This is a genomic window from Vogesella fluminis (assembly GCF_014652335.1).
GTDB lineage: Bacteria > Pseudomonadota > Gammaproteobacteria > Burkholderiales > Chromobacteriaceae > Vogesella > Vogesella fluminis.
In genome coordinates this window covers 1-55,783 of sequence record NZ_BMYP01000018.1, presented here as the reverse complement: position 1 = coordinate 55,783, position 55,783 = coordinate 1, and the positions used below count along the sequence as shown (strand labels likewise).

The 55,783-nt window shown below is 63.6% G+C and carries 58 protein-coding genes, 1 tRNA gene and 1 other RNA gene (1 of these 60 cut by a window edge); 34 read left to right on the top strand and 26 right to left on the bottom strand.

Annotated features, from left to right (window positions below; genetic code table 11):
- Together dnaK and grpE are read right to left on the bottom strand one after the other, a co-directional pair.
- A protein-coding gene (dnaK, locus tag IE083_RS08940; RefSeq protein WP_189353260.1) for a molecular chaperone DnaK crosses the window boundary here: on the bottom strand, positions 1-209 show its beginning. Its footprint begins 1,708 nt before the window's first position; 209 of the gene's 1,917 nt are visible here — the first part of the coding sequence; it begins with the start codon at positions 207-209; its stop codon lies off the left edge, out of view.
- A gap of 132 nt (positions 210-341) precedes the next feature.
- Positions 342-872: a nucleotide exchange factor GrpE gene (grpE, locus tag IE083_RS08935; RefSeq protein WP_189353259.1), complete on the bottom strand. Its 531-nt coding sequence runs from the start codon at positions 870-872 to the stop codon at positions 342-344.
- Between the two features lie 419 nt (positions 873-1,291).
- Here grpE and aceA point away from each other — a divergent pair, with 419 nt between their 5' ends.
- Positions 1,292-2,590: an isocitrate lyase gene (gene aceA / locus IE083_RS08930; RefSeq protein ID WP_189353258.1), complete on the top strand. Its 1,299-nt coding sequence runs from the start codon at positions 1,292-1,294 to the stop codon at positions 2,588-2,590.
- Between the two features lie 239 nt (positions 2,591-2,829).
- Here the strand turns inward: aceA and IE083_RS08925 are convergent, their stop codons facing one another.
- Positions 2,830-3,120, bottom strand: coding sequence for an RnfH family protein (locus IE083_RS08925; RefSeq protein WP_189353257.1), 291 nt, complete (start codon positions 3,118-3,120; stop codon positions 2,830-2,832).
- Positions 3,113-3,550, bottom strand: a complete 438-nt coding sequence (locus IE083_RS08920; protein ID WP_189353256.1) for a type II toxin-antitoxin system RatA family toxin — start codon at positions 3,548-3,550, stop codon at positions 3,113-3,115. Before IE083_RS08920 ends, IE083_RS08925 begins: the two co-directional genes overlap by 8 nt.
- 149 nt (positions 3,551-3,699) lie before the next feature.
- Here IE083_RS08920 and smpB point away from each other — a divergent pair, with 149 nt between their 5' ends.
- The 10 genes from smpB to IE083_RS08870 all read left to right on the top strand — a co-directional run bounded on the left by smpB (position 3,700) and on the right by IE083_RS08870 (position 12,021).
- Entirely contained in the window at positions 3,700-4,146 is a 447-nt protein-coding gene (gene smpB, locus IE083_RS08915; RefSeq protein WP_047965770.1) for an SsrA-binding protein SmpB, read from the top strand.
- Positions 4,147-4,149: 3 nt separating this feature from the next.
- Complete coding sequence (locus tag IE083_RS08910) at positions 4,150-4,476, top strand: hypothetical protein (protein ID WP_189353255.1); 327 nt, start codon at positions 4,150-4,152, stop codon at positions 4,474-4,476.
- A gap of 86 nt (positions 4,477-4,562) precedes the next feature.
- A complete protein-coding gene (guaA, locus tag IE083_RS08905; RefSeq protein WP_189353254.1) occupies positions 4,563-6,140 on the top strand; it encodes a glutamine-hydrolyzing GMP synthase in 1,578 nt (525 codons plus the stop codon).
- Between the two features lie 235 nt (positions 6,141-6,375).
- Complete coding sequence (locus tag IE083_RS08900; protein WP_189353253.1) at positions 6,376-6,627, top strand: BufA1 family periplasmic bufferin-type metallophore; 252 nt, start codon at positions 6,376-6,378, stop codon at positions 6,625-6,627.
- A gap of 52 nt (positions 6,628-6,679) precedes the next feature.
- A complete protein-coding gene (gene bufB / locus IE083_RS08895) occupies positions 6,680-7,534 on the top strand; it encodes an MNIO family bufferin maturase (protein ID WP_189353252.1) in 855 nt (284 codons plus the stop codon).
- Positions 7,527-8,279, top strand: a complete 753-nt coding sequence (locus tag IE083_RS08890) for an HvfC/BufC family peptide modification chaperone (protein WP_189353251.1) — start codon at positions 7,527-7,529, stop codon at positions 8,277-8,279. The genes bufB and IE083_RS08890 overlap by 8 nt, the downstream gene beginning before the upstream one ends.
- Positions 8,276-8,731 carry a DoxX family protein gene (locus tag IE083_RS08885; protein ID WP_189353250.1) on the top strand — a complete coding sequence of 152 codons (456 nt, stop codon included), beginning with the start codon at positions 8,276-8,278 and terminating at the stop codon, positions 8,729-8,731. The genes IE083_RS08890 and IE083_RS08885 overlap by 4 nt, the downstream gene beginning before the upstream one ends.
- Positions 8,732-8,777: 46 nt before the next feature.
- Entirely contained in the window at positions 8,778-9,626 is an 849-nt protein-coding gene (serB, locus tag IE083_RS08880; protein ID WP_189353249.1) for a phosphoserine phosphatase SerB, read from the top strand.
- A 17-nt stretch (positions 9,627-9,643) separates the two neighbouring features.
- Positions 9,644-10,156, top strand: a complete 513-nt coding sequence (locus tag IE083_RS08875) for a PilZ domain-containing protein (RefSeq protein WP_189353248.1) — start codon at positions 9,644-9,646, stop codon at positions 10,154-10,156.
- A complete protein-coding gene (locus IE083_RS08870; protein ID WP_189353247.1) occupies positions 10,153-12,021 on the top strand; it encodes a sensor domain-containing diguanylate cyclase in 1,869 nt (622 codons plus the stop codon). Before IE083_RS08875 ends, IE083_RS08870 begins: the two co-directional genes overlap by 4 nt.
- Before the next feature lie 45 nt (positions 12,022-12,066).
- On the opposite strand, the gene mpl is transcribed toward IE083_RS08870, so the two are convergent.
- The 4 genes from mpl to IE083_RS08850 form a co-directional block, all read right to left on the bottom strand.
- Positions 12,067-13,446 carry a UDP-N-acetylmuramate:L-alanyl-gamma-D-glutamyl-meso-diaminopimelate ligase gene (mpl, locus tag IE083_RS08865; RefSeq protein WP_189353246.1) on the bottom strand — a complete coding sequence of 460 codons (1,380 nt, stop codon included), beginning with the start codon at positions 13,444-13,446 and terminating at the stop codon, positions 12,067-12,069.
- A 100-nt stretch (positions 13,447-13,546) separates the two neighbouring features.
- Positions 13,547-14,941, bottom strand: coding sequence for a sodium:proton antiporter (locus tag IE083_RS08860; protein WP_189353245.1), 1,395 nt, complete (start codon positions 14,939-14,941; stop codon positions 13,547-13,549).
- 218 nt (positions 14,942-15,159) lie between these two features.
- Complete coding sequence (locus IE083_RS08855) at positions 15,160-16,548, bottom strand: tryptophanase (protein ID WP_189353244.1); 1,389 nt, start codon at positions 16,546-16,548, stop codon at positions 15,160-15,162.
- A 429-nt stretch (positions 16,549-16,977) separates the two neighbouring features.
- Positions 16,978-19,797, bottom strand: a complete 2,820-nt coding sequence (locus IE083_RS08850; RefSeq protein ID WP_189353243.1) for an EAL domain-containing protein — start codon at positions 19,795-19,797, stop codon at positions 16,978-16,980.
- 317 nt (positions 19,798-20,114) lie between these two features.
- On the opposite strand from IE083_RS08850, the gene IE083_RS08845 reads away from it, so the two are divergent.
- From IE083_RS08845 to IE083_RS08825, 5 genes are all read left to right on the top strand, one after another.
- Positions 20,115-21,434, top strand: coding sequence for a TRZ/ATZ family hydrolase (locus IE083_RS08845; protein WP_189353242.1), 1,320 nt, complete (start codon positions 20,115-20,117; stop codon positions 21,432-21,434).
- A 9-nt stretch (positions 21,435-21,443) separates the two neighbouring features.
- Entirely contained in the window at positions 21,444-22,142 is a 699-nt protein-coding gene (gene ubiG, locus IE083_RS08840) for a bifunctional 2-polyprenyl-6-hydroxyphenol methylase/3-demethylubiquinol 3-O-methyltransferase UbiG (RefSeq protein ID WP_189353241.1), read from the top strand.
- A 207-nt stretch (positions 22,143-22,349) separates the two neighbouring features.
- Positions 22,350-23,093 (top strand): tRNA adenosine(34) deaminase TadA, encoded by a 744-nt coding sequence (gene tadA / locus IE083_RS08835; RefSeq protein ID WP_189353240.1) that lies wholly within the window; start codon positions 22,350-22,352, stop codon positions 23,091-23,093.
- Complete coding sequence (locus tag IE083_RS08830; RefSeq protein ID WP_189353239.1) at positions 23,093-23,707, top strand: L,D-transpeptidase; 615 nt, start codon at positions 23,093-23,095, stop codon at positions 23,705-23,707. Before tadA ends, IE083_RS08830 begins: the two co-directional genes overlap by 1 nt.
- 2 nt (positions 23,708-23,709) lie before the next feature.
- A complete protein-coding gene (locus tag IE083_RS08825) occupies positions 23,710-24,126 on the top strand; it encodes a DUF2721 domain-containing protein (RefSeq protein ID WP_189353238.1) in 417 nt (138 codons plus the stop codon).
- 181 nt (positions 24,127-24,307) lie between these two features.
- Here IE083_RS08825 and IE083_RS08820 read toward each other — a convergent pair whose 3' ends face one another.
- Positions 24,308-24,538 (bottom strand): hypothetical protein, encoded by a 231-nt coding sequence (locus IE083_RS08820; protein WP_189353237.1) that lies wholly within the window; start codon positions 24,536-24,538, stop codon positions 24,308-24,310.
- Here IE083_RS08820 and IE083_RS08815 point away from each other — a divergent pair.
- Positions 24,528-25,199 (top strand): GntR family transcriptional regulator, encoded by a 672-nt coding sequence (locus IE083_RS08815; protein WP_189353236.1) that lies wholly within the window; start codon positions 24,528-24,530, stop codon positions 25,197-25,199. The two genes, IE083_RS08820 and IE083_RS08815, sit on opposite strands and share 11 nt — an antisense overlap.
- 57 nt (positions 25,200-25,256) lie before the next feature.
- Here IE083_RS08815 and IE083_RS08810 read toward each other — a convergent pair whose 3' ends face one another.
- Together IE083_RS08810 and IE083_RS08805 are read right to left on the bottom strand one after the other, a co-directional pair.
- Positions 25,257-25,751: a dihydrofolate reductase gene (locus tag IE083_RS08810; protein ID WP_189353235.1), complete on the bottom strand. Its 495-nt coding sequence runs from the start codon at positions 25,749-25,751 to the stop codon at positions 25,257-25,259.
- Positions 25,748-26,542, bottom strand: coding sequence for a thymidylate synthase (locus IE083_RS08805; RefSeq protein WP_189353234.1), 795 nt, complete (start codon positions 26,540-26,542; stop codon positions 25,748-25,750). The genes IE083_RS08810 and IE083_RS08805 overlap by 4 nt, the downstream gene beginning before the upstream one ends.
- Before the next feature lie 130 nt (positions 26,543-26,672).
- Here IE083_RS08805 and flhB point away from each other — a divergent pair, with 130 nt between their 5' ends.
- Genes flhB through IE083_RS08775 form a run of 6 tightly spaced genes read left to right on the top strand, consistent with a single transcriptional unit; the run spans position 26,673 to position 33,764 of the window.
- Entirely contained in the window at positions 26,673-27,836 is a 1,164-nt protein-coding gene (flhB, locus tag IE083_RS08800) for a flagellar biosynthesis protein FlhB (RefSeq protein WP_189353233.1), read from the top strand.
- A gap of 24 nt (positions 27,837-27,860) precedes the next feature.
- Complete coding sequence (gene flhA / locus IE083_RS08795) at positions 27,861-29,942, top strand: flagellar biosynthesis protein FlhA (RefSeq protein WP_189353232.1); 2,082 nt, start codon at positions 27,861-27,863, stop codon at positions 29,940-29,942.
- Between the two features lie 6 nt (positions 29,943-29,948).
- On the top strand, positions 29,949-31,382 hold the full coding sequence (flhF, locus tag IE083_RS08790; RefSeq protein ID WP_189353231.1) for a flagellar biosynthesis GTPase FlhF: 1,434 nt from the start codon (positions 29,949-29,951) through the stop codon (positions 31,380-31,382).
- A complete protein-coding gene (locus tag IE083_RS08785; RefSeq protein ID WP_229799674.1) occupies positions 31,379-32,242 on the top strand; it encodes a MinD/ParA family ATP-binding protein in 864 nt (287 codons plus the stop codon). The genes flhF and IE083_RS08785 overlap by 4 nt, the downstream gene beginning before the upstream one ends.
- A 2-nt stretch (positions 32,243-32,244) precedes the next feature.
- Positions 32,245-32,985, top strand: coding sequence for an RNA polymerase sigma factor FliA (locus tag IE083_RS08780; RefSeq protein ID WP_189353230.1), 741 nt, complete (start codon positions 32,245-32,247; stop codon positions 32,983-32,985).
- Positions 32,986-33,014: 29 nt separating this feature from the next.
- Entirely contained in the window at positions 33,015-33,764 is a 750-nt protein-coding gene (locus tag IE083_RS08775; RefSeq protein WP_189353229.1) for a flagellar motor protein, read from the top strand.
- A 140-nt stretch (positions 33,765-33,904) separates the two neighbouring features.
- Here the strand turns inward: IE083_RS08775 and IE083_RS08770 are convergent, their stop codons facing one another.
- From IE083_RS08770 to IE083_RS08730, 9 genes are all read right to left on the bottom strand, one after another.
- Positions 33,905-35,101 (bottom strand): tryptophan--tRNA ligase, encoded by a 1,197-nt coding sequence (locus tag IE083_RS08770; protein ID WP_189353228.1) that lies wholly within the window; start codon positions 35,099-35,101, stop codon positions 33,905-33,907.
- Positions 35,102-35,135: 34 nt separating this feature from the next.
- Entirely contained in the window at positions 35,136-35,774 is a 639-nt protein-coding gene (locus tag IE083_RS08765) for a site-2 protease family protein (RefSeq protein ID WP_189353227.1), read from the bottom strand.
- An 18-nt stretch (positions 35,775-35,792) separates the two neighbouring features.
- On the bottom strand, positions 35,793-36,413 hold the full coding sequence (locus IE083_RS08760) for an L-threonylcarbamoyladenylate synthase (RefSeq protein ID WP_189353226.1): 621 nt from the start codon (positions 36,411-36,413) through the stop codon (positions 35,793-35,795).
- A 3-nt stretch (positions 36,414-36,416) separates the two neighbouring features.
- Positions 36,417-37,289, bottom strand: coding sequence for a 3',5'-nucleoside bisphosphate phosphatase (locus IE083_RS08755; RefSeq protein ID WP_189353225.1), 873 nt, complete (start codon positions 37,287-37,289; stop codon positions 36,417-36,419).
- Positions 37,290-37,291: 2 nt separating this feature from the next.
- Complete coding sequence (locus tag IE083_RS08750) at positions 37,292-37,489, bottom strand: oxidoreductase-like domain-containing protein (RefSeq protein ID WP_229799673.1); 198 nt, start codon at positions 37,487-37,489, stop codon at positions 37,292-37,294.
- Positions 37,486-37,701, bottom strand: a complete 216-nt coding sequence (locus IE083_RS08745) for an RNA-binding S4 domain-containing protein (protein WP_189353224.1) — start codon at positions 37,699-37,701, stop codon at positions 37,486-37,488. Before IE083_RS08745 ends, IE083_RS08750 begins: the two co-directional genes overlap by 4 nt.
- 201 nt (positions 37,702-37,902) lie before the next feature.
- Complete coding sequence (locus IE083_RS08740) at positions 37,903-38,448, bottom strand: AAA family ATPase (protein WP_229799672.1); 546 nt, start codon at positions 38,446-38,448, stop codon at positions 37,903-37,905.
- 275 nt (positions 38,449-38,723) lie between these two features.
- Positions 38,724-39,722 carry an asparaginase gene (locus IE083_RS08735; RefSeq protein ID WP_189353222.1) on the bottom strand — a complete coding sequence of 333 codons (999 nt, stop codon included), beginning with the start codon at positions 39,720-39,722 and terminating at the stop codon, positions 38,724-38,726.
- A gap of 107 nt (positions 39,723-39,829) precedes the next feature.
- On the bottom strand, positions 39,830-41,152 hold the full coding sequence (locus IE083_RS08730; protein ID WP_189353221.1) for a sodium-dependent transporter: 1,323 nt from the start codon (positions 41,150-41,152) through the stop codon (positions 39,830-39,832).
- 394 nt (positions 41,153-41,546) lie between these two features.
- Between IE083_RS08730 and IE083_RS08725 the strand changes: the two genes are divergently transcribed.
- The 11 genes from IE083_RS08725 (at position 41,547) to IE083_RS08675 (ending at position 50,483) form a co-directional block, all read left to right on the top strand.
- Positions 41,547-41,620 (top strand) — tRNA-Gly (locus IE083_RS08725).
- Between the two features lie 25 nt (positions 41,621-41,645).
- Positions 41,646-43,814, top strand: a complete 2,169-nt coding sequence (locus tag IE083_RS08720) for an AsmA family protein (protein WP_189353220.1) — start codon at positions 41,646-41,648, stop codon at positions 43,812-43,814.
- 382 nt (positions 43,815-44,196) lie between these two features.
- Positions 44,197-44,561: a transfer-messenger RNA gene (gene ssrA / locus IE083_RS08715) on the top strand.
- 98 nt (positions 44,562-44,659) lie between these two features.
- Positions 44,660-46,279 carry a site-specific integrase gene (locus tag IE083_RS08710; RefSeq protein WP_189353219.1) on the top strand — a complete coding sequence of 540 codons (1,620 nt, stop codon included), beginning with the start codon at positions 44,660-44,662 and terminating at the stop codon, positions 46,277-46,279.
- Between the two features lie 18 nt (positions 46,280-46,297).
- Complete coding sequence (locus IE083_RS08705) at positions 46,298-46,462, top strand: hypothetical protein (protein WP_189353218.1); 165 nt, start codon at positions 46,298-46,300, stop codon at positions 46,460-46,462.
- Between the two features lie 95 nt (positions 46,463-46,557).
- Positions 46,558-46,974: a hypothetical protein gene (locus tag IE083_RS08700; protein ID WP_189353217.1), complete on the top strand. Its 417-nt coding sequence runs from the start codon at positions 46,558-46,560 to the stop codon at positions 46,972-46,974.
- Between the two features lie 140 nt (positions 46,975-47,114).
- Positions 47,115-47,744: a recombinase family protein gene (locus IE083_RS08695; RefSeq protein WP_189353216.1), complete on the top strand. Its 630-nt coding sequence runs from the start codon at positions 47,115-47,117 to the stop codon at positions 47,742-47,744.
- Between the two features lie 93 nt (positions 47,745-47,837).
- On the top strand, positions 47,838-48,506 hold the full coding sequence (locus tag IE083_RS08690; RefSeq protein WP_189353215.1) for a hypothetical protein: 669 nt from the start codon (positions 47,838-47,840) through the stop codon (positions 48,504-48,506).
- Positions 48,496-48,801: a hypothetical protein gene (locus IE083_RS08685; protein WP_189353214.1), complete on the top strand. Its 306-nt coding sequence runs from the start codon at positions 48,496-48,498 to the stop codon at positions 48,799-48,801. Before IE083_RS08690 ends, IE083_RS08685 begins: the two co-directional genes overlap by 11 nt.
- A gap of 45 nt (positions 48,802-48,846) precedes the next feature.
- Positions 48,847-49,755, top strand: coding sequence for a hypothetical protein (locus tag IE083_RS08680; RefSeq protein WP_189353213.1), 909 nt, complete (start codon positions 48,847-48,849; stop codon positions 49,753-49,755).
- A 419-nt stretch (positions 49,756-50,174) separates the two neighbouring features.
- On the top strand, positions 50,175-50,483 hold the full coding sequence (locus tag IE083_RS08675) for a CopG family antitoxin (protein WP_189353212.1): 309 nt from the start codon (positions 50,175-50,177) through the stop codon (positions 50,481-50,483).
- Positions 50,484-51,326: 843 nt separating this feature from the next.
- Here the strand turns inward: IE083_RS08675 and IE083_RS08670 are convergent.
- The 6 genes from IE083_RS08670 to IE083_RS08645 all read right to left on the bottom strand — a co-directional run.
- A complete protein-coding gene (locus tag IE083_RS08670; protein ID WP_189353211.1) occupies positions 51,327-51,800 on the bottom strand; it encodes a ParB/RepB/Spo0J family partition protein in 474 nt (157 codons plus the stop codon).
- Positions 51,797-52,168: a site-specific recombinase resolvase gene (locus tag IE083_RS08665; RefSeq protein WP_189353210.1), complete on the bottom strand. Its 372-nt coding sequence runs from the start codon at positions 52,166-52,168 to the stop codon at positions 51,797-51,799. Before IE083_RS08665 ends, IE083_RS08670 begins: the two co-directional genes overlap by 4 nt.
- On the bottom strand, positions 52,168-53,547 hold the full coding sequence (locus IE083_RS08660) for a recombinase family protein (RefSeq protein WP_189353209.1): 1,380 nt from the start codon (positions 53,545-53,547) through the stop codon (positions 52,168-52,170). The genes IE083_RS08665 and IE083_RS08660 overlap by 1 nt, the downstream gene beginning before the upstream one ends.
- Positions 53,544-53,993 carry a DUF2924 domain-containing protein gene (locus IE083_RS08655; RefSeq protein WP_189353208.1) on the bottom strand — a complete coding sequence of 150 codons (450 nt, stop codon included), beginning with the start codon at positions 53,991-53,993 and terminating at the stop codon, positions 53,544-53,546. The genes IE083_RS08660 and IE083_RS08655 overlap by 4 nt, the downstream gene beginning before the upstream one ends.
- Complete coding sequence (locus IE083_RS08650; protein ID WP_189353207.1) at positions 53,993-54,184, bottom strand: hypothetical protein; 192 nt, start codon at positions 54,182-54,184, stop codon at positions 53,993-53,995. Before IE083_RS08650 ends, IE083_RS08655 begins: the two co-directional genes overlap by 1 nt.
- 87 nt (positions 54,185-54,271) lie before the next feature.
- On the bottom strand, positions 54,272-55,783 hold a 1,512-nt coding region (locus IE083_RS08645), incomplete at its 5' end, for a hypothetical protein (RefSeq protein WP_229799671.1).

The window sequence follows — 55,783 nt, the reverse complement described above, 5'->3', positions numbered from 1 at the left end:
TTCACCGCGTATAGCGTGTTTTTCGGGTTAGTCACCGCCTGACGCTTGGCCGGGGCGCCGACCAGGATCTCGCCGTCTTCCATGTAGGCAATGATGGACGGGGTGGTGCGCGCGCCTTCGGCGTTCTCGATCACCAGCGGGTTGCCGTTCTCGACAACGGCCACGCAGGAGTTGGTGGTGCCCAGGTCAATACCGATAATTTTGCCCATAGTGCTGAATCCTTTCGATTTGATCTCGATTTAATCTGTTTGCTTGCCCGTCGCAGCCGGTGGTGCGCCGGGGGGTTGTCTTGCCAGATATTGGCTATTTCCGCGTTTTCAAGAGGGTTAGTCGTCGCAATCTCAGCTCTTGGCCTTGGCGACCACCACCATTGCCGGACGCAGCACGCGATCGGCGATCAGATACCCTTTTTGCATCACGCGCACCACCGAATTCGGCTCGGCATCGGACTCTTCGGTGCTGATTGCCTGGTGGCGATGCGGGTCCAGCTTCTCGCCCAGCGGATTGATTTCGCTGATCTGGCCCTTCTCGAAGGCGGCCAGCAGCTGCTTCAGCGTCAGGTCGACGCCAAACTTGAGATTTTCGAACTGGCCGGACTGGTCCAGAAGCGCCATTTCCAGACTGTCCTTGACCGCGATGAGTTCGGAGGCGAATTTTTCGATGGCAAACTTTTGTGCCTTGGCCACTTCTTCCACGCCACGGCGACGCTGGTTTTCAGTTTCGGCCTTGGCGCGCAAAAACTGCTCTTTCATTTCTGCTAGTTCAACTTCCAGTTGTGCGACACGCTCCGCATCACTGACAACGGCGCCTTCGGCCGGGCTGGCAACTTGTTCAAGCACTTCTTCTGCTTGGGGATTTTGATTTTCCTGCATGATCGCTTCCGTTTGGCTGAATTCACAAAGACCTCAGCTAAATAGGGGCAAGCCTCATGTTTTCAAGGTCTTCTCCACAATAAGTAAATGGTCATTTAGTTACTTTTATTTTCGTTAACGATCAGGATCGGCGCCCGGTCGAGATTCATTTTCGTGCACCTTTGTTAGCTTTTGAAAACAAAGGATTTTTTTGTGCTGCAGTGCACACAACGCAATTTTTTTATGCTTAAATGATTCCACAACAGCGCTACTGCACGGCCCGCCAGCACTGGATCCGGGGCGGTTTCCGGCAGTCAGGCCCGCCACCAGAACAGGCGGGTTAGCAACGCACCAAAGACCGGCATCACCGGCCTGCAGCAAGAGAAACTGGGAGCGCCGGTTTATCCGGCAAAACGAAACTATCAAGTGAAGGGTTTACCATGACTACTCGCGAACAACGCATCGCCGCCATCCAGCACGACTGGGATACCAACCCGCGCTGGAAAGGCATCAAACGTGGCTACACCGCTGCTGACGTTGAGCGCCTGCGCGGCTCCGTACAGGTAGAGCACACCCTGGCCCGCAACGGTGCCGAGAAGCTGTGGAATCTGGTGAACAACGAGCCGTACATCAACTGTCTGGGCGCACTGACCGGCGGTCAGGCGATGCAGCAGGTGAAAGCCGGCATCAAGGCGATCTACCTGTCCGGCTGGCAGGTTGCCGCCGACAACAACGAATACTCCGCCATGTACCCGGACCAGTCGCTGTATCCTGTTGACTCGGTGCCGAAGGTGGTCGAGCGCATCAACAACGCCTTCACCCGTGCCGATGAAATCCAGCACTCCAAGGGCGTGGAACAAGGCGATGCCGGTTTCGTTGACTACTACGCACCGATCGTGGCCGATGCGGAAGCCGGTTTCGGCGGCGTACTGAACGCCTACGAACTGATGAAGGCGATGATCCGCGCCGGCGCCGGTGGCGTGCACTTCGAAGACCAACTGGCTTCCGTGAAAAAATGCGGCCACATGGGCGGCAAGGTACTGGTTCCGACCCAGGAAGCGGTACAGAAACTGATCGCCGCGCGTATGGCTGCCGACGTTTACGGCGTGCCGACCTTGGTGATCGCCCGTACCGACGCCGAGGCCGCCGACCTGCTGACCAGCGATTACGACGAGAACGACAAGCCGTTCCTGACTGGCGAGCGCACCGCCGAAGGCTTCTACAAGACCAAAAAAGGTCTGGAGCAAGCCATCAGCCGCGCCGTGGCTTACGCCGACTACGCTGACCTGGTATGGTGCGAGACCGGCACCCCGGATCTGGAGTTTGCCCGCCGCTTCGCCGAAGCCGTGCACGCCAAGCATCCAGGCAAACTGCTGGCCTACAACTGCTCGCCGTCGTTCAACTGGAAGAAAAACCTGGACGATGCCACCATCGCCAAGTTCCAGCGCGAGCTGGGCGCCATGGGCTACAAGTACCAGTTCATCACTTTGGCCGGCATCCACTCCATGTGGTACAACATGTTCGATCTGGCACAAGACTACGTGGCACGCGGCATGTCCGCCTACGTGGAGAAGGTGCAGGAGCCGGAATTCGCAGCCCGCGACCGCGGCTACACCTTCGTGTCGCACCAGCAGGAAGTCGGCACCGGCTACTTCGACGACATCACCACCGTGATCCAGGGCGGCAAGTCCTCGGTGACCGCGCTGACCGGCTCCACCGAAGAAGAACAGTTCCACTAAGCGTTCGACTTTACGGCACCTCGACCCTGCCGTCTGCGTCAAACAGCCCCGCCTGACACTGCCCGCAGTGCTCGTGCGCGGGGCAACCAGACCGCCTGCAACCTTGTTGCGGGCGGTTTGCTTTTACGCCGCCGACACCTGCGCCATCGGAAATGCCGACAAACGACAAACGACAACGCCAGCGGCAAGTCGCTGGCGTGTTCAAGGTTGGCCGCAAGCACCGACAGCCGTGCATCCGGCTACTGCGCCTTGCCGGCCTCGGCCCGGCGGCGGCGCACCTCCTTCGGATCGGCCTGCAGCGGGCGGTAGATTTCCACACGATCGCGGTCGCGCAGCATGTGCTCCGCCGGCACCGCCCTGCCGAACACACCCAGTTGCAAGCGCTCAAGGTCGATGTCCGGAAACTCGCCGGCGATGCCGGACTGTAGCACCGCCGCGCGCGCGGTGGTACCGGCCGGCAGCGACAGCTTGACGATCAACTGCCGCTCCGGCCGCGCGTAGGCAACCTCCAGCTGCAGCCTGTCAGTCATCGCCGTACACCTTGTCGGCTTCCTTGATGAAGGCATCGACCAGCGTGCCGGAGATGTGGCCGAACACCGGCCCGATCAGCTTCTCCAGGATTTTGCTGGAGAACTCGTAGCTGAGGCGGAACTCCACCTTGCAGCCGACATCGCCCAGCGGCAGGAAGTACCAGCGCCCCTGCAGGTGCTTGAACGGCCCGTCCACCAGCTCCATCAGGATGCTGCTGTACGGCTCGTTCACATTGCGGGTGGTGAAGTGCTGCCGCACCTTGAGGTAGTCGATATGCAGGCTGGCGACCAGCTGGTCGCCGTCGCGGGAGTGCTCCTCCCCCTTGCTGCACCACGGTAAAAAGCGCGGGTAGTGCGCTACGTCGTCCACCAGGCGGAACATCTGCTCCGGGGTGTGGGCGACCAGGACATTTTTCTCGACAACTTGCATGATGAAAACTGTGTGGGAGTCCGTAAAAGGCCGGCGCGGCGGCAACACAAGGTTGGCCGCAGCAAGCCCATGAATTTTCGATACTTTGGCGATGCGCTTTGTTCTGGTAGAATACCGGGTTTACTGCTTCGTCTTTCCGCCACGCCGCCATGAGCATCATCGACAACCGCAAAGCGTTTCACGACTACTTCATCGAAGAAAACATCGAGGCCGGCCTGGTACTGGAAGGCTGGGAGGTCAAGGCCATCCGCGCCGGTCGCGTGCAGCTGAAAGAAAGCTACGTCATTTACCGCAACGGCGCATTCTACCTTGTCGGCTGCCATATTACCGCACTGCAATCCGCGTCGACCCACATCAAGCCCGATCCGATCCGCGACCGCAAGCTGCTGCTGAAGCAGGAGCAGATCAGCCGCCTGATCGGCAAGGTCGAGCGCGCCGGCTACACCATCGTGGCGCTGAACCTGCACTACAGCAAAGGCAACATCAAGGTCGACATCGGCCTCGCCAAGGGCAAGAAGCAGCACGACAAGCGCCAGTCGGAAAAGGAACGCGAATGGGCGCGCGAGAAGCAGCGCCTGATGCGCGACAAGGGCTGAGTCATGAAACCCAGTGCCACCCAGGCCTTCATCCTCATCATTCTCGGCGCCCTGTGGCTGCTGAAAAGCACCGCGCTGCTGCCGGACACCACCACGCTGCTGGCCATCCTGCTGGCCAGCGCCGGCGCCGGCCTGCTGCTGATCGACGGCATCACCAAGTCCAGCATTGTGACCAACCCGATGCTGATCTATACCGGTGCGGCCATCTACCTGTTTGACACCAGCAGGCTGCGCCTGAGCCACAGCCTGGCGCTGGGCATGATCCTGCTTGGCATCCTGATGCTGATCGCGCGCAGCGACCGCATCCCGGAGCGGCGCCGGAAGCAATAGTGCCGGCCGGCAGCAGGCCCGGCCCCGAACACACGCATTCCAATCCGACTGGTAACCCGGCCAGTCTTTTACATTCAAGGACAGTCATGGACAAAATCCTCATCCTCGATTTCGGCTCCCAGGTTTCCCAGCTGATCGCCCGCCGCGTACGCGAAGCGCACGTCTACTGCGAGCTGCACCCGTTCGACATGCCACTGGCCGACATCCAGGCCTTCGCCCCGAAAGCCATCATCCTGTCCGGCGGCCCGAACTCGGTGTACGAATCCGACTACCAGGCTGATCCTGCCATCTTCTCGCTCGGCCTGCCGGTGCTGGGCATCTGCTACGGCATGCAGTTCATGGCGCAAAGCCTGGGTGGCAAGGTCGAGGCCGGCGACACCCGCGAATTCGGCTACGCCGAAATCCAGGCCCGCCACCACTCCAAGATCCTGGAAGGCCTGCAGGACCGCATCGACGACGCCGGCAACGGCTTCCTCGACGTGTGGATGAGCCACGGCGACAAGGTGACCGCGCTGCCGGCCGGCTTCAACGTCATCGCCGAGACCCCGTCCTGCCCGATCGCTGCCATGGCCGACGAGGACCGCGGCTTCTACGCGGTGCAGTTCCACCCGGAAGTGACCCACACCAAGCGCGGCACCGAGATGCTGCACCGCTTCGTGCTGCACGTGGCCGGCGCCAAGCCGTCCTGGACCATGCCGAACTACATCGAGGAAGCGGTACAGAAGATCCGCGAGCAGGTCGGTGACGAGGAAGTCATCCTCGGCCTGTCCGGCGGCGTGGACTCCTCCGTTGCCGCCGCGCTGATCCACCGCGCCATCGGCGACCAGCTGACCTGCGTGTTCGTCGACCACGGCCTGCTGCGCCTGAACGAAGGCAAGATGGTAATGGAGATGTTCGCGCAGAACCTGGGCGTGAAGGTGATCCAGGTCGATGCCAGCGAACAGTTCATGGGCAAGCTCGCCGGCGAGTCCGACCCGGAGAAGAAGCGCAAGATCATCGGCGCCGAGTTCGTCGAGGTGTTCCAGCGTGAATCCGGCAAACTGGTCAACGCCAAGTGGCTGGCGCAGGGCACCATCTACCCGGACGTGATCGAGTCCGCCGGCGCCAAGACCGGCAAGGCGCACGCGATCAAGAGCCACCACAACGTCGGCGGCCTGCCGGACGACATGAACCTGAAGCTCTTGGAGCCGCTGCGCGACCTGTTCAAGGACGAAGTCCGCCAGCTGGGCGTAGCGCTGGGTCTGCCGCACGACATGGTGTACCGTCACCCGTTCCCGGGCCCGGGCCTGGGCGTGCGCATCCTGGGCGAAGTGAAAATGGAATACGCCGACCTGCTACGCCGCGCCGACGCGATCTTCATCGAGGAACTGCGCAACACCGTCGACGAGAAGACCGGCAAGAACTGGTACGAGCTGACCAGCCAGGCCTTCGCCGTATTCCTGCCGGTCAAATCGGTGGGCGTGATGGGCGACGGCCGCACCTACGACTACGTGTGCGCACTGCGCGCGGTGGTGACCAGCGACTTCATGACCGCACACTGGGCAGAGCTGCCGTACAGCCTGCTCGGCCGCGCGTCCAACCGCATCATCAACGAAGTCCGCGGCCTCAACCGCGTTGTCTACGATGTCTCGGGCAAGCCGCCGGCAACCATCGAGTGGGAGTGATCTGACGCTGCCCGCCGGCTGACGGCGGGCAAGGCCACACCCTGCTACCCGCGCCACACGGCGCGGTTTTTTTTGCGCCCTGCGGCCAACGTAGCGAGTGCCGGCCTACCCGTATTCGCCCTGTCCGGAATTTTTCGGGCAGGCTGTAATGAATCGCCGCCACAGGCGACTAAGGGCGGTAATGCGCGGCATCGCGCATTTCATGACCGCCCCCCAACCATTCAGGAGAAACACCATGTCCGCATCCAGCACCCTGCTTGCTTCCGCCCTTACCGCTGTCATTGCCATGAGCGTAGCGGCCCCGGCCGTCGCCGCCAGCAAGGAGAAATGCTACGGCATTGCCGTTGCCGGCAAGAACGACTGCGCCGGCAACGGCCATAGCTGCGCCGGCCAGGCCAAGATCGACAAGGACCCGGGCGAGTGGAAATACGTCGCCACCGGCAGCTGCGTCCAGATGGGCGGCATGCTGCAGCCGGGCAGCAAATAAGTTACTGCACCGGGCGGGGCGGCTGCCCCGCCGTTTTTTGCGAAAGCCGTTCATGACCATCCCGCTTCCTGCCTGCGCCGGCATCGGCCTGCGCCAGCCACACTACCGCCAGGTGCTGGACACCCTGCCCGCGCTGGGCTGGATCGAGCTGCACAGCGAGAACTTCTTTGACGGCGGCCAGCCGCTGGCGATGCTGCAAAGGTTGGCCGCAAGCTATCCGCTGTCGCTGCACGGCGTCGGCCTCGGTCTGGGCTCCGCCGCGCGCCCCGATCCGCAGCACCTGACCTCGCTGCAGCGGCTGCTGGCGCAGGTGCCGGCGGCGGCAGTGTCCGAGCACCTGTCGTTCAACCACGACGCCGACTACCGCTTCACCAACGACCTGCTGCCGATCCCTTACACCCGTGCCATGCTGGCGCAGGTTGCGGCCAACGTTGCCGAAGTGCAGGACGCCATCGGCCGCCCGCTGCTGCTGGAAAACCTGTCCAGCTACCTCGCCTACCCCGGCAATGAGCTGCACGAGGGCGAGTTTCTCGCCGAGCTGGTGCAGCGCACCGGCTGCGGCATCCTGCTCGACGTCAACAACCTGTACGTCAACCGCATCAACCTGGGGCTGGATGTCGGTGCCTTCCTCGACGCGCTGCCGGCAGCCGCCATCGGCGAGATCCACCTCGCCGGCTACAGCGAACGCCGTTTCGACGACGGCAGCCGCCTGCTGGTCGACACCCACAGCCGGCCGGTCTACCCGGCGGTATGGCAGCTGTACCGCGAGGTGATCGCCCGCTTCGGGCCGCGACCAACCCTGATCGAGTGGGACAGCGACATTCCGCCGCTGGACACGCTGCTGGCGGAAGCCGCCACCGCACAGCGCATACTCGACACCGCCGGCCAGGGAGCGCGCGATGAATGATGCCACCCGCTGGCAGCACGAGCTGCTGAATGCCATCACCGCGCCGCAGTGGCAGGAGCACGCCACGCTGCCGGCCCATGCACTGGCGGTGTACCGCAACAACTACCGTGTCGGGCTGATGGAGATGCTCGCCATCGTCTATCCCATCGTGCAGCAGTTGCTGGGCGCGGAGTTCTTCGGCGCGCTGAGCCGCGAGTTCGTGCGCGCCACGCCGTCGCACAGCGGCAACCTGCACCGCTACGGCGCCGGCTTCGCCGGCTTCATCGCCGGTTTTGCCCCCGCTGCCGAATGGCCCTACCTGCCGGACGTGGCGCGCATGGAGTGGGCGCTGCATCGCGGCTATTACGCCCCCGACAGCGCCCGCCTGGAGGTTGCCACCCTCGCCGCGCTGTCGCCCGCGCAATGGGGTGCGCTGCGCCTGCCGCTGGATGCCTCGCTGAGCCTGCTGCGCTCGCCGTGGGCGCTGTCGGCCATCCACACCTACCACCAGCCAGCCGCCACAAAGCAGCCGTTCACGCTGGCGCAGGCGGAAAACCTGCTGCTGTGGCGCGAGCACGGCCAGATGCAGCTGCGCCCCGTCGACGACGCGCCGGCCGCATTCCTGCACCACCTGCAACAGGGCACCACGCTGGACGAGGCCGCCGCCGCCGCGCTGGCGGCCGCACCAGATTTCGCCTTGCAGGACACCCTGCTGACCGGCCTGCAACACGGCTGGTTTGCCCAAGCACAAGGAAACCCGCCATGAACTCGCCCATCGCCTGCCTGCTGCGCCAGTCCAGCCGTGTGATCACGCCGCTGGCGCCACCCCTGCAAGACCTCGCCCTGCTGGCGCTGCGCCTGTGGCTGGCGTGGGTATTCTTCAAATCCGGACTGACCAAGATCGAGGACTGGAACACCACCCTGTTCCTGTTCCAAGAGGAGTACGCGGTGCCGCTGCTGCCGCCAACGTTGGCCGCATGGCTGGGCACCGGCGGCGAACTGCTGCTGCCGGTGCTGCTGGCACTGGGGCTGGCCGGCCGCTTCGCCGCACTCGGCCTGTTCGTGCTCAACGCGGTGGCGGTGATCAGCTATCCGGCGCTGGAGGGTACCGCACTGGACTTCCACTACCAGTGGGGGCTGATGCTGTTCACGCTGCTGGCCTGCGGCCCCGGCCGGCTGTCGCTGGACGCACTGATCAGGCGCCAGTACCGGCTGTGACATGGCATAATCGTCGGCACTGTTCACTCTTGATCCCTGCCTACGCATGAGCACGCCACAGACCCTGGTATTACAAGCCCCCACCCTCGACCAAGCCCGCCTCACCGAGCTGGCCGCCCTGTCCGGCGCCGGTGACAGCCGCAGCGTTGCGGCCAACGTTGTGCGTCTGGACGGTGTCGATCCCGCCCGCCGCGAGCTGGTGCTGGCGCGCGCCGAACGCCTGAGCGTGGATGCCAACTATGTCGACGGCGCGCGCCGCTTTGCCGATTTCGGGCTGCTGGTCTCGGACATGGATTCGACGCTGATCACCATCGAGTGCATCGACGAGATCGCCGACATGCAGGGTCTGAAGCCGCAGGTGGCGGCCATTACCGAACGCTCGATGCGCGGTGAGCTGGACTTCAGCGAATCGCTGAAGGCGCGCGTCGCGCTGCTGGCCGGGCTGCCGGAAGCGGCACTGGCCAGCGTCTACGATGAACGCCTGCAGCTGATGCCCGGCGCCCGCGAGCTGCTGGCCGCCTGCCGTGAGCACGGCGTGAAATTCATGCTGGTCTCCGGCGGCTTCACCTACTTCACCGAACGGTTGAAGGCGGAGCTGGACCTCGACTACTGCCACGCCAACCGGCTGGAAATCGTCGACGGCAAGCTCACCGGCCGCGTGCTGGGTAACATCGTGGACGGCGAGGCCAAGCGCCGCCTGCTGATCGCGCAGCGCGAGGCGCTGGGCCTGCGCGCCGACCAGGTGATCGCAGTAGGCGATGGCGCCAACGATCTGCTGATGCTGGCCGAAGCCGGTGTCGGCGTCGCCACCCACGCCAAGCCGGTGGTGCGCGCCCAGGCCCGCTACACCCTCAACCATGTCGGACTGGATGGCATCCGCCACCTGTTCCTGTAGCCTGCGGCCAACCTTGTATGCCACTGCCTGAACTCGACACCGTCAGCTTTGACAGCTGTTTCCCGCTGCGCTTCCACCCGGCGCCGGACGCGGCCACCCGCGCCGCCGCGCAGCTGGAAACCGGCCTTGCGCTGGCGGTGCTCGCCGCACCGCAAGACCAGGACAGCGACGGCAGCCCGCTGCTGCAACGGCTGGAAGCCAAGCTCGACTTCGTGCTGGAACTGGGCCTGCTGGCGCGCTACCCGCAACTGCCGCCGCCACACCCCTGCCGCATCGGGCTGGAGGCGGTGATATGGCAGGACGAACAGCCCGCCAGCGCCGGCGACAGCGGCCTGCTGCAGCTGCATCCGCACGCGCCGTCCGGCTACCCGCTGTATCTGTTTGTAACCATCGCAGCCAGTGAGGCACGGCCCGACGGCCACCGGCACCTGGCCCGGCTGCAGCCCTTGCACCACGACAACGACACCCGTCGCTGGGAGCGCTGGGTATTCCAGCAGCATCGCCAGCACATCGGCAAGGGCAAGGCATGACGCCGACCCTGCCGCCGGAACAGCAGGCACCGGAAGCGCAGCGCGCCCGCCGCCTGCTGCGCCTGTCGTGGGTGCTGGCCCTCTTGGTGCTGGCGGTGATGTGGGGTGGCGTGATCGAGGGCCTGCGCCAGCGCCAGTCGCTGCTCAGCGCCCAGCAACAGACGCAGCAGGCGGAATGGCTGCGCCTGTCCAGTACGGCGATGGATGACCGGCTGCGCAACCTGTACAAGGAGCTGCAGCTGTTCGCCAACGACCAGCCCAGCCTGGCCCGCGATGCCACCTGGCTGTTCCCGCTGCAGGGCGGCAGCCTGTGGCTGGTGGACGCCCGCCAGCAACAGCAGCTGCGCGGGCAGCCGCAGCAGCTTGAGGAAGCGGCGGTACAACAAGTGCGGCAATGGCTGCAAAGTCCGGCGGTGCACCCGGCGCTGACCTTGCTGCCGCTACCCGTGATCGACAAACGACCCGGCCACAGCGAGCTGCTGCAAATGGTGCTGCCGCTGTGCGAACAGGCACACTGCCCGCGCGCCCTCACCGGTTTCCTGCGTGTGGGCGAACTGCTGGATCCGGAACAACTGGTGGATCACCCCGCCTATGCCGTACTCGACATCAACGGCAGCGTGCTGGCCAGCAACGGCAACATGGGCTTCAACGGCCACAACCTGACCCAGGTCGCCACCGCCTACCTCGACGAGGTACCGCTGCTGCTGGCAGCCAACTACCGCAGCAGCCAGATCATCCGCAGCTTCAACCTGTTCGCGCTGAGCCTGCTCGGCGTCGCACTGGTGCTCAGTAGTCTGCTGTTGCTGCTGATGTGGCGCATCAGCCAGATCCTGCTGCATGTCGAGCGCAGCAGCAGCCAGTTCAATCATGCGCAGCAGCTGCTGGCGCTGACCAACAGCAGCCTGCGCGAAAAGATGCACACCCTGATCGACGAGCAGCACGACCAGCAGACGCTGATCGAAACGGTGCAGGTCGGCGTGCTGATCGTCGATGCCGGCGAGCTGTCCATCCTCACCAGTAATGATGCCGCCGCGCGCATGCTGGGCATGTCGCGGCAGATGCTGCAGCGGCAGACGCTGCCGGCGCTGTTCCACAATCCGCAGCGCTGCGAGGAGCTGCTGGCGGTGCTGCAGGAACAGCAGATCGTCACCGACCGCGAGGCACAGCTCAACAATCACAACCACAAGGTCTGCTGGAGCATGACCTCGATGCGTTACCTGCAATTCCGCGAGCGCCACGCCATTGCCGTCAGCCTGATCGACATCACCGAGCGCATCGCCCACGCCCAGCGGCTGCAGGACGAAAAGCAGGCCACCGAACGCGCACTGGCGCAGCTGCAGGCCACCCAGCACGAGCTGTACCAGCGCGCCACGCTGGACGACCTTACCGGGCTGGCCAATCGCCGCCACTTCCTGTCTTTCGCCGGCAAGGCGCTGGAGCGTGCGCGGCTGGCCGACGACACCGTCGCCGTGGCAGTGATCGACCTCGACCACTTCAAGAACATCAACGATCGTTACGGCCATGCCGCCGGCGATGCCGCGCTGCAACACTTCGCCGGCAACCTGCGCACGGCGCTGCCGGACAGCGCGATGGCCGGACGCATGGGCGGCGAGGAGTTTGCGCTATTGCTGCCGGACACCTCGCTGGGCGAGGCGCACGCCATTGTCGATGCGCTGCGCAACGGCATCGCCGCGCAATGCTTCCACGCCGACGGCCAGCCATTGCAGCTCACCTTCTCCGCCGGCGTCGTCGCCAGCCGCAACGGCCACGCACACGACCTGTCCGAACTGCTGAAACTGGCCGACAAGGCGCTGTACCGTGCCAAGGCCAATGGCCGCAATTGCGTGGAAAGCATCACGCCATAAAAAACGCCAGACCGCGGTCTGGCGTTATTGCACCGGCAAGGTGTCTTAACCCGCCAGCGCGCCCAGCAGCTTGCCGTGGATGCCGCCGAAGCCGCCGTTGCTCATTACCAGCACCTGGTCGCCGTCGCGCGCCTCGGCCACGATGGCGGCCACCAGCGCGTCGATATCATCGAAACACTGCGCCTTGGCGCCCAGCGGCAAGAGCGCCTCGGCCACGCTCCAGCCCAGGTTGGCCGCGCCGTAGCAGAACACCTCGTCGGCGCCATCCAGCGCGTCCGGCAGCGCCGCCTTCATGGTGCCCAGCTTCATGGTGTTGGAGCGCGGCTCCAGCACCGCCAGGATGCGCTGCTTGCGGCCAACCTTGTGGCGCAGGCCGGCAATGGTGGTGGTGATGGCGGTGGGGTGATGGGCGAAGTCGTCGTACACGGTGACGCCGCGCACGGTGCCTTTCACTTCCATGCGTCGCTTCACGCTCTTGAAGCGCGACAGCGCGTCGATGGCTACCGCCGGCGTGATGCCGACATGGCGCGCGGCGGCGATGGCGGCCACCGCATTCAGGCGGTTGTGTTCGCCCGGCACCTCCCACTGCACGCGGCCCAGCAGCTCGCCATGCAGCAGCACGTCGAAGCTGCCGTCGGCCGCCGCCGCGCCCGCCTGCCAGCCGGCAGCGCTGCCGAACGCCTCTACCGGCGTCCAGCAGCCGCGTTCCAGCACGCGCTGCAGGCTCTGCTCACGGCCATTGGCGACGATCAGGCCATTGCCCGGCACGGTGCGCACCAGGTGGTGGAACTGGGTTTCGATGGCGGCCAGATCGGCAAAGATGTCGGCGTGGTCGAACTCCAGATTATTCAGCACCGCGGTGCGCGGGTGGTAGTGCACGAACTTGCTGCGCTTGTCGAAGAAGGCGGTGTCGTACTCGTCGGCCTCGATCACGAAGAACGGGCTCACGCTGGCCGCATCCTGGCGCGGCGCGCCCGGCAGCCGCGCGGAGATGCCGAAGTTTTCCGGGATGCCGCCGATCAGGAAGCCCGGCTCCAGCCCGGCATCCTGCAGTATCCACGCCAGCATCGAACTGGTGGTGGTCTTGCCGTGGGTACCGGCCACCGCCAGCACCCACTTGTCGTGCAGCACGTTCTCGGCTAGCCACTGCGGGCCGGAGATGTACGGCAGGCCACGGTTCATGATCTCTTCCATCAGCGGCTTGCCGCGCGTCACCACATTGCCGATCACGAACACGTCGGCGCCGATATCCGCCTGTTCCGCGCCAAAGCCCTGCAGCAGCTCGATGCCCATGGCCTGCAGCTGGGTGCTCATCGGCGGGTAGACGTTGGCATCGCAGCCGGTGACCTTGTGGCCGGCGGCCTGGGCGATGGCGGCGATGCCGCCCATGAAGGTGCCGCAGATACCGAGAATGTGGATATGCATGATGGTAAGGCGCGAGAAATTCGGGAAAGCGGCAAGGATACCGGATTTCAGGCAAAAAAGGCTGCCACAACGGGCAGCCCGGATGCCGGCAGCCAAGGGCTTATAGCATGATCAGCGGCAGCAGCAGGAACAGCGGCAGCAGGATGCCGAACGACCAGGCCATGTAGCCGAAGAAGCCGGGCATCGCGATGCCGCGCTGCTGGGCGATGGCCTTGACCATGAAGTTCGGCGCATTGCCGATATAGGTGCACGCGCCCATGAACACGGCGCCCATCGAGATCGCCAGCAGCGTCGGCGCCAGCGGCCCCATCAGCGTGGCCGCATCGCCCGACGCCAGATTGAAGAACACCAGATAGGTCGGCGCGTTATCAAGAAAACTGGACAGGATACCGGTCAGCCAGAAATACATCACATTGTCCGGTGTGCCTTGCGGCGTGGTCACCAGCCGTACCAGGGCAGCCAGCGCCCCCTGCTCACCGGCCTGCAACACCGCCAGCACCGGCCCGATGGTAATGAAGATGCCGGCGAACAGCTTGCCCACTTCCAGCATCGGGTCCCAGTTGAACTCGTTGCCCTCGCGGATGGCTTTCGGCGTCAGCCACAGCGACAGCCCAGCGATACCCAGCAGCAGCAGGTCGCGCACCAGGTTCTGCAGCGCCACCGGCGTGCCCATGATGTCGAACACCACGTCCGGCTTCCAGATACCGGACAGCAGCACCGCGCCGATCACCGCCGCCAGCAGCGGCAGGTTCTGCAGGCCGCTGATCCGGACTGGTGAATCCGGCGTCCGGTCACGGGGCAGCACACCTTCTTTCTGGAACAGGTAGCTGTCGATCGCATAAAAAACCAGCAGCAAGGCCACCGCCATCAGCAATACCGGCAGTGCCATCGCCTGCAGGGTCCAGCCGAAACTGACGCCCTTCAGAAAGCCGAGGAACAGCGGCGGGTCGCCCAGCGGCGTCAGGCCGCCGCCGATATTCGCCACCAGAAAGATGAAAAAGACTATTACGTGAATGTTGTGGCGACGGTTGTCGTTGGCCTTGATCAGCGGCCGGATCAGCAGCATCGCCGCCCCGGTGGTCCCCATGACCGAGGCCAGCACCGTTCCGAGCGCCAGCAGGCCGGTATTCAGCACCGGCGAGCCGTGCAGGTTGCCCGCCACCAGAATGCCGCCGGACACCGTGTACAGTGCAAACAGCAGCACCACGAAAGGGATGAACTCGGCCAGCATCGCGTGTACCACCAGCCCGGCCGCAGTGGCGCCACCAAAGCCCAGCGTAAAGGGCAACAGGAACAACACGGTCCAGCCGGCGGTGATCTTGCCGAAGTGATGGTGCCAGAACTCCGGCGCCACGACAGGAAACAAGGCAATCGACAGCAGAATGCCGGCGAACGGGACACCCCACAGCAGGCTCAGGCTGGCGCCATCCAGTGCTGCGGCATGAGCCAGCAACGGCGTGCCGCACAGCAGCAACAAGGCAATCAGACGGGACATTTACTCTCCTCTTGGCAGACAATGCCGCAACGGTGCCGGAGCGGCCCCGCACGGGCATCGGCTTCAGTTATTCAAGCCCAGGGTCAACAGACCCAGGGCCGGTAGACTGTTTTGCCACAAAAAGATTCCAGTTGTCTTGCCGCATTACCCGCCGGAAAAAACGGACAAGCCGCACCCCATAACGGGTGCCATGCTCGTCCGTTTGCGGTGATGCCGGTTTAAACCGGCATCAGGCGCGCGGTAAAGTGGCGCAGCAGCGGCGGCTCGTAGTCAAAAGCCAGACCGCTGATGCCGGCGGCGCGCTGTCTGATGTCGATCAGGCAGTCGGCAATGTAGTCCATGTGGTCATTGGTATACACGCGGCGCGGGATGGTCAGCCGCAACAGCTCGAACGGCGACGGCTCCTGTTCACCGGTAACCGGATTGCGCCCCAGCAGCAGCGAGCCGATTTCCACACCGCGGATGCCGCCCTCCAGGTACAGCTCGCAGGCCAGCGCATGTGCCGGGAATTGCGCCGCCGGGAGGTGCGGCAGCAGCTTCCTCGCATCCACGAACACCGCATGGCCGCCGGTAGGGGTCTGGATCGGGATGCCGCCTGCGGCCAACCTTTCACCCAGGTAGGCGACCTGGCCGATGCGGTAGGCGAGATAGCCCTCATCCATGCCTTCCCGCAGGCCGATGGCCAGCGCCGCCATGTCGCGGCCGGCGAGGCCGCCGTAGGTGATGAAGCCCTCCATCGCCACGCAGCGCACCTGTACGCTGCGGAACAGGTCTTCATCGTCTTTGAAGCAGCACAGGCCGCCGATGTTGACCAGCGCATCCTTCTTGGCCGACATGGTGAACATGTCACCGTGGCCGAACATCTCGCGCACGATAGCCGGCACCGGCACGCCGGCGTAGTCCGGGTCGCGCTGCTGGATGAACCAGGCATTCTCGGCAAAGCGTGCAGCGTCGATGATCACCGGGATGCCGTGGCGGCGTGCGAGCGCGGCCGATTCGCGTATCGACTGCATGCTCACCGGCTGGCCGCCAGCGCTGTTGCAGGTGACGGTGATGATCAGGCCGGCAACGTTGGCCGCACCGACTTCCGCGATGGTTGCGGCCAACCCTGGCAGGTCGAAATCACCCTTCCAGTCATACGGCGTGGTGGTATCCAGCGCCTGCGGCGTCAGCACGTTGATGGCGCGGGCGCCGGCGATCTCGACGTGGGCCTTGGTGGTGTCGAAGTGGTAGTTGGACAGGAACACCGGCTGCGTCCCCTGGCAGCGCTTGACCAGCTCCGGAAACAGGATCTGCTCGGCACCACGGCCCTGGTGGGTCGGCAGCGTGTGCCGGTAGCCGAACACCTCTTTTACGGTATCGGCCAGCTGGTAGTAGTTGCGGCTGCCGGCATAGGCCTCGTCGCCGGTCATGATGCCGGCCCACTGCCGGTCGGACATGGCGCCGGTGCCGCTGTCGGTCAAGAGATCGATGTAGACATCCTCGCCACGCAGCAGGAACGGGTTCCAGCCGGCAGCTTCCAGCGCCTCGCGGCGGTATTCGGGGGTGGTCTGCCTGATCGGCTCTACCATCTTGATGCGGAACGGTTCGGGAATGCGTCGTGCCATGTTGATGCTCCTTGCCTTGCGGCCAACCTTCAGGCGCACGCCGGCGTGCTGCCGGGCGCAAAGCGCACAGGCAGAGGCGTGGCAACGGTGGCCACAGGCGTCAATTCAATTGTAGAAAAGGGAAAGCAGGGGCAGCCGGACGGCTGCGGCAGGCATCAGGCGCGTGGGAAGTCGCAGGCGAGTACGATGTCGAGGGTATACCAGTGTTCCGTCAGGCAGCCGGACAGGGCGGCAGCCCGCAGCGGGCAAGCATTGCGCTTCATCGGGCAGTTTCTCCAGGGCTTGGCAACGGGTCGTACCCATGCACGACCGGACTTCAGGCTACTCCTGCCCGTCAGCGCCGGCAAGCTGCGCCGCAACAAGCGGCCGCAAAAAACGCCACAGGACAGACCCGTGGCGTGACGGCGAAACGGGGCAAACCGTCGCCGTTTACTCCAGTTGCGGCAACAGGCATCTCTGCCGCAGCAGCGGTTCCACCGCCTCGGCCGATAGCGGCCTGGACAGCAGGTAGCCCTGCACCTGGTGGCAGCCTTCCTGTGCCAGGAACTGCCACTGCTCCACCGTTTCCACCCCTTCCGCCACCACCTGCATGTTGAGGTTTTTCGACATGTTGATGATGGCGCGGGTAATCGCGCTGTCGTCCTGGTCGCCCGGAATGTCGCGCACGAAAGAGCGGTCGATCTTCAGCTTGTCGGCCTTGAAGCGCTTGAGGTAGGCAAGGCTGGAATAGCCGGTGCCGAAGTCGTCGATCGACATGCGGATGCCCATCGCCTGGATGGCATGAATGGTCTGCACCGTCGATTCCATGTCATCCATGATCACGCTCTCGGTCACTTCCACGTCGAGGCAGCTGCCCGGCAAACGGTACTCGGCCAGCGCATCGCGCAGCAGGCCGACCAGATCCTGGTGCCGGAACTGCAGCGCCGACAGGTTGACCCCCACCGTCATCAACGGCAGACCCTTGGCATGCCATTCCGCGATCTGGCGGCAGGCTTCGCGGATCACCCAGTTGCCGATCTGCACGATATGGCCGCGTTCCTCGGCGACGTCGATGAAATGCACCGGCCCCAGCAGTCCCAGCGTCGGGTGGTTCCAACGGATCAGCGCCTCGGCACCGATGATGTTGCCGCTGCACATCTCCACCTGCGGCTGGTAATGCAGCACGAACTCGCGGCGGTCGACAGCATGGCGCAGCTGGCTTTCGATGGCCAGGATCTCGCGTGCACGGGCGTTGAGGTCGGCGGTGTAGAACTTGTAGTTGTTGCGGCCGCTGGACTTGGCGTGATACATCGCCGCGTCGGCATTGCGCACCAGGGTGTCGAAATCGCGGCCATCGTCCGGGAACAGGCTGATGCCGATACTGGCGGTGATCGCCAGCGAGTGGCTGTAGACGTCGATCGGCGCGGCGAATTCGGCGAGGATGCGCTCCGCCACATGCACCGCGTCGGCGGCATCGTTGATCAGCGGCAGCAGCACCAGGAACTCGTCACCGCCCTGCCGTGCCACCACCTCCCCGGCCCCCAGCACGCGGCGGATGCGCTCGGAAGCGATCTTCAGCAGGATGTCGCCGGCGGCGTGGCCCAGCGATTCGTTGATGGTCTTGAAGCGGTCGAGGTCGAGCAGCAGTACGCCAAGCTTGCCGTTGTCGTGGGAGGCGTTCTGGATCGCCAGCAGCGCACGGTCCTGCAGGTGGCCCCGGTTGGGCAGGCCGGTGAGCACGTCGAAGTGGGCGAGGAACTGGATGCGCTCGTCGGCGGCCTTGCGCTCCGACTGGTCGCTGAAAATCGCCACGTAATGCGTCACTTCACCGGCCGGACTCCTGACGGCATTGATCGCCAGCCATTCCGGATACACTTCGCCGTTCTTGCGGCGGTTCCATACCTCGCCCTGCCACTGCCCCTGCTCGTTGAGCACCGCCCACAGAGTGTCGTAGAACTCCTTGTTGTGGCGACCGGAGCTGAGCACCGTCGGCAGCTGGCCCAGCACTTCATCCTGGCTGAAGCCGGTAATCTCGGTAAAGGCACGGTTGACGCTGCGGATGCAGACCTGGGCATCGGTGATCATGATGCCCTCGGCAGTGTTCTCGAACACCTTGGCCGCCAGCTGCATGCGCTCTTCCGCCGCACGGCGCTCGGAGATGTCGCGCACCATGCGCCACACCGCGGTGATGCGGCCATCGGCATCGCGCATCGCCACCGTCTTGACGCTGACCGGGATGGCGCTGCCGAGGCGGTTGATGTACTCGACCTCGAACTCGTCGCAGAAGCCGAAGCGCATCACCTTGTTGTCGAGGTTGTAGCGCTCCACCGTCTCGCTGTTGTCGGACACCACCTGCCAGAAGTTCTGCAGCTTGAGCTGGTCGAGGCTGTAGCCGATCAGGCTGAGAAAGGCCGGGTTGGCATCAAGCACCTGTCCTTCCAGCGAGCTGATCACGATACCGTCCAGATTGGACCAGAACAACTCGCGGTACTTGTTTTCGGAGCGGCGCAGCGCGTCTTCCACCTCGCGGCGGCGTTCGATGTCCGCCTCCAGCGCCAGCGTCTTGGTCTTCAGCTCGTCGATCAGCCGCTTCAACTCGGCACGCATCCACTCCAGGTGCTTGCCGACGGTGCCGATCTCGTCCTGGCGTCCCCACAGGAACGGCTGCTCCAGCTTCAGTGCGGCCAACTGCGTGGCCTGCTCCGACAGCTGCCGGATCGGCGTCAGGAAGCGCGAGTTGAGGATGCTCATGATCAGCACGATGGACAGCAACAGCTGCGCCACCACGATCAGCAGCAGGTCTTTCAGCTGGTTTTTCTGGGCGATGCCCAGATGCTCGGTGTCGAACTCGATGTTGACCTGGCCGATTTCCTCGCCGCGATAGACCACCGGTTTCTGCACGAAGGCCACGCCGCCGATACGGCGTTCGCTGCGCAGCGCGGACAGGAAGATGGTATTGGACTGGGTATCGGAAACGCGGACCGAAATGATGCGTTCATCGTCCATCACCGACGATACCAGCGGTGCACCGGCCTGACGGCTGAGGTTCCACAGCGGCTCCTGCATCCCCAGCGCCACGATTTCCAGCAGCCGGTTCTGGTCGACGGCCAGTTGCGTCTCCATCTTGTCGCGCTGCAGGTTGAAACTGAGGAAGCTGATCAGCAGGGCGGGAAACAGCAGGCCGAGCACGACGGCAATCAGGAATGCCTGACGCAGCGACAATCTGCCGCCGGGCTGGGAGTAATCGAACGTCTCTGCTTGTTTTGTCATATATCGGGTTGCCGCGGGGCTGCCACATTATTTTATTTCTGGGATAAAGCCTGGCGGTTACCAAGCCGGTTCGGTTGCCATTCACCACGGACAGGTGCTTGCAGGCTGGCGGTGCCCACACCATGACATTCCGCTCATGCGCCTGCGCTACAATCGGCTTGGGGAATCATTGTGTCCCAGCCGTACGGCGACTGCAATTACAAAGCGCAACACGCACCCGGCGTCGTGTTTATCACCTGCGGCAGCCGCAGGCGGGTTGTCGAAAGCGCACGGCACTGCCTACAATCGCCGGCAATCACCTACAGGGCCACACGCCAATGCCGAATCGTCATTACGACCAGCTCATTACCGCACGCTGGATTATTACAGTAGAACAAGATGGTGTCATTCTCGATAACCATTCGCTGGCGATCAGCGATGGCCGCATTGTTGCCATTCTGGCGCCGGAAGAAGCTGCCGGTGTCAGTGCCGGCACATACCTGAACCTCGACAACCACGTGCTGATGCCCGGCCTCGTCAACCTGCACGGCCACTCGGCGATGACGCTGCTGCGCGGCATGGCCGACGACAAGGCGCTGATGGACTGGCTGCAGAACCACATCTGGCCGGCAGAGGGCAAACACGTCAGCAACGCCTTCGTGTTCGACGGCGCGCTGCTGGCGATGGGCGAGATGTTCCGCAGCGGCACCACCACCATCAACGACATGTACTTCTTCCATGCCGCGATGGCGCGCGCCGCGCTGGCCGCCGGCATGCGCACCTTTGTCGGCTGCTCGATCCTGGAATTCCCCACCGTCTACGGCCAGAACGCCGACGACTACATCAGCAAGGCGATGGCCGAGCGCAGCCAGTTCCTCGGCGAGGAGCTGGTGACCTTCACCCTGGCACCGCACGCGCCGTACACCGTGGCCGACGACACCTTCCGCAAGGTGATTACCCTGGCCGAGCAGCAGGACATGCTGATCCACTGCCACATCCACGAGACGATGGACGAGGTGAACAGCGGCATCGAGCAGCATCAGCAGCGCCCACTGGCGCGCCTGGCCAATCTCGGCCTGCTGTCGCCGCGCCTGATCGCCGCGCACATGGTGCACCTCACCGATGCCGAAATCGCACTGGTGGCCAGACACGGCGTGTCCATCGCGCACAACCCGACCTCCAACATGAAGCTCGCCTCCGGCATTGCGCCAGTGCAGAAACTGCTGGCCGCCGGCGTCAACGTCGGCATCGGCACCGACGGCGCGGCATCCAACAACAAGCTGGACATGCTGTCCGAAACCCGCATGGGCGCGCTGCTGGCCAAGGTCGGCACCCTGGACCCGACCGCAGTGCCGGCCGCCACGGCCATCCGCATGGCGACGCTGCACGGCGCCCGCGCGCTGGGCATCGAGCACAAGGTCGGCAGCATCGCCGTCGGCAAGCAGGCCGACCTGATCGCCGTCGATCTGGCCCAGATCGAGACCAGCCCCAACTTCGACCCGATCTCGCACATCGTCTACGCCGCCGGTCGCGAGCAGGTCAGCCACGTGTGGGTCAATGGTCGCAATGTCCTGCGCGAGCGCAAGCTGACCACACTGGACGAAGCAGAACTGAAAGCCCGCGCCGACAGCTGGCGCGTCCGCATTCTCGATAACTAAGGAATCAGCATGAGCAACGTTGACGAACAGGAACTCGACAAATTCAGCCAGATCGCCCACAAGTGGTGGGACATGGACAGCGAGTTCAAGCCGCTGCATGAAATCAACCCGCTGCGCCTGGACTTCATCGACCAGCACGCGGCGCTGGCCGGCAAGGCGGTGCTGGATGTCGGCTGCGGCGGCGGCATCCTGTCGGAAAGCATGGCCCACTACGAGGCCAGCGTCACCGGCATCGACCTCGCCAAGAAATCGCTGAAAGTGGCACAACTGCACAGCCTGGAGTCCGGCGTCAGCGTCAACTACCGCTGTGTCGCGGTGGAAGACCTCGCCGTCGAGGCGCCGGCCAGCTTCGACGTGGTGACCTGCATGGAGATGCTGGAGCACGTGCCCGATCCGCAAAGCATCGTGCGCGCCTGCGCGCAGCTGGTGAAGCCGGGCGGCTGGGTGTTCTTCTCCACCCTCAACCGCAATGCAAAATCCTACCTGCTGGCGGTGCTGGGCGCCGAGTACGTGCTGAACATGCTGCCGAAAGGCACGCATGAGTACGCACGCTTCCTCAAGCCGTCGGAGCTGTCGCGCATGGCGCGCAACGCCGGGCTGGGCGTGGAGACGCTGGCCGGCATCGGCTACAACCCGCTGACCCGCGTCTACAGTCTCAATGACGACACCGACGTCAATTACCTGATGGCCACCCGCCGCCTCGCCTGAGGCCGCCCCGGCCTGCGGCCAACCCGAAGAGCGTGTTCACGATCTAGCGAGCTAGAGCGAGACAAGGCGAAAACGGCTGAGGAAGCGGCGTTTATCCAGATATAAACAAGCATGCCGAAGCCGTTTTCAACGCCGTATCGCCCCATTGAGATCAGCCGCAGCAGATCGTGAACAGGCTCTAAGGTTGGCCGCAACCGTCTGGATACCATGACCGTACCCCTGCTCTCCCCGCCATTGCCGCCCGCCGCCATCCGCTGGCTGCACGCGCTGGACATCCGCGATCGCCCGACGCTGGCGCAGTATGGCGCCGCGCGCGCCTATGCCTTGCTCAAGGCCGACGGCCACACCGTGACGCTGAAGCTGCTGTACGCGCTGGAAGCGGCGATCCGCGGCATGCACTGGTCGCAGCTGGACGATGACGACCGCCTGCGGCTGCGCACGGCGCTGGCGCAATTGCCGCCGCAGCGACCGTTGCCCCCGCTGGCAGAACGCCAGCGCTTCATGATGCTGGCGCGCGCGCTGGCGCAGCAGGCGGCGACGGAGGGCGAGGTGCCGGTCGGCGCGGTGGTGGTCAAGGATGGCGAGGTGATCGGCCGCGGCTACAACCGCCCCTGCGCCAGCCACGACCCGTCGGCACACGCCGAGATGCTGGCGCTGCGCGACGCTGCGGCCAACCTTGGCAACTACCGGCTGGCCGGCTGCCAGCTCTACGTCACGCTGGAGCCGTGCCCGATGTGCAGCGGCGCCATCCTGCACGCGCGCCTCGACCACGTGCTGTTCGGCGCCTATGACGCCAAGACCGGCGCTGCCGGCAGCGTGCTGAACCTGTTCGCCGAGACTAAACTGAATCATCAGACCGCCATCGACGGCGGCATCGACGCCGAAAGCTGTGCCGGCCTGCTGGCCGACTTTTTCCGCCAGCGCCGCCACACCGCCAGGAAGGAAGCGTGATGAAACGGCTATTGCTACTGCTGCTGTGCTGCAGCGGCAGCCTCGTTGCCAGCCCGGCCGACTTCATCCTGCAGCAGCAGGACGGGGGGCTGGTGGCCGCCCATGCCAACCGCCTCAACCCCGGCCAGCCGTGGCTGCATGTCAGCGTCGCCGAACAGTCGCTCACCCTCTACGACGGCCGCGGCCTGCCGCAGAAGCGCTACACCGTGTCCACCGCCAGGAACGGCGTCGGCGAGCGCGTCAACAGCTACCAGACCCCGCGCGGCTGGCACCGCGTGTGCGAACGCATCGGCGACGATGTCGCCGCCGACACCATCATCTACCGGCGCAAGGTGACGCCGTGGAAGTACACGCCGCAACTGGCCGCCGAATACCCGGACAAAGACTGGATCCTGACCCGCATCCTGTGGCTGTGCGGCCTGGAACCGGGCAAGAACCTGGGCGGCGAGGTCGACAGTTACGACCGTGCCATCTACATCCACGGCGCCGGCCAGCACGTGCCGTTCGGCACGCCGACCTCGCGCGGCTGCGTGCGCATGCGCAACGAAGACGTGATCGAACTCTACAACCTGACTGCCAACGGCATCGACGTGCTGATCAGCGAAGAAAACTAGCCATGCTCAACCTGACCACCCCGGCCCTGCTGTTTCCGGCCATCTCCCTGCTGCTGCTCGCCTACACCAACCGCTACCTGGCCCTGGCCAGCATCATCCGCAACCTGTACGACGACTATCAGCAGCAGCCCAGCGACAAGATCGTGCTCCAGATCGGCACTCTGCGCCGCCGCATCGCGCTGATCAAATGGATGCAGAGCATGGGCGTGGCCAGCATGTTCCTGTGCGTGGTGGCGATGTTCCTGATCTACACCAGTTGGCCGCAGGCGGCACAAGTGGCCTTTGGCGCCAGCCTGCTGCTGCTGATCAGCTCGCTGGGAATGTCCCTGCTGGAGTTACGCATGTCGACCGATGCGCTGAACATTCTGCTGTCCGATCTGGTTGCTGCAGAACGTGCGCGCGACAAGAACCCGCACTAGGGCAGTCGAAAAAAAACCTCCCCAGCATGGTGGGGAGGTAACACCCGTGTCGTACCTGCAAGGTTCCCTATGGAACACGCAATAACAAAGCAACGTTATTGCTCTTGAAGCAGCTGTCTCAATCATTTCCTTGCGAGCCACTTATGATGTTAGCCCCTCATGACCCTCGCTCGGTCCCGATTTAAACAAGCGTTTGAATCGTAAAATGAGGTGCGGTTTCATGCAAGCACTTTTTTGCACCGACGGCAAAAACGGGTGATTTTGCAACACGCTGTGCTTGCTGCACTGCCGCACCGGAACGCCAGTTTGATGCTAAAATGCGGATACCGTCCGATTGCCGGACAATATAAAGTTTACATCGCATGTTGCAGCGCCCACTGCCGAATCCATCAGGTGCTTTAATGAGCTTCAAGGCCAACGATTCCCTCACCGAACAGATTGCCCGCTTTCTCGGCAACCAGATCATTACCGGCAGCATGCTGCCCGGTGAGCGCATCCAGGAGCTGCGCATTGCCGCAGAACTGAACGTCAGCCGCGGTTCGGTGCGCGAGGCCTTGCTGCTCCTGCAGCGCCGTCATCTGGTCGACATCTATCCGCGCCGCGGCGCCATCGTCGCCAGCATGACTGCCGGCGATGTGCGCGACTTCTTCGAGCTGTGGTTCGTGCTGCTGGAGCAAGCGGTGTCGCACCTGGCACACAACTGGCAGAACGACGACCTCGCCGACTTCTTCGAACTGATGACCGCGCTGGGCGAGTGCAACCGCAACGACGATCTCGACGGCTTCTACCGCCACGGCGTCAGCTTTCTCGCTGCCCTGTACCAGCATGCCGGCAACCGCTACCTGGCACAGACGCTGCACGACCTGCTGCCGCTGTCGCAGCGCTGTCTGTTTGCCATCCTGCGCGCCGGCAAGAGCCGCATCGAACAGACCCACGACTTCCTCGACGGCCTGCTGCAGGCAATCATCGCCCGCGACCAGCCCCGGCTGTGCCAGATGATCCGGCAGTTCGGCCACGATTACAGCCAGCTGGCACAAGCCTCGGCCACGGCACTCGGCGCCGACTGCAGCTAAGCCGAAGCAGTCATGAAAAAGGCGGCCTCGTGCCGCCTTTTGCTTGCCCGCGCCGCGTCAGGTACGACGCCGGTAATCGACAAAGCGGTACACCAGCCCGTTAGCGGCGATCTGCGCCGGCTGCGGCGTGGCTTGCCACTCGTCGTCACACCACGCCGGGAAAGTGGCATCGCCGGCTATCTCCAGCTCGATATGGGTCAAGCGCAGCTGGTCGGCCAGCGGCAATGCCTGGCGGTACAGCTCGGCGCCGCCGATCACGCACACCTCGTCAACGTTGGCCACCAGCGCCAGCGCCTCGTCCAGTGAGTGCGCCACCATCACGCCCTCGCGCCGCCAGTCCGGCTGCCGGGTGATCACGATGTTCAGCCGGCCGGGCAAGGCACGGCCGATGGAGTCGAAGGTCTTGCGCCCCATCAGCACCGGCTTGCCCAGCGTCACCGCCTTGAAGTGCTTCAGGTCTTCCGGCAGATGCCACGGCAGGGTGTTGTCGATGCCGATCACGTTGCCGCGTGCCATTGCCGCCACCAGGGTCAAGGTTGGCCGCAGGCTCATACCGCCACCTCCGCCTTGATGTGCGGATGCGGGTCGTAGCCTTCCAGCGTGAAGTCTTCGAACGTGAAGGCGAACAGGTCGCCCACCTCCGGGTTGATCCGCATCACCGGCAGTGCGCGCGGCGCGCGCGTCAGCTGCAGGCGGGCCTGCTCGAAATGGTTGCTGTAAATATGCGCGTCGCCCAAGGAGTGCACGAAATCGCCCGGTTTCAGGCCGCACACCTGTGCCACCATCATGGTCAGCAGCGCGTAGCTGGCTATGTTGAACGGCACGCCGAGGAAGATATCGGCCGAGCGCTGGTACAGCTGGCACGACAGCTTGCCGTCGGCAACATAGAACTGGAACAGGCTGTGGCACGGCGGCAGCGCCATCTCATCCACCAGCGCCGGGTTCCACGCCGACACCATCAGCCGGCGCGAGTCCGGGTTGCGGCGGATCATGTCCAGCACATTGGCGATCTGGTCGATGTGGCGGCCGTCCGGTGCCGGCCAGCTGCGCCACTGGTAGCCGTACACCGGCCCCAGGTCGCCGTTGTCGTCGGCCCACTCGTCCCAGATGCGGACACCGTTCTCCTGCAGGTAGCGGATATTGGTGTCGCCAGACAGGAACCACAGCAGTTCGTGGATGATGGAGCGCAGGTGGCACTTCTTGGTGGTCACCAGCGGAAAGCCGGCGGCGAGGTCGAAGCGCATCTGGTAGCCGAACACCGAGCGCGTACCGGTACCGGTACGATCGGATTTATCGGTGCCGTGCGCCAGCACGTGTTGCATCAGGTCAAGATACTGTTTCATGTAAAGCGCCAGTCAATTGAATGCACCGATTCTACTATCAAGCACACGGCCACTCCATCGCGCGGCACAAGGGCAAATGCGCTACCATCGCACATCGAATCGTTAATCTACAGGGTCACCTTGCAGCATCATGGCTGACGACTCAGACAAGGAAGACCGCACCGAGTCACCCTCGGCGCGAAAACTGGAACAGGCGCGCGAGGATGGCAACGTCCCGCGCTCGCGCGAACTGAATACTTTTGCCGTCACCATGGCAGGCCTGACCCTGCTCATCGCCACCGGCGGCCAGCTGTTCGCCGGCATGAAGGAGAGCATGATCGCCTGGTTTACCTTCAACCAAGAGAGCCTGCGCGACCCGCTGGTCATCATGGAGCGGCTGCGGCAGAGCGTGCAGGACACCCTGCTGCAAATGGCACCGCTGCTGGGCGGGCTGCTGCTGGTGGCAGCACTGACGCCACTGCTGATCGGCGGCTGGAACTTCACCAGCAAGGGCTTCATGCCCAATTTCGGCAAGCTCAACCCGCTCAGCGGCATCAAGCGGCTGTTCTCGGTCAATGCCGCCACCGAAGGGCTGAAGGCGGTGCTGAAGAGCGCACTGATCGGCGGCGTGGCTACCTGGGCCATCTGGAACGAGCGCGACGAGTTGATGGGGCTGATCAGCATGCCGCTGGATGGCGCACTGCTGAAGCTGGTGGCGCTGATGGAGCACACCTTCCTGATGGTGGTCGGCGCCATGCTGTTGCTGGTGGTGCTGGACGTACCGTTCCAGCTGTGGCAGTACCACAAGAACCTGCGCATGACCAAGGATGAAGTGAAACAGGAATACAAGCAGCAGGAAGGCTCGCCCGAGGTCAAGGGTCGCATTCGCCAGCTGCAGCGCGAGGCGGCACGCAAACGCATGATGCAGGAGATCCCCAGCGCCAACGTCATTGTGACCAACCCGACTCACTACGCCGTTGCATTCAAGTATGATGAAAAGATGGCCGCGCCGGTATTGATCGCCAAGGGCAGCCTGAAGCTGGCCGAACGCATCATCAATGCCGGGCAGGAACACCGCATCGCCATCCTGCGTGCACCCAGTTTTGCCCGTGCGCTGTATTTCAACGTCGAGCTGGGCGAGCAGATTCCGTCGCAGCTGTATACCGCTGCCGCGCAGGTGCTGGCCTATATCCACCAGCTGAAACACTTCGAGCAAAGCGGCGGTCTGGCCCCGGTATTCCCCGAGCAGCTGGACGTCCCTGCCGAACTTGACCCCGAAAGCAAACGCCAGCAACATACGCCGCCAAAAACCTAACGCAGCACGTCATCGCAACGAGGCATGAACACACTGCAGGACTTCCTGAAAAAGATTGATCTGAACACCCTGGCAGGCCCGGTCCTGATCATCCTGGTACTTGCCATGATGGTGTTGCCGCTGCCGCCGGTGCTGCTGGACATCTTCTTTACCTTCAATATCGCCGTCTCCATCATCGTGCTGATGGTGGGTATCAACACGCGCGAACCACTGGAGTTCTCCTCCTTTCCTTCAGTACTGCTGATCACCACCCTGCTGCGCCTGTCGCTGAACGTGGCCAGCAGCCGGGTGATCCTGATGGAAGGACACACCGGAGCCAGTGCCGCCGGTGCGGTGATCGAATCCTTTGCCCACTTCCTGATCGGCGACAACGTCACCATCGGCATCGTGGTATTCATCATCCTCACCATCATCAACTTCGTGGTGATCACCAAGGGCGCCGGCCGTATCGCCGAAGTGTCAGCCCGCTTCGCGCTGGACGCGATGCCCGGCAAACAGATGGCGATTGATGCCGACCTCAACGCCGGCCTGATCGGCGAGGACGAGGCACGCACCCGCCGCGCCAAGATCGGCGAAGAGGCCAACTTCTTCGGCTCGATGGACGGTGCCTCCAAGTTCGTGCGCGGCGATGCCGTGGCCGGCATCATGATCATCGTGATCAACATCGTCGGCGGCCTGATCATCGGTATCGTGCAGCACGACCTGCCAGTAGCTGACGCCGCCGAAACCTATACCCTGCTCACCATCGGCGACGGCCTGGTGGCGCAGATCCCGGCGCTGATCATCTCTACCGCTGCCGGCATGGTGGTGGCGCGGGTTGGCACCGAGAAAGGCCTGTCGGAACAGCTGCTGGGGCAGATGTTCGCCAACCCGATGGTGCTGTACCTCACCGCCGCGGTGATCGGCATGCTGGGCCTGATCCCGAACATGCCGCACGTTGCCTTCCTGATGATCGCCGCCATCCTCGCCGGCAGTGCCCGCTGGCTGGAAATCAGCGCCGCGCGCCGCGCCACGCAGCCGGCCGAAATCGAGGCGCTGCCACCGGCGGTGCTGGATCAGCCGCTGACCGAAGTCAGCTGGAAAGACGTGCAGCCGGTCGATGCCCTCGGGCTGGAGGTCGGCTACCGCCTGATCCCGCTGGTCGATCGCGAGCAGGACGGCGAGCTCTTGCGCCGCATCCGCGGCATCCGCAAGAAAATGGCGCAGGAACTCGGCTTCCTGGTGCCGCCGGTCCACATCCGCGACAACCTGGAAATCCGCCCCAACGCCTACCGCATCCTGCTCAAGGGCGTGGAGGTGGGCAGTGGCGAGGCTTTCGTCGGCCAGTTCATGGCCATCAACCCCGGCCAGGTCAGCGGCGAGCTGCAAGGCACCCCGACGACCGATCCGGCCTTCGGCCTGCCGGCGATCTGGATCGACGCCAGCCGCCGCGATGCGGCGCAGACGCTGGGCTATACCGTGGTCGACGCCAGCACCGTGGTCGCCACCCACCTGTCCAACCTGCTGCAGACCCACGCCGCCGAGCTGCTCGGCCGCGAGGAAGTGCAGGCGCTGATCGACCACCAGGCCAAGGAAGCGCCGAAACTGATCGAGGACCTGGTGCCGAAGGTGGTGCCGATCGGCACCTTGCAAAAAGTGCTGCAGCAGCTCCTGACCGACGGCATCCACCTGCGCGACTTCCGCACCATCATCGAGACGCTGGCCGATCACGTCGGTGTCACCGCCGACATCGACGAACTGACCTCGGCGGTGCGTACCGCGCTGTCGCGCGCCATCGTGCAGCAGCTGTTCCCCGGCGAGCAGGAGCTGCCGCTGATGACGCTGGACCCGCAGCTGGAAGGCATCCTGCTGCAGGCGGTACAGAGCAAGGGTGGCGGTCTGGAGCCGGGGCTGGCGGAAAACCTGCTGGCCAATGCCGCCGAGCAATCGGAACAAGTCGAAAACCAGGGCTTTAATCCCGTATTATTGACCCCACCGGCATTACGGCCTTTACTGGCACGCTTTCTGCGCCGCGCCCTGCCGCAGTTACGCGTGATTTCGCATAATGAAATACCGGACAGCAAATCCATTCGTATAATTGCGGTGATCGGGGGGAGCAAAAGCTAACGCATCATGGTGGTCAGAAAGTTCTACGGCAAAACAACACGGGATGCGCTACGCCAGGTTCGCGAAGAACTGGGCGCCGATGCGCTGATCCTGTCCAACCGCCCTACCCTGGGCGGTGGCGTAGAGATCATGGCCGTCGCCGATGCCGATGTTTCCGCGCTGGCCACCACTCTGACGCCGCCGTCGCAGCCGAAACACCCGCCGCGCAATGCGCCGACCCCCACGCCGGTGCCCGCGCCCGCCGCCGCGGGCGGCAGCATGAACCGCGCCATCGCCCGCACCTACGCGATGCCGGTGGAGCCGCTGGAAGCGCCGGCCGTGCCGACCCCGCCGCCGCCCCCGCCGCAACCGAAAGCCAGCGTCGAACCGAAACCCTTCCTCGCCCACGTGCAGGACAACAGCCCGCCACCGAAGGCGGCGCCGCAGCCACAACCGGCACCGGCCCGGCCTGCGGCCAACCTTGCCAGCAGCAACGACGCCGAGCGCGAGCAGATGGCGCAGGAACTGAAACAGATCGGCGACGAGATCAAGCAGCTGCGCAGCCTGCTGCAAAGCCAGCTGGCCGGTTTTGCCTGGTCGGACATGGAGCAGCGCACGCCCAACCGCGCCGAGCTGTTCCGTCACCTGCTCACCGCCGGCTTCAGCTCGACGCTGATCCGCCAGCTGACGCAGAAGCTGCCGCCGCAGTACGAGGGCGATGTCGCGCAGAAGTGGGCACGCTCGGCGCTGATCCACAACCTGAAATGCATGGACCCGCAGCACGACCCGATCGAGCGCGGCGGCATCTATGCGCTGGTCGGCCCCACCGGCGTCGGCAAGACCACCACCGTCGCCAAGCTGGCCGCCCGCGCCACCATGCGCCACGGCGCGCAGAACGTGGCGCTGATCACCACCGACACCTACCGGATCGGCGCCCAGGACCAGCTGCGCATCTACGGCAAGATCCTCGGCGTGCCGGTGTTCTCGGTACAGAACGAGGGCGACCTGCAGCTGACGCTGGCCGATCTGGCGCAGCGCAGGATCGTGCTGATCGACACCGTGGGCATGGGCCAGCGCGACGCGCGGGTGCAGGCGCAGCTGGACATGTTCAACCAGACCGGCCGCCCGGTGGAGCGCCTGCTGCTGCTGGCCGCCAACGCCGACGGCCACACGCTGGAAGACGTGGTGCGCCACTACCGCGGCGATGGCCTCGCCGGTGCCATCCTGTCCAAGATCGACGAGGCGCTGATGCTGGGGCCGGGGCTGGATGTCGTCATCCGCCACCGCCTGCGCCTGTTCTACGTCACCAACGGCCAGCGCGTGCCGGAAGACATCCACGCCGCCCACGCCGAGCTGCTGATCGACCGCGCGCTGCGTGCCGCGCAGCTGGCCTCGCCGTTCAACCCGGAAAGCGATGAAATGGCGATGCTCAATGCCGCACAGTCCGGCTGGCTATCATGAGCGTGCAGGATCAGGCCTCCGGGCTGCGCCGCCAGGCGCTGCACGACTACCCGCCGTCCTTTGCCTTTTTCGGCGCCGACAAGTGCGGCCAGAGCAGCGTCGCCGGCGAGCTGGCCGCGGCGCTGGCGCTACAGCGGCAACGCCCGCTGCTGATCGAGCACCGCAACGGCCAGCAACTGGCGCGCCGCCTCGGCCTGCCGGCCGCCGGCACGCTGGGCAGCGTCGCGGTGAGCCTCGGCGATCTCAACGAACTGATGGTCGGCAACCGTCACGGCCTGACCCTGATCAACCTCGCCGCCAGCGTCGACGAGCGCACGCGGCTGTCGCCGCGCATCTGGCGCCGCCTGATCAACGAGTTCGCGTCGGTGGAACAGGACGCGGCACTGCTGCTGCTGGACACCCCGCCGCTGAGCGAAGACCCGGGCCCCTGCTGCATCGCCGACAACCTGGTGCTGGTGCTCAACCCGTCCTCCGACAGCCTGATGGGAGGCTACGCGCAGCTGAAGCGGCTGGCGCAGGACTACGCGCGCCGCCGCTTCAACGTGCTGGTCAACCGTGCGGCCAACTTTGACGAGGCGCAGGCGATCTTCAGCCGCCTGCAGCGCGTGGCCGGCGACTACCTGCCGGTCGGCCTGCGCTGGGTCGGTTTCGTACCGGATGACAATACCATCAGAAAGAGTCAGACTTTGCGACGCCCGGTGGTGGAGGCGTTTCCTGACAGCGAGGCTGCCAACGCTTTCCTGCAACTGGCGCAGATGCTGCCGCAGTGGCACACACCCGACGACGACACCCCGCGCAGTAGTTATCTCGAACATCTTTTAATGACAAGCAAAGCGCTTGCAGATTTGACAGGTCATTAAATATGGCAGTAGCAAACAAGTGGCAGGCCTATCAGCAGCACAGCCCGCGTGACACCATCGACATCAACCAGCACGCGCCGCTGGTCAAGAAACTGGCCAGCCTGATGATGGCGCGCCTGCCGGCCAGCGTCGACATCAACGACCTGATCCAGGTCGGCACCATCGGCCTGATCGAGGCCGCGCGCCAGTTCGACAGCACTCAGGGCGTGCAGTTTGAAACCTTCGCCAGCCAGCGCATCCGCGGCGCGATGCTGGACGAGTTGCGCCGCGAGGACTGGCTGCCGCGCCAGGTACGACGCAATGTGCGCCAGATCGAGAGCGCCATCCAGCAGCTGGAACAGCAGCTGGGGCGCAGCCCGGCGGAAGGCGAGATCGCCGACAGCCTGTCCATGCCGCTGACGGAATACCAGGCCATGCTGTCGGAATGCAAGGGGCTGACGTTGGTGCACTTCGACGACTTCCATGATGAGGAAGGCCACGGCGGCAACCAGATTGACAACATCGTCGATGCCGATGCTGCCACACCGCTGGACCACCTTACCGACGGCCACTTCCGCAGCGCGCTGATCGATGCCATCAAGCTGCTGCCGGAACGCGACCAGCTGGTGATGAGCCTGTACTACGAGCAGGAGCTGAACCTGAAAGAAATCGGCGCCGTGCTGGGCGTCTCCGAATCCCGTGTCTCACAGCTGCACAGCCAGGCCATCGCCCGCTTGCGCGCACGCCTGCGTGACTGGACCTGAACCCGCAAAGCCTACGGAAACCATACCCTGTGGATAAAATCAGCCTCATTGCCATCATCGGCGGCCTGACCGCCATCCTGGCCGGACAAGCGCTGGAAGGCGGCCATATCGGCTCGCTGATCCAGGTCACCGCCTTCCTGATCGTCATCGGCGGCACCTTCAGTGCGGTGATGCTGCAGTCGACGCCCAAGCAGTTCCTCACCGGTCTGCGCATGGCCGGCTGGGTGCTGCGCCCGCCGGTGCACGACCAGGAAAAGCTGATCCGCGACATCGTCGGCTGGAGCCAGTCGGCGCGGCGCGGCGGTCTGTTGTCGCTGGAAGGCTATATCAATAACCAGAAGGACCCGTTCGTGCGCAAGGGGCTGCAGATGCTGGTCGACGGCGCCGAGCCGCAGATCATCCGCGACGTGCTGGAAACCGAGATCGGCATCTTCGAGCACGCACGCAAGCAGGCGGCCAAGATCTGGGAGTCCGCCGGCGGCTACGCGCCGACGATGGGCATTCTCGGCGCGGTGCTGGGCCTGATCCACGTGATGGAAAACCTGTCCGATCCGTCCAAGCTCGGCGGCGGCATCGCGGTGGCCTTTGTCGCCACCGTGTACGGTGTCGGCATCGCCAACCTGTTCCTGCTGCCGATCGCCAACAAGCTGAAAAACCTGATCAGCCTCGAGGTCAGCCTCAAGGAGCTGACGCTGGAAGGCCTGATCGCCATCGCCAACGGCGAGAACCCGCGCATCATCGAGGCGCGCCTGCGCAGCTTCCTCGGCCTCAACGACTGAGGCCATGCCGGCGCAAGGTTGGCCGCAGTATTGCGGCCAACCTTGCTGCCGTATGGCAGACAAAAACCCCCGCCGGCTTCCGCCGGCGGGGGTTTTGCCTTGCAAGGTTGGCCGCAACGGTGACGGCCCGTCGGCTACGATCAGTAACCCAGGCCCATCGCCTCGCGCACTTCCTTCATCGTCTCGCGCGCCACCAGCTCCGCCTTGTGGCAGCCCTCGAATACGATCTCCTTGACCAGGTTCGGGTTGGCCAGATATTTCTCGGCGCGCTCGAACATCGGCTGCTGCTCGCGCACCACCGCCTCGATCACCGGCTGCTTGCACTCCAGGCAGCCGATGCCGGCGCTGGTACAGCCCGCTTTCACCCACTGTTTGGTGTCGTCGCCGCTGTACACCTCGTGCAACTGCCACACCGGGCACTTGTCCGGATTGCCGGCATCGGTGCGGCGCACGCGGGCCGGGTCGGTCGGCATCGCGCGGATCTTCTTGCTGACCTCTTCCGGCGTCTCGCGCATGGTGATGGTGTTCTTGTACGACTTGGACATCTTGTTGCCGTCCAGCCCCGGCATCTTCGACGCCGCGGTCAGCAGCGCCTCGCTCTCCGGCAGGATGATCTTGCCCTTGTTTTCCAGATAGCCCTGCAGCCGCTCGCGGTCGCTGTTGCCCAGGTTCTGGCTGGCGGCCAGCAGCTCGCGCGCCGCCAGCAGCGCCTCGCCGTCGCCGTCCTGCAGGTAGCGGGTACGCAGCTGCTCGAACTGCTTGCCGGCCTTGCCGATCTTCTTCACCGCGGCGCGCGCCAGCTCCTCGAAGTTCGGCTCGCGGCCGTACAGGTTGTTGAAGCGGCGCGCCACTTCGCGCGTCAACTCGATGTGCGGCACCTGGTCTTCGCCCACCGGCACCAGCCCGGCCTTGTACACCAGGATGTCGGCGGCCTGCAGCAGCGGATAGCCGAGGAAGCCGTAGGTGGCCAGATCCTTGTGGTTCAGCTTGTCCATCTGGTCCTTGTAGGTCGGCACCCGTTCCAGCCAGCCCAGCGGCGTCACCATCGACAGCGCCAGGTGCAACTCGGCGTGCTGCGGCACCTTGGACTGGATGAAGATGGTGGCCTGTTCCGGATCGACACCGGAGGCCAGCCAGTCGATCACCATTTCCCAGATCGACTTCTCGATGATGGCGACTTCGTCGTAATTGGTGGTCAGCGCGTGCCAGTCGGCGACCATGAAGTAGCAGTCGTGGCGGGTTTGCAGCTCGACCCAGTTCTTGATCACGCCGTGGTAGTGGCCCAGGTGCAGGCTGCCCGTCGGGCGCATGCCGGAAAGAATGCGGTTGGCAAACATGGTGTGTCGGGTTCCGTGAGTGACAGGTTAAGGCTCAGAGCAAAAGGCCGAGCAGCTCGTAAACCATGGTGGTAAAGGGACGCAGGATCGGGGACAGCAGGCCGGTGAACACCAGCGCCAGCAGGATCCACATGCCGTACGGCTCCAGCCGCGAGAAGCGGTAGGCCAGCGGGCGCGGCAGCAGGCTCTCCACGATGCGGCCGCCGTCCAGCGGCAGGATGGGCATCAGGTTGAGCACCATCAGCACCACGTTGATGACGATGCCGGCCTGGCTCATCAGCGCCAGCGGCCGGCTGTAGTCGTTGTCCATCACGATGGCGAGCTTGAGCAGCAGCACCCACAGGATGGCCATCACAAGGTTGGCCGCAGGGCCGGCGGCCGCCACCCAGCGCATGCCGCGGCGCGGGTCGCGCAGCGCGCCGAAATTGACCGGCACCGGCTTGGCCCAGCCGAACAGGAAGCCGCCGAGCACGACCGACAACAGCGGCAGCAGCACGGTGCCGACCAGATCGATGTGTTTCAGCGGGTTGAGCGTCATGCGCCCCATCATGTAGGCGGTGGCGTCGCCAAGGCGCTTGGCGGCGTAGGCGTGGGCGGCTTCGTGCAGGGTGATCGCCAGCAGCACCGGCAGTGCGTAGATGGCGATCTTCTGGATCAGGTTCAGTTCTTCCAAGAGGGTTTCCTTGTCGGGTTACAGGCCCAGCAGCGCCGGGTCGCCCTTGCCGCGGCGGATCAGCTCGATGCCGTCGGTCATGTCGATCACGGTGGTCGGCTCGGTGCCGCACCAGCCACCATCGATCACCAGATCGACCACATGTTCCAGCCGCTCGCGGATTTCATAGGGATCGGTCAGCGCCTCGGCGTCACCGGGCAGTAGCAGGGTACAGGACAGGATCGGCTCGCCCAGCTCTTCCAGCAGCGCCAGCGTCACCGGATGGTCCGGCACGCGCAGGCCGATGGTGGCGCGCTTGGGGTGCAGCGTGCGCTTGGGCACCTCGCGGCTGGCCTGCAGGATGAAGGTGAAGCTGCCCGGCGTCGCCGCCTTCAGCTGGCGGAACTGCGCATTGTCCACCCGCGCGTAGTTGGCCAGCGCCGACAGGTCGGCGCAGACCAGGGTCAGGTGGTGCTTGAGGTCGAGCTGGCGGATGGCCAGCAACCGCTCCATCGCCTTCTTGTCGCCCAGGTGACAGCCCAGCGCGTAACAGGAGTCGGTGGGATACACCACCACCCCGCCATCGCGGATGATCCTGGCCGCCTCGCGGATCAGCCGCGCCTGTGGCGTTTCCGGGTGGATCATGAAAAATTGCGACATCGGCTACTCCTCAACGTTGGCCGCAGCGCGGTGGATGCGTGGCGCCAGCGCCTGCCAGATCGGCAGGCAGATCGGCGGCAGATCGGTGGTGCTGCCGACATCGCGGCCACCCTCGCCCGGGGCGTGGAAATCGCTGCCGGCGCTGGCGTACAGGCCGTGCTTCTGCGCCACCAGCGCGAAGCGCAGCATGTCGTCCAGGCTGTGGCTGCCGCTGACCACTTCCAGCGCCTCGCCGCCAGCGGCCTTGAAATCGGTCACCAGCCGCTCGATCAGGGTGCGGCCCATGTCGTAGCGGCCGGGATGGGCGATCACCGCCATGCCGCCGGCGCCGCGAATCCAGCCAACCGCGTCTTCCAGCGTTGCCCACTCGTGCGCCACGTAGCCGGGCTTGCCGGTGGTCAGGTATTTGCGGAACACACTCTTGACGTCCTTTACCTCGCCGCTTTGCACCAGATAGCGGGCAAAGTGGGTGCGGCCGATCATCTCCGGATTGGCCGCCAGCCGCATCGCGCCGTCGAACACGCCGGGAATGCCGATCCGGGCCAGCGATTCACCCATCTGCCGCGCGCGCTCGACGCGGCCGTCGCGGATAGACTGCAGCCCGGCGCGCAGCGCCGCGTTGTCCGGATCGATGCCGAGGCCGACGATGTGCACGGTGTGGCGCGTGTTCCACGTTACCGAAATCTCCACCCCGTCGAGAAAATCGACACCGGCGGCCAGCGCCTCGGCGCGCGCCTCGGCGAGGCCGGCGGTGCAGTCGTGGTCGGTCAGCGCCAGCAGGCTGGCCTCGCGCGCCGCGGCGCGCCGGATCACCTCGGCCGGCGGCAGGCCACCGTCGGAGGCGGTAGAATGAAAGTGCAGGTCGATGCTGGCCATGTTCAGTGACCCGCCCTGGCCGCCGCCTGGCGTGCCGCTTCGCGCACCTGCCAGTCGGCGAGTTGCTGACGATAGACCTGCACCGCCGCATTGTAGGTGTCCCACATGCAGGGATCGCAGCCGCTGCCGCAGCACATGTCGTCCGTCGGCGCTTCCGGTGCTTCCGGCATCGGGTCGAACACGTCGTCCGTCACGCTCACGCCGCGACCACCTTGATCTCGAAACCGTCGCCGGATACCACCTGCCCGGCGCGGATCTTGTTGGTCTTGCGCAGCTCGACCTGGCCGTCGACCAGCACATTGCCCTCGGCAATGAACTGCTTGGCGATGCCGCCGGTCTCCATGATGCCGGTGGTCTTGAGCAAATCACACAGCGCGATGTATTCACCGCGCAATTCGAAGATTTCGTTCATGTTCTGCACACTGTCTTTTGACAGCCTTGTGAGTGGCCTGTGCATAAGCGGCACAAGCCATTGTTCAAATTAGCCATTTTCAGGCTGCCCATTTTTTGGTCAGCCACGCCGGACTTTCCACACCGTGGCGGGACAGGGCTGTTGAGTGGCTGTGGACAAGCAGCACAAGCCCCTGATCAGACAGGGAAAAGCCGCGACTGTTCAAAAATTGGGCAACTGCGGCAGCCACGGCTGCAGCGCGCGCCACGCTGCGGCCAACCTTGCCTGCGGCGTCCCGGCCAGCAGCAGCGGCGTAATGCCGGCGTCGGCCAGCGCCTGCCGATACAGGCCGAACAGCCAGTCGCGCTGCTGCGGATGGCTGCGCAGCGGATCCGCCTGCCACGGGATGTCGGGACAGGCCAGCAGCGTCAGCGCGTAGTCCTGCGGCCGGTCCAGCGCCAGCAGCGCCGGCTCGGCCTTGCCGAACGCCACCTCGGCCCAGATGCGGCAGGTCAGCACCGTGCTGTCGCACAGCAGCACGCGGGCGCCTGCGGCCACCGCGGCGGCTTCGGCCGCCAGCTGGCCGCGGGCAATCGCCAGGATGTCGGCGGGGCTGACGTGGTAGGCGCGCGCGGCGTAATACTCGCGCGCGTACTCCGGCACCCACGCGGCAGCGATGCCCTGCGCCTGCAAGGCGCCACACAGCCCGGCGGCCAGCGTGCTCTTGCCGCAGGACTCCGGCCCGACAATGGCAAGCCGTAACGGCACGGGATAAGTCGGCAACATAAGCGGCCATTATACGCTGTGCACCGGCTACACGGAAAACGCCCACACGCTGCGGGGACAGCCGTGTGGGCGTCATGTGTACGCGCTGTGGACAACTGCACTAACTGGCTGACGGCAAAGGGCAAGTTACCCGCTGCTCAAAAAACAGGCAACGGCGATAATTTACCCACGGCCAGGCTGCATAGCGCTGTGGGCGGCCTGTGGACAAGCACCGCAAGCCCTTGATCCGGCAGCAGGAAAAAGCCGGCGCCCGTTTTTTAGGCAGCCGGCGTCAGCTCGCCGCGGCAGTCCTCGGCCAGGCGCGCACGGATCTCGGCCGGGCTCAGCGACTGCGACAGCAGCCACAGCAGCTTGGCTTGCGCCGCCTCCGGCGTCATGTCGCCACCGGCCACCGCGCCGGCCTGCGCCAGCGGCTGGCTGGCGGCGTAGGCGCCGACCGCTACCGCGCCGCGCACGCACTGCGTCAGGTTCAGCACCACGCAGCCCCGGGCGCTGGCAGCCTGCACCCCGGCCAGCAACTCGGCGTCGGCCGGCGTGTTGCCGTTGCCGTAGCTGAGCAGGATCGCCGCGTCGGGCGTGTCCTGCGCCAGCCAGCGGCCGAATGCCGCCGCCATCGCGCCGGGCAGCAGCATGCCGCAGCGGATGTCGGGGCTGGCCGGCAGCTGCGGCCGGAACGGGCCGCTGGCCTGACGCCAGCCGGCGCGGTGCCACTGCGGCTGGATGCCGAACTGCGCCAGCGGCGGCGCGTTGGGGCTGTCGAAGCCGGCAAAGCTCGCGGCGTCCAGCTTGCGTGCGCGCACGCCGCGCAGCAGCAGGCGGTTGAAGCTGATCGCCACCTCGTGCAGATCGCCCTGGCAGGCGGCCTCGATCGCGTCGGCGAGGTTGCCCCAGCCGTCGCTGCGCGGGTGCACCAGCGGCAGCTGCGAGCCGGTGACCACCACCGGCTTGGCCAGCCCCTGCAGGCAGAACGCCAGCACGCTGGCGGTGTAGGCCATGGTGTCGGTCCCGTGGATCACCACGAAGCCGTCGAAGGCGTCATGGTTGGCCGCAATGTCGGCCACCAGCCGCTGCCAGTCGGCCAGCGTGATCGCCGACGAGTCCAGCAATGGCGCGTACTCGCGCACCTCCCAGCTCACCCCGTCGCGTGCCAGCCGCGCCAGCTGTTGCGGCAGGAAGCCGGGCACCGGCGCCAGCCCCTCGGGGGTGTGGTCCATGCCGATGGTGCCGCCGGTATAGAGAATGAGCAGTCGCTTCATCACAGGTACTCCTGACAACAATGACTAAATGATAGGCGTCGCCCGCAGCGGCGGGCAGACGGAAAAACGGCGTGGCTCCGTGCCGGAGACCACGCTGCGGGTGCCATTTACAGATTGTGCACCAGAATGCCGGCGATCAGCGCCGGCGCCACGTAGCGGCAGAAACCGCGCATCGCCCGCAGCCAGGCCGGCACCCGCGCGCCGGCGGACAGCTCGGCCTCGATCACCGGCCACACCTTCCAGCCGACGAAGATCGCCAGCAACACCTCGCCCACCGGCATCAGCAGCTTGGAGGTGAGGAAGTCGAGCAGGTCGAAGAAGCCGAGGCCGAACACGGTGTACTCGCTCCAGATGCCCAGCGACAGCGACGCCGGGATGCCGAGCAGGAACACCAGCAGCGACACGCCCAGCGCCGCCGCCTTGCGGCCAACCTTGAACTCGTCGATCACGAAGCTGACCACCACCTCCAGCAGCGACACCGACGAGGTCAGCGCCGCCACCAGCAGCAGGAAGAAGAACAGCACCGCAAACAGCTGGCCGCCCACCATCTGCGCGAACACCGCCGGCATGGTGATGAAGGTCAGCCCCGGGCCGGCCGACGGATCGAAACCGAAGGCAAACACCGCCGGCAGCACCATCAGGCCGGCGAGGAAGCAGGTCAGCACCGTCAGCGCGATCACCCACAGCGAGGAGCTGAGCAGGTTGGCCTCCTTATCGACGTAGGAGCCGTAGGTAATCATGATGCCCATGCCCAGCGACAGCGAGAAGAACGCCAGCCCCATGGCATCGACCAGCATGGTGCCGGTGACCTTGGAGAAGTCCGGGGTCAGGAAGTACAGCAGCCCGTCCACCGCACCGGGCAGGGTCAGCGCGCGCGCGATCAGCACCAGCATCAGCACGAACAGCGCCGGCATCAGGAATTTCGACAGGTTCTCGATACCCTTCTGCACGCCGCCGATCACCACCGCCAGCGTCAGGCCGGCAAACAGCCCGTGATACACAAGCGGCAGCGCCGGATCGGTGATGAAGCCATTGAAGATATTGCCCAGCACCTTGGCGTCGGAAGTGAGTATCTCGCCGCCGAAGGACTTGCCGATGTAGGCGATGGTCCAGCCGCCGACCACACTATAGAAGGAATAAATCAGGAAACACACCAGCACGCCGACGAAGCCCACCAGCGGCCAGCGGCCGCCGCGCAGATCGCGGAAGGTGCCGACCGCGCTGTTGCCGGCGGCGCGGCCGAGTGCCATTTCGCCCAGCATCAGCGCCAGGCCGACGCTGAGACAGATCAGGAAGTAAATCAGCAGGAACGCCCCGCCGCCATTGGTGGCGGCCACGTAGGGAAATTTCCAGATTGCGCCCAGGCCGATGGCCGAGCCGGTTGCTGCCAGGATGAAACCGAGGCGCGAGCCCCATTGAGATCTAGCCATACACCACTTCTTTTCAAAAACGGAACGAAAACCGCCGGCGGATAGCCGGCTGCGCAAGAAACCGCCGGGTCGGTGAACCGGGCGACTCGTCTGGCGCTCGTTGCAGCCGCCGGCCGGCATGATTGCTGCCGGTTGGCGGATGACTGCAGCCGGGTAGGCTGTCCGTCGCGGACCAGGCAGGCGCAGTACCGGTTGACTGCGCGCCGCCGCCCGCTCAGGAAAGAACGCATGGCCTTGTCAGAAAGCCACGACCACCCGCAGCCATGTCGGCCGGGGTGGTCCTGTATACGGAATACAATCGGCGAAAATACCATGTCTGGCGGCGCAGGGGAACCGCTGGCGGCCACGGCCGCGTTGCAAGGCACCGCCACCATGCGTATACTGCACGCCTTGTGCGGGTGTAGCTCAATGGTAGAGCAGAAGCTTCCCAAGCTTACGACGAGGGTTCGATTCCCTTCACCCGCTCCACGCCCCTCCCTTTTGCCGCATGCCCATGAACTGGAACTCCGGCCGGCTATGGCTCAAAATCTCCGTCTATACGCTGCTGACACTGGGCATCCTGTTCGTTGCCATCCTGACACTATTCTTTACCCGTTTTGACGCCGACAGCGCACGCCGCAACCTGGAGCGCTCGCTGGCCGACAGCGGCCGCACGCTGAGCATCGGCGGCACCATTTCACCGATGCTGCTGCCGTCGCCGGGACTGGAAATCAGCGAGGTGCGCGTCAGCGAACAGGACGGCAAGACCCCGTTTGCCCACGTCGCACAGATCGAGGCGCGGCTGGCGTGGCTGCCGCTGCTGTTCGGCCGCCTGGAAATCACCCATGTCGCGCTGCACGACGCGCAGCTGACCGTGGTGCGACAGACCGACGGCCGCCTCAACTTCGCCGACCTGCTGCGCAGCCGCCCGTCGAGCAAGTTCATGTTCAACCTCGACTCGCTGGCCATCAACGGCACCCGGCTGGAATACCAGGACCGCGTCAACGGCCAGCTGCTGAAGCTGGAGGATGCCAGCCTGCTGGCCGACGAACTGCGCGCCAATGCGCAGCTGGCCTTCGGCGGCCGCCTGCAAAGCGGCAGCCGGCTGGTGAACCTGTCGCTGACCGCGCCGTTCACCCGCAACGACGACCAGATCGACATTCCGCAATTCAGCGCCAGCGCCATCAGTAGCAGCGAAGAGCTGGGCGAGATCCGCGTCAACGCCAGCGGCAAGCTGCAGCTGAACCTGGCCACGCTGCTGGCACAGGGCGAGGCGCTGAAGGTCGGCATCGACACCACCAAGCCGGGTAGCCACAGCGAGATCCTGATCCCCACCGTCAGCGCCAGCCTCAGCGAACTGAGCACGCCGGCGGCCAGCCTCAGCGGCAACATCAGCTACCAGCGCACGCAGTACCGTTTCAGCAGCCGGCTGGCCCAGCTGCAGCTCAACCAGAATGGCCTGTTCGCCGCCAGCAGCAATAACGACTTCTCGTGGAGTGTCGGCCCGCACTCGCTGAACATGGTGGTGCAGGCGCCGCTGAAGCTGGCGCAGTTCAGCCTGCTCAGCATGAGCCCGCTGACGCTGTCGGCGCACCTGAAGACGCCGGAACTGCCGCGCGGCCAACTGCGCGCCACGCTGCAGGGCGCGCTGGAAGGCGACCTCGCCGACAGCCGCCTCAACCTGCGCGTCAGCGGCGAACTGGACGGCGCCAAGCTCGCCTCCACCATCACCCAGTACGGTTTTGTCGCGCCGCGCCACGAGGCGACGCTGTCCATCGGCAAGCTCGACCTCAACCGCTACCTGCCGGAACAGAAGGCGGAGCAGGCGGTGGCGCTGTTCCAGAACGACAAGCCGTTCCGACTCGACTGGATGGACTTCATCAATGTGCAGGGCAAGCTTGCCATCGGCGAGCTGGCGGTCGGCAACTTCCGCGTCAACGGCATCAACGCCGACGTCACCGGCACCCCGCAGCAGCTGCAGCTGGACAAGCTCACCGCCGACATCTACGAAGGCCACCTCACCGGCCGCGCCACGCTGTTCCGCGAGCGCATCCCGCGCCTGACGCTGCAGCAGGAGCTGACCGGGATGCAGATCCGGCCGCTGATGCTGGACCTGTTCGCCTTCAGCCGCATCGAAGGCAGTGGCAACGGCTGGGTGCAACTGGAGGCGAAGGGGCAATCGCTGCAGGCGCTGCGCAACACCCTTAACGGCAAGGTCGCCGCGCGGCTGGAGCGCGGTGCGCTGACCGGGATCGACCTCGTCGCCGCACTGCGCGACCTGCCCGGCGAGAGCGAACGCTGGAACGGCCCGGTCAGCACCGCACCGGACCAGAAGACCACCTTCTCCGCGCTGTCGGCGCAGTTCGAGCTGCAGGACGGCGTGGCACGCAACCAGGACATGAAGCTGGCGTCGTCGCTGGTCAATGTCCGCGGCAGCGGCAAGTTCGACCTGACGCAGAGCATCATCGACTACACGCTAGACGTGCAGGCCAACCCCAGCGCTTTTGCCAAGCTGGGCGGCATCAGCATCCCGCTGAAGATCACCGGCCCGCTGCAGCAGCCGGTGTACTCGCTGGATTTCAACGCCATGGTCAAGGGCAAGAAAACCGAAAGCGAGAAACAGCAGGTGCTGAAGCAGGAACTAGGCAAGCAGATCACCAGCATCCTGCCGGCCAAGCCGTAACCGCCGGAGCCCCCCGGAACAGACAAGACATTGCAGCCAGTCTTGACGCCAAAGGTTGGCCGCAATTCCCGGAACCGGAAACAGTCTGTACGCATGAACAAACCCGGGGGCTGTTGACGTTTTGTTTGTGGTCGCGCCGGTGCAAGTTTTTCGTCCCGGCAAGGCACCGAGTGCGACGCATAGCCATGCTACGCCAGCGGTGCTGTAACACCGGGCTAACCCAAACGCAATCCACAAATGAAATACCAACAGACCCTAACGCCAAATACCATCCTTCCAGGCCAGCGCCCCACTTCAGGACCGGCCAGCAATCGCACCAGAAGCCGGCTGGTATATGATTGCACCTTCATGTATAATCAACTTACTCTTGATAGCAGCACGAGGGGGCGACCTGGTTTCGACGGGGATTGCGAAGCAGAAGAGGGCATACCGGGATCTCAGACTTCCCGTAAAACACTGAATTTATTTAGTCGCAAACGACGAAAACTACGCTCTAGCAGCCTAACGGCCGGCTAGACACTACAACGGTTCGCAGATGGGCCGGGGGCGTCAAAACCCTGTAGTGTCACTTTACATCTGCTAGTGTTGTGCCAGGTTACTTGACACAATGCGAATCTGAAGGTAACTCGCCAAAGCCAAGCCTGTCCGTCGGCGTGGGGGAGGTTAAATCCAAATGACACGACTAAGTATGTAGAACTCTCTGTGTAGGATTTCCGGACGCGGGTTCGATTCCCGCCGCCTCCACCACCGGACACCAAAAGCCAGCACTGACGCGGTTTTCCCGCTGTCAGGCTGGCTTTTTCTTTGCCAGTGTCACAAGTGACTGTCACAAACGAGGTGACAGCATGGCCCGACGCATACCTGCCCACCACTTCCGGCGCGGCAACATTTTCTACTTCCGACAGGTCATCCCGGCTGACCTGCGGGAGCACTTCCCTACCCGCGAACTCTGCTTTTCGCTCGGCACTGAAAAATGTCGAACAGCTCATAGCAAAGCCATTGAACTATCATTTATCATGTCGGCCCTTTTTACCCAACTCAGGGAATCGCCTATGTCAAATGAGAAATCATCAACCCTTATCCAGATGACCCGAAACGCATCCGAGAAGATACGCCTACAGGAACGCCACGAAGAGCGCGAAAACGCCCTACTAGAACAACTGGCCGCCGCCTACGCTGCCCGAAAAAGCGAGGCAGCCTCACACGCCACGGCACTTGAACAGCGCGAACAGGCACACGCCGCAACCGTGGCGGCACTGACCACCACTCACGCGCACACAGTAGCAGCATTAACCATGCACGCGGCCGCACCAGCAAAACCGACAATGCGGTTATCTGAAGCCATTGAATATGTCAAAGGAGAAAAAGAAACCTACGGCAAGCAAAGTATAAACTCTGCCAAAGAATACGCAGCAGCATACTCCATCCTATTACAGATCGTTGGGGACAAGCCCATATCCGGAATCGAATATCAGGATGCCAAAGAATTCTACCAAAAGGTAACCAAGTTACCGCCCAATATAAACAAGATCGCAAAGTATCGCGGAAAGTCCATTGACGAGATTATTGCAATGGGCGACACACCCATTTCTGCCCGCACCGCCGAAAAATACTTAGAACGCGCAAGCGGCTTGTTTGATTTTCTTCTTCTACCCAATCATAAAAAGGCAAGCGGCATCAGCGAAAATCCTTTCTCAGGCATTTCTAGCAATGTCAGAGCGGCCAAAAACTCTGATAACGCCCCATCCGCAAATAAACGAGCATACAGCATCGATGAACTGCGGGCGCTACTGAGTCACAGCAGCTACACAAGTAAAAAATTCAAAAACCCATATGAATATTGGTTAATTCCATTGGCTTTACTTACCGGAGCGAGACAGAACGAGCTTTGCCAGCTCCACCTTTCTGACTTTATTCAACAGGAGGACGTTTGGTGCATTAATATCACCGATGAAGAAGAAGAGAAAAAGATCAAGAACAAGAACGCAAAACGACTTGTCCCAATTCACAACAAGCTACTAGAGATGGGTCTTCTCGACTACGTGACCGCAATGAAAGCCGCGGGACACACCCGCCTATTTCCTGAGCTGAAAGCGGGACAAAAAGGACATGGCGATGTTGCCTCAAAGTGGTTTGCCCGCCATCGCGACCGGTGTGCCATCAAACATGAAAAGCATGTAACGACATTCCATGCCCTGAGAAGAACATTCATCACCGCGCTAATCAACAATGAAGTCACAAGCAGCCTGATTGCGCCGGTTGTAGGCCACGAAGGCCAACTCATTACAGACAAAGTCTACTTTGACCCTAGCAACGCAGCAAAGCGCAAGGAGACCGTTCTCGACAGGCTGCGCGACTTTGACGCACTCATTGACGCCCTGCCCCACATCAAAGACATCACCATTTCACCAACCAGAGGGCAAAACTTCTGGTTTCGCGGCAAGCTGACAGGGCTTGTCATTTAAACTAACCATGAGTCACCTATGAATATCAATACAAGAGCACTAACCGCAGAAAAAGCCGCTGAGGTAATCCACTCTGTTAAATACACAAAGCACAGCATTGGAATGCTAACCGTTTATATTTGCGATGGCGATTTTGCCATTGTGATGTGCGGCAGCACCGGCGAGGCAATGCTTATCCAGTAACCCACTCAGAGCCTCAGCGCAAGGCGGGGGCTTCCCCGCCTTGTTTTGACGCTTTGTAGTCAGTCAGTTTTGACTATTTTTTATATGGTGACTTAATGAAATTAAAATCAATTTCCATTGTTCTTCTTTTTGCACCATGCTTGGTTATTGGCAAGGAAAAAAAGATCGACATTCAGGCCAACCTGCTTGATGCATGCAAGGCTAAGATTGAGGCTATACTTCAAAAAAAGGGCGAGAGGGACTTCTCTATTATTGACAAAGAGCGATCACCAGATAGCCTTATTTTTACTGCAATGCGACTATCGAGCAGTTCGATAAAAACTGACAGAGAGCGCCTAAAATATTATCGCAATTCAATAAAAAATGGCCCTGCGCCATATTTAAATGGTAGCTACGCTTATTTAACTATGGTTGGCTCGTCTCGATTGGTAAGCATTTACGATTGCCGCTGGCGGTCCGATTTTGCTGGCATCACAAGCATTGACGAAGGCGGGTTCCTTATAGCCGACTAGGTGTTGCAATACAACAGGCCAATAGCCACTATGGGTAGCCACCAATTGAGTGGCCACTATAGATCACAAAAATCAATTAGTAGCCACCCGAAACCTGATGGATAATTTGGGTATACCCTTTTTATCCATCAGGTGACCCCATGAAAACCGCCCGCATCTACATTCGCGTATCCACCGACCAGCAAGACACCAGCCGCCAGCACCAGCTGATTGAGCAGGCCAAAGCCGCCGGCTACTACGTTGCAGGTGTCTACAGCGAGAAGGCCAGCGGCACCATTGCCGACCGCCCGGAGCTGCAACGAATGATCGGCGACCTGCAACCGGGTGACGTGGTGATTGCCGAGAAGATCGACCGCATCAGCCGCTTGCCCCTCCCGGAAGCCGAAAAGCTGATTGCCGCCATCAAGGCCAAAGGCGCCAAGCTGTCCGTGCCGGGCATCGTTGACCTGTCCGAGATCGAGGCGGACGGCGTGGCAAAGATCGTGCTGGACGCCGTGCAGGACATGCTGCTGAAGCTGGCCCTGCAAATGGCCCGTGACGACTACGAAACCCGCCGGGAGCGCCAGACGCAGGGCATAGCCATTGCGAAGCAGGAAGGCCGCTACGCTGGCCGCAAAGCAGATGCCAAGCGCCAACAGCAGGTGATCGCACTCAGGGAGGCCGGCAAGAGTTTGGCGGAGGTGGCAGACCTGACCGGCTACAGCGTCAGCAACGTGAAGAAGGTTCTGGCAGCCAACAAAGAGGCAAAGGGGACGGCGGAAGAGAACTGATTGCAAGCACGTTCATATGGTGCACTTGACGAATTTGCACCATTCGCAAGTGCTTGCTATGCTCGGGGCTTACCCAATACTGGAAGTCCCAATATGCAAGACCAGCAACACGACAACCACGACCAAGACGGCGAGGATATGGCATCTTGGTTGGATGAGGCTGCCGAAATAGTAGACGAACTCAACGAGGATGCAGACTACCCGGCAAGCTATGCGCTGGACGACCCTCTCGGCTCAACCACCTCCCACGCCCACATCAAAAGCGGGAATGCCTTCAAGCCAGAGCAGCGAAACCGCCGTCAGGTGACACACGGCGGCAAGCGTGTTCCTATTGAACTAACCCCCTCAGAATGGGACGCGGTAGAGATGTTCGCCGCCGAAGATGGCATCTCGGTCGGCAACTGGCTGCGCCTGCGCTTGGTAGAGTCTGACGCAACCAAGATCACCCCTGCCATGCTCATACGGCACATTCTCGCTGACCGCCTCATGGCTGCCATCGGACGACGCGCCGAACTCACACCTGCCACCGGATTCGAGCAAGCCAACACCCCCAACGATGAAGATTTTGCCGACATGGTGGCCGCCGCCCAGATCAACGGCACGGTCGACCTGATTGGCTGCACCGTCATGACTGGTGTCAACGAGTCTGGCTGCGTCGCCTTCTACATCCGCAACGGCTGGCGCGATGGCCTGCACATGACAATCAGCACCCCGCTGACGCCGGCAGAATGGCAGGAAAGGATGGGCACCGATGCACTTTGACATCCTGACCGCCAGAGAAGCAGCACTACTGCTTGAAATCGAGTTCCAGCGGCACGACATAGTGCAAAGCGGCTGGGACGCCCTGAACGACGCCCAGCAAGGCAGGAAGGGCACCAGCACCCTGCCGGTAGCGAAGAAGAACGGGAAGCGCTACTACCGCCGGGAAGACGTTCAGGAAATCGCCCGGCAGATCATCAGCCGGGGCAGCAAGCCCCCGAAGCCACGCCCGAAACTGGCCGAGCTGGTGTTCACCATCGGACGCCCTGACCCTGACGCCTTCGTGGTGCTGGAATAAAAAAAGGCCGCCCGGAGAGGCGGCCTAAAAATTAAGACTTGATGAATGAATTATAACGGATTGCGGCTCAAAGCCGAAGTCGACCGGGTGGATTTTGAGCTGCTGGACGGCAACGGATTCAGGGTGGCATGGGACGACAAGCCCAAAGGGAAGCGCGTCACGGACTACCAGAACCATCGGCAGGTGTTTGCCCAGATCATACAGCCAGCCCTGACCGGCGAGGCAAAAGGCGTTCGGCCAACCTACATCGAGATCGCCCTTGACCTATGGGGCGACCGCACTGCCGTGCTGCCCTTTCTTGCGGAGCTGGTCGCCAACAGCAAGCTGCCCCTGCCGGAAGTCCGAGCCTTTCTGCCGTTCCGGCAGCAGCGAGAGCACGCCAGACGAAAGGGGGACACGGCGAAGCTGTCCAAGCATCACGAACTGCTGGAAACCCTGCAGGCCGGCGGCACCCTCTACATGGGCAACCAACGCGAGTGGTGCGGCTGCAAGAAGTCTCCTGTCTCAGTGCGTGCCTACTGGAAGGAGACAGACGGGCAGGACAAAGGCCAAGCGATTGACCTGCGAGCCGAGCAGCACAGAGGCCGCTTTGAAGTGGTGATCCAGTGTGACGGGCTGACCGACGTTGGCCTGTCCGGCACCGACTGGCAGGCATGGACGGCATGGAGTGTCACCAATGCCGCCAAGCTGTTCGGGCAGCTGATCCCCGAAGCCCCCCCGGCTCACCCCTCCCTTGCTGAATGGAAAAGCGCCAGACCTGGCAAAAGGCGCGACACGGAGACGGAAGCAGGCAAGGCAAACGCCCGAGCACTGCGGAACTACCGGCGGCAAGTGACTGGCAAGGACAGCGGAATCCGCGCCTTCAAGGGACGGCCGAACACTCGCCTGAACCGCGCCATCCTCGACGCCCTGAAGGTGCTTGACCGGCGTCTCAAGTCAGGCCGTTTGGGGTGAAAAAGTGGACAATTTCGACAGTCGGCGCCGGTGTAGTTTGGCCGATTTACAGGGCAGGCCACAGATGGCTGAGGCCCAATGGTGGCAAGGGCTGCAGCCATGCTGACCAGCAAAAAATCTGACCGCATCCGACACACAAAAAGCCTCGCAGCATTCCATGACTAACTACATAGGGACGCGAAGCACTTCCCCCACTCCCAACCCAGACCCCAGACCATCAGTCACAGGCAGGAACAGCAGACAAACCCAGAGCAGGAACAACACCCAACCGCAGAAATCCCTGCAAGGTGACACGGGCTTTGACCCGGACTTTTTTTACTCATGCCTCGCCACTACCAAAACGAGAAGTCTTAGAAAAACAGGCCCTACCCCTGTATCCATAGGCTGATAACGAAACCCGTTTTTGGAAGTGTCTATACATGACCCACGACCTTGAAGAACCCGCGTTCCCGGAACTCCCGGAGGATGACGCAGCCTTTGTCTTTGATGACCTGCCAGAGCGTGACATGGCATTGCTTCTCAAAGAACTGGATGCCCCATTGCCTCCCGCCCCGGACGCACCAGCAGCGCCCCCTGCCCCAGCCACAGAAACGGCCTACACGGGCACATCCCAGAAAATCAGCATCAGGATACCCACTCACGTCCTGAAGTGCCTGAAGGCCACAGCAAAGGCAAGGGGCATGCCCTACCAGACGTTGATCAACAACCTGCTTGCGGCTGCCACCTGACCCGCTGATTGCAAGCACGGTCGCATGGTTCATTTGCGTTACCTGCACCATGCGGACGTGCTTACATCAGGTTAGGCTGCGACGGTGGTATCAAGCAAGGGCAATGGGCGCGCCTTACCGGACGTTGATCAATCAAATACGGAAGAGAGTTACGAGAGCATAGGCTTGACCACCTCCCATGCCTGAAGGAGCATCAAAAACAGGTCAATAGCAGCCTTGATGAATTCGAGAACTTCGATGGCTTTAGCCATATAGGATTCCTCCTACACTGGCTCCTGCCGTGGGTAAGTAAGATTGTGCAGAATTGCACTGGTGCCAGTATCACACCGGCTGAGCGTAGATGGCAACACCTAAATTCACTCACGGCAGGGCGGCAGTTTTTGCTTGTGGCAGTGCCACGCACCGGGGCATACTTGTTGCCTGACGAGTGTCACAAAACATTGTCACTTGTGGCGAAGCTGGCGCCCCAGAACCCGCGACAGGCAAGGCTGAAGCGGAACCGAACTGTAACAATTCGATTCCCGCCGCCTCCACCACTTACCCAAAAACCAACCGCTCTCGGTTGGTTTTTTTTCGCCCGTTCCCCCCAGTGTTGGCGCGGATTCCGGGCCTGGCCTCGCGAGCGCCACCCCTCCAACCCCTGCGTTTTCACCTCCGCCGACGCCTCTCTGTTCTCTGTTTTCTCTGGTGGTCACGCGAGCGTTCTTGAGGCCACTTCCTTTGCTGGCGCGGGTTTATAGGCGGTCGGTTGTGGTCGGCAACTCCTGTAGCGTTGGCGACCGAAAACGGAGCAGACGCAAAAAAACCGCCCGGAGGCGGTTGCTGGCGCTGGGCTCGACGCGGTCACGCGGGCGGCGCGAGCACCCGCATCTGGTCGCCCCAGCCGTTGGGCCAGGGGCGGCGCATCACCTTCTCCAGCACGGCGTCGGGCGAGCCCACCAGCCGTTCCACGACCTCCGGGGCCAACAGGGTCAGCCGCATGACCCTGCGTACCTGTGTCACGTCCATGCCCTCGGCCTCCGCGATCTCGGCCACCGACGCCGCCCGCTGCTCGTCCAGCAGGCGTTGCCAGTGGTGCGCCAGTCCGAGCGCCCGCATCAGCGCGGTGTCCTGGGCGGCCGCCCGCGCTTCCCGCTCCCGGGTGGCCTCGGACAGGAATTCCTGCGGCGCGTCCAGCGGTGTGATGACCTGCTTCTTCAGCCCCCGTTTCACCAGCGTCCAGGGCACGAAGGTTTCCAGCCGCACGCCGCCCGCCGGGCTCGGCAGTTGGTAGGTGACCGGATCACCCTTGAATCGGCCCCGGTGCTTCTTGCTCATACATCCTCCTCGAATCGCTTCACGATCTGCCGCTGGGCTTCCCAATCCACCGGCAGCGGGTTGCGCTGGAACCAGATCAGATTCATCCGGCGCGGCTGCCGTCCTGTCATCAGCAGTTCGAGGATGTCGGGCGCGAGCAGCGTCAGGCGCATCAGCTCGTTGGGCACCGAGGGGTGCAGCCCTTCCGCCCGGGCGATGTCCGACCCGCTCTTCATCACGCCGGTGTCGACGAGGTGCTGCCAGTAAAAGCCGCGCGCTACGCCCTCCAGCAAGGTCACGTCGTGGACGTGGCGGTCGTCGGCGGCCACCCGCTGCGCGCCTCGGCGGCGGAACGTCAGGGGCACGAAGGTTACCAGGGTGTCGTCCATCAGGCCTCAACCTCCAACAGTTCAGCGCCGATCCCCCTCGGGGCGAATTCACCGATCAGGGTGTCCCAGCCCAGTTCCCGCCACTTCACCTTGATGCCTTGCACCTCGCCGACGTGGACGAGGTCGATGCGCTCGATCATCAGGTTGGCGATGCGGTGGCGCTCGACCGGGAACAGCTGATCCCATACGTCGTTGAGCCGTCCCATCGCCATCACCGTGGTGGCCTCGTCCACCTGCGCGCCGTTGCGCTGGATGTGGCGCACCACCGATGCGATGGATTCCGGGCTGGTCAGCACCGTGCGGATCTGGGCCACCACCGCCGCCTCGATCTCCGGTGCGGGCAGGCGCTCGTAGCTCTTGCCCGGCGCGCCGAAGCGGCTTTCCGACTTGGACACGTAGTAGTGGTACTTCCGCCCGTTCTTGCGCGAGTAGGTCGGGTACATCCGCTCGCCCGAGGGGGCGTACAGCAGGCCGCGCAGCAAGGCATCGGTGCGCGACCTGATCTTGGTCTCGACTGACCGGGCGTGGCCGTCCCTTGCCAGCACCGCGTGAACCTTGTCCCAAAGCTCCTGGTCGATGATCGGCGGGTGTGCGCCAGGGTACCAATTCCCCTTGTGCGACAACTCCCCAAGGTAGATGCGGTTGCGCAGCAGCTTGTGCAGGTACTTCTTGTCGATGCGTGTGCCGCTGCGGGTCTGGCCCTCCTGCGTCGTCCAGGCCTTGGTCGTGATCCCGTCGGCGGTCAGATTGACGGCGATCTGGGTCGGCGAGCCGATGGTCAGCATCTCCTCGAAAATGCGGCGCACCGCCGCCGCCTCGGCCACGTTGATGACCAGCAGGCGGTTGTCGACGTCGTAACCCAGGGGCGGGACGCCACCCATCCACATCCCCTTGCGCTTGGCGGCGGCGATCTTGTCGCGGATGCGCTCACCGGTGACCTCGCGCTCGAATTGGGCGAAGGACAGCAGCACGTTCAGCATCAACCGCCCCATCGAGGTGGTGGTGTTGAACTGCTGGGTCACCGACACGAAGGAAACCTCGTGACGCTCGAACACCTCGACCATCTTCGAGAAGTCGGCGAGGCTGCGCGTCAGGCGGTCGATCTTGTAGACCACCACGATGTCGATCTGTCCCCGCTCGATGTCGGTCATCAGGCGCTTGAGCGCCGGACGCTCGGTGTTGCCACCGGAGAAACCGGGGTCGTCGTAGTCGTCGGCGACTGGAATCCAGCCCTCGGTGCGCTGGCTGGCGATGTAGGCATGGCCAGCCTCCTTCTGGGCGTCGATGGAGTTGAACTCCTGATCGAGGCGTTCGTCCGAGGACACCCGGCAGTAGACGGCGCAGCGCTTGCGGGCCTTGGTGCTGGCGATCTCGCTCATCGCGCACCTCCCTTGCTCAGGCCGAAGAACAGCGGCCCCGACCAGTGCGTGCCGGTGATGTGGCGGGCCACCGCCGTCAGGCTCTTGAAGGTGCGCCCCTCGTACTCGAACAGCCCTTCGGCGGTGACCGTCACCCGGTGTTCGCGCTCGCCCCATTCGCGCAGCAGGATCGTGCCCGGCGCGAAATCGAACTCACGCGGCTTAGCGCGCAGCTTGATCTTGGAGTGCTTCGCGCCGATGGCCTCCAGCCGCTGCTTTGTCTCGGGCGCGAGGCCACCGAAGGCTTCCTCCTGCAGTTTGTAGGCAATACGGGACTCGACGTGCGTGCGGTTCGGGTAGTCCGGGCGGCGGGGGAAATACCGATCCCACACCGTCCAGAGCTCGGACATCGGCAGGCAGGCCAGCTCGGCGATCCGCGCGGCGACGGATGCTTGTTTGTCGTTCATCACAACTTCTCCTCTTGATAGGGGGTTGTATGAACGCGCTGGTCGGGCAGGAAGCCAAGGCCAACTTCTCTCCGTTTCTGGCCTTCAGCGGGTTGGGTGCGGACGATGGCGGCCGCAAGGATGGCGGTGATTTCGCCAGCACGGGCGCTGGCGCTCATCTCCGAGGGAGATGCAAGTTCGATGTTCTTCATGACGGCTCCGGGGAATAGCAACCGTCTTGGATAGTGAGCGCCATCCTCCGAACAGGATGGCAACGCAGGGTAATGGCTGAGAAATTTTCAGGCGGTCAGCGCCTCGGTCGTGATCTCGACATCGGTATCGTCGTCATCCACCAGATCGGCCAGCATCGGCAGGTGCAACTGCCACGCATGCGCGCCCTTGACCTTCACCAGGTAGTCGCGCCAAGGCGAGTTCTTGGAAAACAGATTCGCGGGCGAGCCGCAGTTGGTGTCCTCCATCAACTTTTTCGTGTTCACATGGGGCGTTCCTGCGGCGTAGGCGTCGACCAGCCGTTGCAGCACGGCGATCTTGCCTTTGCTCGTCACGCGCCAGGGTGCTTTGCCGGGGATATACAGCACCGCCGAGTACCCATCCGCCGACACCTTGAGACTGACTGCGCTGCCGCCCATCGCTGCCTGCTGGCCGTGACGGTAGGCGACCTTGAGCCGCGCGGTGTCGATGGCCGCGGCCGACTGGCCGCTGGCCAACACGGCCTCGATGGGGATCACCACGTTCGTGCCGGCAAACGGGAACGGAATCGATGCCGTGGTCAGCACGATGCCGGGCACCGCGCGCGGCCGCAGGCGAAGAGCGGTATCGACCTTCGCGTATTGGCGCTCATTGGACATCTTGGCGGCGAAGAACAGCGCCACAGGGTGTCCGTCAATGTCGATCTCGCCCAGGAACACCGGCTCTTCGTCGAGGTGCTTGCCCCGCACGCCCTGCAGTGCGGAGCCGAGCGCGGTGATAATCTCCTCGCGCAGCCAGTTCAGGTGGACCTTCCAGCGCCGCGCGTGCTTGGCAGGCAGCACGACATCGGCCCCCGTCAAAGGATCGCGATAGCGAACCTGGTTGGCATCGGCGCAGCGTTCCAGCTTGACCGTGAAGCGCTCGCCGTCGGCCAACTCGACGACCTTTTCGGTGATCCGGTCGCCTTCGGTGATGATGCCCTCGTCTTCGAAGCGGTCGATGTCGATGCCCAACTGCGCCAGCGCGAAGCCGTCCATCGGGCTGGTCGCGCATTCGAGCAACTTCGCCACCTGTATGATGAGATTCGGGTCGTCGACGCCCGAGCCCGGGTGCAGAGGTTTGAGTACGCCCAACACTTCGAGCAGTTGTGTCCCGGCTTGGCGCAGCCGCTGATCGCGCTCGCCTTGCAGGCTGCAGCGGCCCGGTTCCGCCAGCACGATGGACAGCGGCGTCTCCGTGGTGTCGCCGTCGAACACCAGATCGGCGATCAGCGTCACTCCGAGGATGGCCCCGGGCTGTGAGAACGGATGGTCGCTCCAGCGCCCACTGATCACGTCGTGCAGTTCCGTACCGCTATCGATGTGCAATGACACGGCGTCGGTTGAATGGCCGAGCAATGCCTTGGCTTCGGTCAGGTACAGCCGCTCGACCTTCGCTCCATCCAAGCGTGGCTTCACATCCTTCAGCGGCTGAGCGAAACGGGACAGGTCGTAGCGCGATCGGTTCAACGGGCGGTTCGACAGCGGCATCTTGAAACCGTGCCTAGCAGCCTGTCGGACTTGGGCCTGCCCGAAGGCGGAATAGTGAAACGCAGGGCCGTT

Coding starts and splice junctions, on each gene's coding strand:
- IE083_RS08910 (WP_189353255.1), top strand. CDS start 4,150: ATGAAACCCAGTGCCACCCAGGCCTTCATCCTCATCATTCTCGGCGCC.
- IE083_RS08695 (WP_189353216.1), top strand. CDS start 47,115: ATGAAAACCGCCCGCATCTACATTCGCGTATCCACCGACCAGCAAGAC.
- IE083_RS08855 (WP_189353244.1), bottom strand. CDS start 16,548: ATGGCACGACGCATTCCCGAACCGTTCCGCATCAAGATGGTAGAGCCG.
- smpB (WP_047965770.1), top strand. CDS start 3,700: ATGAGCATCATCGACAACCGCAAAGCGTTTCACGACTACTTCATCGAA.
- guaA (WP_189353254.1), top strand. CDS start 4,563: ATGGACAAAATCCTCATCCTCGATTTCGGCTCCCAGGTTTCCCAGCTG.
- IE083_RS08705 (WP_189353218.1), top strand. CDS start 46,298: ATGAATATCAATACAAGAGCACTAACCGCAGAAAAAGCCGCTGAGGTA.
- IE083_RS08830 (WP_189353239.1), top strand. CDS start 23,093: ATGAAACGGCTATTGCTACTGCTGCTGTGCTGCAGCGGCAGCCTCGTT.
- mpl (WP_189353246.1), bottom strand. CDS start 13,446: ATGCATATCCACATTCTCGGTATCTGCGGCACCTTCATGGGCGGCATC.
- IE083_RS08885 (WP_189353250.1), top strand. CDS start 8,276: ATGAACTCGCCCATCGCCTGCCTGCTGCGCCAGTCCAGCCGTGTGATC.
- IE083_RS08690 (WP_189353215.1), top strand. CDS start 47,838: ATGCAAGACCAGCAACACGACAACCACGACCAAGACGGCGAGGATATG.
- grpE (WP_189353259.1), bottom strand. CDS start 872: ATGCAGGAAAATCAAAATCCCCAAGCAGAAGAAGTGCTTGAACAAGTT.
- IE083_RS08720 (WP_189353220.1), top strand. CDS start 41,646: ATGAACTGGAACTCCGGCCGGCTATGGCTCAAAATCTCCGTCTATACG.
- IE083_RS08675 (WP_189353212.1), top strand. CDS start 50,175: ATGACCCACGACCTTGAAGAACCCGCGTTCCCGGAACTCCCGGAGGAT.
- serB (WP_189353249.1), top strand. CDS start 8,778: ATGAGCACGCCACAGACCCTGGTATTACAAGCCCCCACCCTCGACCAA.
- IE083_RS08890 (WP_189353251.1), top strand. CDS start 7,527: ATGAATGATGCCACCCGCTGGCAGCACGAGCTGCTGAATGCCATCACC.
- IE083_RS08655 (WP_189353208.1), bottom strand. CDS start 53,993: ATGAACGACAAACAAGCATCCGTCGCCGCGCGGATCGCCGAGCTGGCC.
- IE083_RS08760 (WP_189353226.1), bottom strand. CDS start 36,413: ATGTCGCAATTTTTCATGATCCACCCGGAAACGCCACAGGCGCGGCTG.
- flhA (WP_189353232.1), top strand. CDS start 27,861: ATGAACACACTGCAGGACTTCCTGAAAAAGATTGATCTGAACACCCTG.
- IE083_RS08785 (WP_229799674.1), top strand. CDS start 31,379: ATGAGCGTGCAGGATCAGGCCTCCGGGCTGCGCCGCCAGGCGCTGCAC.
- IE083_RS08730 (WP_189353221.1), bottom strand. CDS start 41,152: ATGGCTAGATCTCAATGGGGCTCGCGCCTCGGTTTCATCCTGGCAGCA.
- IE083_RS08670 (WP_189353211.1), bottom strand. CDS start 51,800: ATGAGCAAGAAGCACCGGGGCCGATTCAAGGGTGATCCGGTCACCTAC.
- IE083_RS08650 (WP_189353207.1), bottom strand. CDS start 54,184: ATGAAGAACATCGAACTTGCATCTCCCTCGGAGATGAGCGCCAGCGCC.
- IE083_RS08805 (WP_189353234.1), bottom strand. CDS start 26,542: ATGAAACAGTATCTTGACCTGATGCAACACGTGCTGGCGCACGGCACC.
- IE083_RS08845 (WP_189353242.1), top strand. CDS start 20,115: ATGCCGAATCGTCATTACGACCAGCTCATTACCGCACGCTGGATTATT.
- IE083_RS08925 (WP_189353257.1), bottom strand. CDS start 3,120: ATGACTGACAGGCTGCAGCTGGAGGTTGCCTACGCGCGGCCGGAGCGG.
- IE083_RS08825 (WP_189353238.1), top strand. CDS start 23,710: ATGCTCAACCTGACCACCCCGGCCCTGCTGTTTCCGGCCATCTCCCTG.
- IE083_RS08735 (WP_189353222.1), bottom strand. CDS start 39,722: ATGAAGCGACTGCTCATTCTCTATACCGGCGGCACCATCGGCATGGAC.
- ubiG (WP_189353241.1), top strand. CDS start 21,444: ATGAGCAACGTTGACGAACAGGAACTCGACAAATTCAGCCAGATCGCC.
- IE083_RS08850 (WP_189353243.1), bottom strand. CDS start 19,797: ATGACAAAACAAGCAGAGACGTTCGATTACTCCCAGCCCGGCGGCAGA.
- flhF (WP_189353231.1), top strand. CDS start 29,949: ATGGTGGTCAGAAAGTTCTACGGCAAAACAACACGGGATGCGCTACGC.
- IE083_RS08875 (WP_189353248.1), top strand. CDS start 9,644: ATGCCACTGCCTGAACTCGACACCGTCAGCTTTGACAGCTGTTTCCCG.
- IE083_RS08710 (WP_189353219.1), top strand. CDS start 44,660: ATGGCCCGACGCATACCTGCCCACCACTTCCGGCGCGGCAACATTTTC.
- tadA (WP_189353240.1), top strand. CDS start 22,350: ATGACCGTACCCCTGCTCTCCCCGCCATTGCCGCCCGCCGCCATCCGC.
- IE083_RS08685 (WP_189353214.1), top strand. CDS start 48,496: ATGCACTTTGACATCCTGACCGCCAGAGAAGCAGCACTACTGCTTGAA.
- flhB (WP_189353233.1), top strand. CDS start 26,673: ATGGCTGACGACTCAGACAAGGAAGACCGCACCGAGTCACCCTCGGCG.
- IE083_RS08770 (WP_189353228.1), bottom strand. CDS start 35,101: ATGTTTGCCAACCGCATTCTTTCCGGCATGCGCCCGACGGGCAGCCTG.
- IE083_RS08660 (WP_189353209.1), bottom strand. CDS start 53,547: ATGAGCGAGATCGCCAGCACCAAGGCCCGCAAGCGCTGCGCCGTCTAC.
- IE083_RS08920 (WP_189353256.1), bottom strand. CDS start 3,550: ATGCAAGTTGTCGAGAAAAATGTCCTGGTCGCCCACACCCCGGAGCAG.
- bufB (WP_189353252.1), top strand. CDS start 6,680: ATGACCATCCCGCTTCCTGCCTGCGCCGGCATCGGCCTGCGCCAGCCA.
- aceA (WP_189353258.1), top strand. CDS start 1,292: ATGACTACTCGCGAACAACGCATCGCCGCCATCCAGCACGACTGGGAT.
- IE083_RS08810 (WP_189353235.1), bottom strand. CDS start 25,751: ATGAGCCTGCGGCCAACCTTGACCCTGGTGGCGGCAATGGCACGCGGC.
- IE083_RS08745 (WP_189353224.1), bottom strand. CDS start 37,701: ATGAACGAAATCTTCGAATTGCGCGGTGAATACATCGCGCTGTGTGAT.
- IE083_RS08755 (WP_189353225.1), bottom strand. CDS start 37,289: ATGGCCAGCATCGACCTGCACTTTCATTCTACCGCCTCCGACGGTGGC.
- IE083_RS08900 (WP_189353253.1), top strand. CDS start 6,376: ATGTCCGCATCCAGCACCCTGCTTGCTTCCGCCCTTACCGCTGTCATT.
- IE083_RS08870 (WP_189353247.1), top strand. CDS start 10,153: ATGACGCCGACCCTGCCGCCGGAACAGCAGGCACCGGAAGCGCAGCGC.
- IE083_RS08860 (WP_189353245.1), bottom strand. CDS start 14,941: ATGTCCCGTCTGATTGCCTTGTTGCTGCTGTGCGGCACGCCGTTGCTG.
- IE083_RS08780 (WP_189353230.1), top strand. CDS start 32,245: ATGGCAGTAGCAAACAAGTGGCAGGCCTATCAGCAGCACAGCCCGCGT.
- IE083_RS08665 (WP_189353210.1), bottom strand. CDS start 52,168: ATGGACGACACCCTGGTAACCTTCGTGCCCCTGACGTTCCGCCGCCGA.
- IE083_RS08680 (WP_189353213.1), top strand. CDS start 48,847: ATGAATTATAACGGATTGCGGCTCAAAGCCGAAGTCGACCGGGTGGAT.
- IE083_RS08815 (WP_189353236.1), top strand. CDS start 24,528: ATGAGCTTCAAGGCCAACGATTCCCTCACCGAACAGATTGCCCGCTTT.
- IE083_RS08700 (WP_189353217.1), top strand. CDS start 46,558: ATGAAATTAAAATCAATTTCCATTGTTCTTCTTTTTGCACCATGCTTG.